The sequence below is a fragment of the Aquabacterium sp. genome (genome assembly GCF_041909175.1).
Classification (GTDB): domain Bacteria; phylum Pseudomonadota; class Gammaproteobacteria; order Burkholderiales; family Burkholderiaceae_C; genus Aquabacterium.
Genome location: NZ_JAYRDZ010000004.1, coordinates 248,402 through 305,790 on the forward strand (window position 1 = coordinate 248,402; position 57,389 = coordinate 305,790).

Below are 57,389 nucleotides of genomic sequence, written 5' to 3' on the forward strand. Positions count from 1 at the left end.
ACTCCGCTCAGGCCTGATCCAGTGCCCACAACACATGTGGGCGCACCAGTTCCAAATCGACGCCCGCTGGCGGCGCAGCCAGCCACGCATGCAAGGCTTCACGCACGGCCACATCTTCACCGGCCCGCAGGGCGTTGCCCAACGCCACCGCGATGTTGCGCTGCCATCGGCTGAAGCCGATGCGGCGGATCGGGCTGCCTTCTGTGGTTCTCAGGAATGTGGCCTCATCCCAGCGCCAGAGGTCCAGCAATACGGGCGAACGGAACACCCCGCGCACGTCGAAATCGGGCACCAATGCAGGCTGCGCAAACTTGTTCCAGGGGCAAGCCAGCTGGCAGTCATCACAGCCGTAGATGCGGTTGCCTAGCAAGGGCCGCATCTCCAGCGGGATGGCGCCCGCATGCTCGATCGTCAGGTAAGAAATGCAACGGCGCGCATCAACCAGACGCTCGCCCACGATGGCCTGCGTCGGGCACAGGTCCATGCACGACCGGCAGGAGCCGCAATGGGCGCTCTCCGGTTCGCTCAAGGGCAAGGCCACATCCACATAGATCTCGCCCAGGAAGAAGGTGGAGCCTGCCTGCCGGGACAGCAGCAAGGTGTGTTTACCCCGCCAGCCCAGGCCACTGCGACTGGCCAGTTCGACCTCCAGCACCGGCGCCGAATCGGTGAACACCCGGTGACCGAATGGGCCCAGCAGCCCCGCCAGACGCTCTGCCAGCGTCTGCAAACGGGCACGCAATACCTTGTGGTAATCCCGCCCACGGGCATACATGGAGACGGCAGCAGCCGATGGCTGAGACAAGCGATGCCACTCCACCGCCTGCCAGTCCGACGCCATGGCGGCAGGCAAGTAATTCATACGCGCCGTGATCACCCGGACCGTGCCCGGCACCAACTCGGCTGGCCTCGCGCGCTTGAGCCCATGCTGAGCCATGTAGTGCATCTCACCGTGGAAACCACGCGCCAACCAGTCGATCAAACCGGCTTCAGCACTTGACAAATCAATGCCTGCCACGCCAATCTGCGAGAATCCAAGCTCTGACGCCCAACATCGCAATTGAGACATCACCTGGTCGGCATCGACCGCAAGGCCTGCAGGCGTGGTGATAGGCGATGAAAGCTGTTCCGGATGCATGTGACGATCGTATCAAGCACACCAGACAATTCGAACCTGCAAGACGGCCTCGCGCACATGATTTGGCGTGATGAGGCAGATTGCCAGCGCATGGCTGAACAATGGGCAGCCATGCTGGGTCCCGCACTCCGCCAGCAAGCCTCCATCGTCATTGAGCTGCATGGCACCTTGGGGGCCGGCAAGACCACGTTCACTCGCTATCTGCTGCGTGCGCTGGGTGTCCAGGGGCGCATAAAGAGCCCCAGTTACGCGGTGGTCGAGCCGCATGATGCCCCTGGCATGTCGATCTGGCATTTTGACTTTTACCGCTTCAACGACCCTCAGGAATGGGAAGACGCCGGCTTTCGCGACCTGTTTGGCAGCCCCGGCCTGAAGCTGGTTGAGTGGCCAGAGAAAGCAAGCGGCTTGCTGCCTCCTGCGGACCTGAAACTGACTTTGACACCCATCGACGACACACAGCGGTCTGTCGAGATTCAGGCAGAAACGGCACTTGGCCAGCAGTGGCTGCAACAGATGACACACACACAAGGAGGCGTCCATGGCTGATCGCCATCCTGAGCAGTTGAACACCCCAAGCGGACTGTCTCGTCGGCAGTTACTCACCGGTGCCCTGCAAGGCAGCGTGCTCATGCTGCTGGGGCCCATGGAGCTCGCCCACGGCGCGCAGTTGCTGGCTGTGCGGGTCTGGCCCGCTAGCGATTACACCCGGGTCACACTTGAATCCGATACCCCGCTGCAGGCCAAGCACTTTCTCATCGCCAACCCGCACCGACTGGTGGTGGACATCGAAGGGCTCACACTGAGTGCCCAGCTCAAGGAGCTTGTCAGCAAGGTCCAACCCGATGACCCCTTCATCGCGGGTGTACGGGTGGGGCAGTTCAAAGCCAATGTGGTGCGGCTGGTGTTCGACCTGAAGCAAGCTGTGGCCCCACAGGTGTTCACCTTGCAGCCAGTGGCGGCATACCAGCACCGGCTGGTGTTCGACCTGTACCCATCGACCGCACCGGACCCGAACAAGGCCCTCCAGACGCCACCCTATGCGCCGGCGCCTCTGCCCTCGGCACCCAGCAGTCCGCCCTCGGCAGCCAGTGCCACGCCCGCATCGGCGGCCCCCGGGCCTGTCAGCCTGGACGACATGGTGGACAAGAAACGCTCTGCGCAGGCTGCGGCTGACATGAATGACGCGCTGGGCGATTTCATCGGCGACCTGAAACGCCACACCGATGACAAGGTGGCCATGCGGGCGCCGGTGAGCAAAAATTCCCCCGGAGACAAGAGCAAAGCCCGCACAGACAAATCTGCGCTACCGGCCGAGTCTGTGGTCGCCGACAAATCGGCCTCTACGCCCGACGACAAGGACAGCAGCGGCATGGCCAGCCGCAACGGCACGCAACGCCTGGTGATCATCGCGCTCGACCCCGGGCACGGTGGCGAAGACCCCGGGGCGGTCGGCCCCAGCAACCTGTACGAAAAGGACGTGGTGCTGTCCGTGGCCCGCATGCTGCGCGCCCGCATCAATGCCCAGCCTGGCATGCGCGCCATGTTGACCCGGGAGTCTGACTACTTCGTGCCCTTGCATGAACGGGTCAACAAGGCTCGACGGGTACAGGCCGACCTGTTCGTGTCCATCCATGCAGATGCCTTCATGAACCAGCAGGCACATGGTGCATCCGTGTTTGCCCTGTCTGAAAACGGTGCCACCAGTGCAGCGGCACGCTGGATGGCCAAGAAGGAAAATGCATCCGACATGGTCGGTGGCGTGAACATCAAGGCCAAGGATGCCACCGTGATGCGTGCCCTGCTGGACATGTCTACCACGGCCCAGATCAAGGACAGCCTGAAACTGGGTTCCGCCATCCTCGGGCACCTTGGCAAGATTGGCAAACTGCACAAGGGCGCGGTTGAACAGGCCGGGTTTGCCGTGCTCAAGGCACCCGACATCCCATCCGTGCTGGTTGAAACCGGCTTCATCTCCAACCCGGAAGAAGAGAGCAAACTGCGCGACCCTGATTACCAGGGAGAGTTGGCCGATGCCCTCATGTCGGGCATCCAGCGCTACTTCGCCAAGAACCCACCCATTGCCCGCAACCGGGCTCTGTAAGGCCCCGATCAGGCCGCAGGTTGCGATGCAGCCTTGCGCCCGGCACGCCAGGCACCGAAAGCCGCCAGCGCCCCCGGGATCAGCACCATGGCCCAAATGATCTGATTGAGGTGTGCTTTGACGAACGGGATGTTGCCAAAGAAGTAACCTGCCAGCGTCACACCGGCCACCCACAGCCCGCCCCCCGTCACGTCATACAGCGTGAACTTGGCTCGGGTCATGGCGGCCACCCCCGCCACAAACGGGGCGAACGTGCGCAAGAACGGCATGAAGCGGGCCACGATGATCGTGATGCCGCCATAGCGCTCGTAAAACGCATGGGCCTGCTCAAAGGCCTTCTTGTTGAACAGCCTGGATTGCTCCCACTGAAACACCTTGGGGCCGATGATCCGCCCGATCGTGTAGTTGCTTTGATTGCCCAGAACGGCAGCCGCCCACAGCAGGCCAATCGTCAAGGGGAGGTGCATAAGCCCCACCCCACACATCGCCCCCACCACGAACAGCAGAGAGTCGCCTGGCAGGAAGGGCATCACCACGACCCCCGTCTCGACAAAGATGATCAGAAACAGCAGGGCATACACCCACAGACCGTAGTTCTGAATGAAGCTCGCCAGATGCTGGTCGACGTGAAGGATGAAATCCAGAAGGAAATGCACGATGTCCATGCACGCATTATCAGGGGGCTTCGTACAATCCTTTGATGACGACAACGCCAAATCGCCGCACGATCTGCGAGCTACCCGATGAATTGATCAGCCAGATAGCCGCTGGCGAAGTGGTTGAGCGCCCCGCATCCGTGGTGCGCGAGCTTGTCGACAATGCGCTCGATGCCGGCGCCACCCAGATCACCTTGAAGCTGCTGGCAGGCGGCATCCGTCAAATCCTGGTGGAAGACGATGGCTGCGGCATCCCCGTGGAAGAGCTGCCGCTGGCACTCAAGCGCCACGCCACCAGCAAGATCCGCTCCTTGCAGGAACTGGAAAACGTGTCGACCATGGGCTTTCGGGGCGAAGCCCTGGCAGCCATCGCATCGGTGTCGGAAATGGCCGTGGCCAGCCGTACGGACGATGCGGCTCACGCGCACCGACTGGATGCCCGCTCGGGTGAGCTGACACCAGCTGCGCGGGGCACGGGCACCAGCGTGGAGGTTCGCGAACTCTTTTTCAGCACCCCGGCGCGGCGCAAGTTTCTGAAAACCGAGGGCACCGAACTGGCGCACTGCATCGAAGCCGTCCGCCGCCATGCCCTGGCCAGACCCGATGTCGGCTTTGCGATCTGGCATGAAGGCAAGCTGGTCGAGCAATGGCGTGCCGCACCGATGGCCCAGCGCATCAGTGATGTGCTGGGGGAAGGCTTCATGCAGGACAGCCGCCCCGTTGAGCTGTCGATCGGTCCCATGCGGGTGTATGGCTACACCGGCCTGCCGGATGCAGCCCGCGCACGTGCAGACCAGCAGTACTGCTATGTCAATGGCCGCTTTGTCCGCGACAAGCTCCTCACGCACGGCGTCAAATCAGCGTACGAGGATGTGTTGCATGGCTCGAAACAGCCCTCTTACGTCCTGTTCATCGAGATCGCGCCCGACCGAGTGGACGTGAACGTCCATCCGACCAAAATCGAGGTGCGTTTCCGGGACTCGCGGGAAGTGCACCAGGCTGTGCGCAAGGCTGTCGAGGCGGCGCTGGCTGTGTCGCGGGCTGGACTGGCCGGCAGCCAGCAGCCTGGCGGAGAGCCGTTCTCGCAAACGCCCCCAACGACAGATCCAGTTGACACCAGGATGGAGCCTGCCCTTGCACCGGGCAGCGCCCCGCTGTCGACCACCCGCCAAAGCCCCCTGCCCTGGCAACGCCCCGCCGATGCGCCCGCCGAGCAACGTTGGTCCGGCTGGCCCGAGCTGCCCGCATCCACGCCCTTTTCTGCTCAGGAGCGCACACCTGACAACTGGGCGCCTGTCGCCCGACAGGCTCGCCTGGAAGATGACAGCGCCGCCCGGTTCGGTCTGGCTGCCAGCACCTTGCAAGCGGCTGCCGCGCCCTTGCCTGTAGACGCGGGCTTTGACCATGCACAGGCCGACGCACACGAATGGCCGCTGGGCAAGGCACTGGCCCAGGTTGGCGGCATCTACATCCTCGCTGAAAACGCCCATGGGCTGGTGATTGTGGACATGCATGCCGCGCACGAACGCATCGTCTATGAACGCCTCAAGACGCAACTCGCCAACGAACGCATTGAAAGCCAGCCGCTGTTGATCCCGCAGAGCTTTGCCGCGACGCCGGAAGAGGCGGCCACGGCGGAAACACACCGGGAAACGCTCCAGGCCCTGGGCCTGGATGTGGACCCGCTGGGGCCTCATACGCTGGCTTTGCGCGCGGTACCGATTGCCCTGACACAGGCAGATGGCGTGGAGCTGGCTCGATCGGTGCTGGCCGAACTGTCGCAGGTTGACGCCAGTGATGTGATCCGCCGCGCCCAGCACGAGCTGCTGGCCACGATGGCCTGCCACGGTGCCGTGCGGGCACACCGCCATCTCACCCTGCCTGAAATGAACGCGCTGCTGCGCGACATGGAAGCAACCGAGCGCGCAGACCAGTGCAACCACGGTCGGCCAACCTGGCGCCAACTGACCCTGAAGGAACTGGATGCCCTTTTCCTGCGCGGCCGCTGACAAGAACACGAGACACCATGACTGAACGCAAGAAAATCACGCTGAAGGCCCACACAGGCACCGAGACCCCTGCTGGCCGAGACAAGCCCCACCGCCAACCCGTGCGGGGGGCTGGCAGTGCTCCGCGTGCCCGCCTGACGGCGGCGCAGGCCGAACAACAACGTGCTGAACGCCCAACCCACCCCAACGAAGGCAAACCGCGCTCCAGCCGCCCAGACGATCATCGCCCGGCAGCTCGGCCGCGCCGCGACCAGGCACCCTCACACCCTGGGACACTTCGCCCCCCTCGGGATGCACGCCCGCCAGCCCCATCAAGGCAAGACGCCCCGGTCACAGCGGAACCGCGCTCACCACGCCCCCCCGTGACGCCACGTGAGGAAGATGGGCGCGTGCGCCTGTCGAAACTGATGAGCGAGCGTGGACTGGCGTCGCGCCGTGAGGCCGACGAGTGGATCGAGCAAGGCTGGGTCCGCGTGGACGGCAAGGTGGTCGATGAACTCGGAACACGCATCTTCCCCGAGCAGGACATTTCGATCGACCCGCTGGCGCGTACGCAACAAGCTGAGCGGGTCACCATCCTGCTGAACAAGCCCATCGGCTATGTCAGCGGACAAGCCGAAGACGGCTACGAGCCTGCTGTCACCCTCATCCGCCCCGAAAACCAGTGGAATGGCGACCGCAGCAAGCGCAAGTTCGCGCGTCACCATCTGCGCCACCTGGCCCCAGCCGGGCGGCTGGACATCGACTCGACCGGGCTGCTGGTGCTGACCCAGGACGGGCGCATTGCCAAGGCCCTGATTGGCGAAGATTCGCTCGTCGAGAAGGAGTACCTGGTACGGGTGCAGTACCAGGCCCAGCCAGAAGCCGACAACGTCTCGGCCATCTTCCCCGAAGCCGATCTGGAACGCCTGCGCCACGGACTGGAGCTGGATGGTCATCGCCTCAAACCCACCAAGGTGTCCTGGCAAAACGAGCACCAGTTGCGCTTTGTGCTGCGCGAAGGCCGCAAACGCCAGATCCGGCGCATGTGCGAGCTGGTGGGTCTGAAGGTGACCGGGCTCAAGCGTGTGCGAATGGGCCGTATCGCGCTCGGCGATCTCCCCATGGGCCAATGGCGATTCCTGAGGACCGATGAGCGCTTCTGATCAGGCCGTGACCGAACGCCGACCGGCTGACTGGGTCATCGTACTGGCCCTGGGTCTGCTCATGGGCCTGCAGCCCATCACAACCGACCTGTACGTGCCAGCCCTGCCTCAGATGCAGACCGCCCTGGGCACGACACCTTCCGGCGCCCAGCAAACACTGGCGGTGCTCGTGCTCGCATTTGGATTCGGTCAACTCATCTGGGGACCGGTCGCTGACCGCCTGGGACGTCGCCCCGTGCTGATCGCGGGCCTCAGTCTGTTTGTGTTGTCCAGCCTGTTGACCATGCTGGCTGACGATCTGAGCGTCATGCTGCTGGCGCGCGCAGCCCAGGGTGCCAGCTTGTCTGCCGCCGTGGTGTGTGGCCGCGCCATGGTGCGTGACCTCTATGTGCCTGCCGACGGTGCCCGCATGATGGCCCGCGGCTTGACAGGCCTGGGCATCATTGCGCTGAGCGGCCCCATCCTCGGCGGGCTGGCCGCCGCCTATCTGGGGTGGCGCAGCACCTTGGCCCTGGTGGGCATCGCCGGGGCGATGACGCTGGTGTTCGTGGTGACCATGCTGCCTGAATCACTGCCCAGCCACCGTCGACAGAGCGGTACATCCATTCCCACCATGCTGCGTGACTGGTGGACGGTGTCCAAGCACCCGACCTTCCGCGCCCATGCCTTGCTGGTGTCGTCCAGCTATGGGGGCCTGTATGTCTACCTCTCGTGCTCGTCCTTCATTTTCATCAACGTGCTGGGCAGTTCGAGACAGGCGTTTGGGGCATACATGGCAAGCATCTCGCTGGCCTACCTGGTCGGCGTGGCCATCTGCAGGCGACTACTGCCCCACCGAGGGTTGGTCGGCACCGTGCGCGTGGCAGGCTTGGCAGCAGGTGGCGCGGCCCTCTGGATGCTGCTGATGTCCCTGCTCACCGCAACCACCTCCTTCCAGCCCAGCGCAGCCTGGATACTGCCCGGCATGTGGCTGTATGGCTGCTGCCACGGCATCAACCAGCCATGTGGGCAGACCGGCGTGATCGCTGCGTTTCCAAGACACGCCGGGGCGGCATCCGCCCTGTCGGGATTCATGCTGTCCGCACTGGCCTTCGTCATCGGCAGTGCATTGGGGCTAACCATGAAACACCCCGGATGGGCGCAATCAATCTACCCGCTGACCCTGGGCATGGCCGCCGGCGCCTTGATGACCAGCTGGGTGGCCATGGGCCGCGTTCAGCGCGATGGCACGCCCCCCCACACGGCCCACTGAACATGAGCAGCATCAGCGACCGCCCTTTTCTGATCCTCTCAGGGCCCACGGCATCAGGCAAGACCGCGGCGGCCTTGGCCCTGGCCAGACTGGCTCCCATCGAGATCATCAGCGTGGACTCCGCACTGGTCTACCGTGGCATGGACATCGGGACCGCCAAGCCGACAGCGGCAGAACTGGCTGCCGTCCCGCATCATCTGATCGACATCATCGACCCGGCCGAGAGCTACAGCGCTGCCCGCTTTGTCAGCGACACGCGCCGGCTCGTGGCAGAGATCCGCGAACGTGGTCGACACCCCTTGCTGGTCGGCGGCACCATGCTCTACATCAAGGCCCTGCTTGAAGGGCTGGATGACATGCCACAGTCCGACCCTGTCATCCGCGCCATGCTGGACGCCCGCTTCAAAGCAGAAGGCTCTCCAGCCATGCATGCCGAACTGGCACGTGTCGACCCGCTGACCGCTGCGCGCCTCGCACCTGGCGACACGCAACGTATCCAGCGTGCGCTCGAGGTGTGGCACAGCAGTGGCCAACCGCTTTCGAGCTTTCACCAACGCAAGACTGCTGCCCCATCGAATCCCCCGCCCGCCTTCATGGTGTCACTGGAGCCCGCCGAGCGAAGCTGGCTGCACCACCGCATCGCCTTGCGCTTCGAGCAGATGATGGCGGACGGCTTTGTGGACGAAGTGCTGCGCCTGCGGCAGCGCGCGGACTTGAACGTGGACTTGCCCTCGATCCGCTGCGTAGGCTATCGTCAGGTCTGGGAAGCCTTGGACCAGGGGCTCGACCTCCATGACCCGACCGTGCTGGCCGACGTGGTGGACAAAGGCATGGCGGCCACCCGACAGCTTGCGAAACGCCAGATCACCTGGCTGCGCAGCATGCCGTGGCGCACACCTGTTGCATGTGACGAATCCAATGCACTGGAGCAGGTTGTCGCATTGATGCAACCTCATCTGTCCTGATTTCAGGACAACGCTGTCTCAAATGTGGCACGCGTACGAAAAAGCCTGAAAACCGTGGCTTTTTTCGCAGCCGATATCGGCTCATGAACCGTAATCTAGGGTTAACCCTTGATCCAACGCAACATGAGAAAAGGCTGTACATGATTGCATTGAACGATTTGAAGATTGGCACCCGGCTCACCCTGGGGTTCGGCGTGCTGATTGCCTTCCTGATCCTGATCTCGGTGGTGGCCATCACCCGTGTGATCAGCATCAACGCCACCACCGAGTCGATCGTCAACGAACGCTACGCCAAGATCGCCCAGATCAACGAGATCGAGCGGCGGATTCTGGAGCAGACACGCGCCCTCAGTTCCGCCCTGCTGGAACAGGACTTCCCGGAAGACGCCCGCAATGACCTGTTGAGCGTCAAGGCATCCTCCAAGGAATTCGAGGCCAAATTCAACCACTTCAAGGCCAGCATCCAGACAGAAAAAGGACGTGCCTTGCTGAAGGACATCGAATCTGCGCGCGCCCAGTTTGCGGCCCAGCGCGACAACGTCCTGAAGCTCCTGGCCGGCAACGAGGCCAACTCGGCACGCATCGCGCTCATCAAGGATCTGCGCGGACCGCAACTGGCCTACCAGAACGCCATACACGCCATGTCTGCCTATCAGAACGACAGCATGGTCAAGGATGCGCAGGAGGCGAAGTCGGCTGGTCAATTTGCCATCGCGCTGACCATTGGGCTGGCGGCACTCGCCACGCTGGCGTCTGCCGCCATTGGCTGGTTCATTTCCCGATCGATCACCAAACCGATCGAGCTGGCTGTGTCCATCGCCGAGACGGTTGCCGCGGGTGATCTGACCTCAGACTTCCGGGTGCACGGCCGGGACGAAACGGGGCAACTGCTCAAGGCACTGCTGAACATGAACAGCAGCCTCGCCAACGTGGTGGCCACGGTCCGAAACAGCTCTGACAGCATCGCCACGGGTTCCAGCGAGATCGCCACAGGCAATGCCGACCTGTCCCAGCGCACGGAACAGCAAGCATCCAGCCTGCAACAGACTGCGGCCTCAATGGAGCAACTCAACGCCACGGTGACGCAAAACGCAGACGCGGCCCGACAGGCGGATCAACTGGCTGCAGCGGCCCGCTCGGTTGCCAGCAAGGGCGGAGACATGGTCGATCAGGTCGTCCGCACCATGGATGACATCACGACCAGTTCACGCAAGATTGCCGACATCATCAGCGTGATTGACGGCATTGCCTTTCAGACCAACATCCTGGCCCTCAATGCAGCGGTGGAAGCGGCCCGAGCTGGTGAGCAAGGGCGCGGATTTGCCGTGGTGGCCACCGAGGTCCGCAACCTGGCCCACCGTTCGGCCGACGCTGCCAAAGAAATCAAGTCGCTCATTGGCGCCAGTGTCGAACGGGTCGAAGCCGGATCCCGACTGGTCAGCGATGCTGGCAACACCATGTCGGACATCGTGGCCCAGGTCAAACGTGTGTCGGATCTGATCGGCGAGATCAGTGCAGCAACGCTGGAGCAGACCAGCGGCATTGGCCAGGTCAGTCAAGCGGTATCCCAGCTGGATCAGGTGACCCAGCAAAACGCAGCCCTGGTCGAGGAGTCTGCAGCCGCCGCCGAAAGCCTGCGACAGCAAGCCGGCAAACTGGTTGAAGCAGTCAGCGTGTTCAAGATTGGAACGGGGCAGATGAGCGCTGCTTGACACCAGAACACAGAAAACAATCATTTTCAGATCACTTGACGATCACTTGGCTTGCAATCATCACAAGTTGTCCGCCGTTGTCAGAAATTGATCCCGGTTAAAATCCACGTCATAAACATTCGTATCCCTCGAAACAGCTGGCGTTCAGCTAACCTGCACGCCAGCTTTCTTCTTTCTCTCTGGCCTTGACGAACCTGAAAGATCACCATGCCAATTGAGTTGTATCGTCGCGATGGCCATGTCTGCCTGATGTTCACGGATCTCTGCAATGAGGGTGGTGAAGCGGTTCAGGCCAACCAGTTTCTGGTCGTGAACAACGACACTGGCGCCATCATTGACCCGGGTGGCAACCTCGCATACAGCGAGCTCTACCTGGGCATGACCAAGTATTTCCCTCCGTCGAAGCTGTCGGCCATCCTCGCTTCGCACGCCGACCCCGACATCATTGCTTCGCTGGACCGCTGGACCACGGCCACGCCCACGGCCAAGATCTATGTGTCGCGTCTGTGGGAGCGCTTTCTGCCGCACTTCTGCAAGCCAGGCAAAACCACGGGGCGCATCGTCGGCATCCCTGATCAAGGCATGCACATCCCCATTGGCGACAGCGAATTGATCGCCATTCCGGCGCACTTCCTCCACGCTGAGGGCAACTTCCAGTTCTACGACCCGATCAGCAAGATCCTGTTCTCGGGTGACCTGGGCGTGTCGCTGATCAGCGGCGAGGAGGCCAAGAAGCCCATCACATCGCTGGCCTCGGCTCTGCCGAAGATGGAAGCTTTCCACCGCCGCTACATGGTTTCCAACAAAATCCTGCGCCTGTGGGCCCGCATGGTCAAAACGCTCGACATCGACATGATCGTGCCGCAGCACGGTGCACCGCTGCAAGGCAAGGCCATCAACGAGTTCATCGAGTGGGTGCAAGACCTGAGCTGTGGTGTCGACCTGATGACCGACGTCAACTACGTGGTGCCCAAGGCCTGATCACTGGCGCACCAGCCGACAAAAAACCCCGCCATCCCGGCGGGGTTTGTCTTTGTGGAGAAGCGCACATGACGTCAGTGCGCACCACCCGCATCGGCTGCGGCACCTGGCGCAGCCTTCACGGGCCTGGCCAGCCAAACCAGCGGGATCATCAGCAGGAAAAGCCAGGCCGAGGCGAGAAACACATCGTCGACGCCCCGCGTGTAGGTCTGTTGATCCACCAGCCGGTTGAGCTGGGCCAGGGCCTGCTCCGGACTCAACCCGACCTGCTGCAAGGCCATCAGGGTCTGGGACATGGCCGCATCCCCCAGGCTGAGCTTTTCGGCGAGATGTTCATGATGCAGCGTCGCACGGTTATCCCAGATGGTGGTCACGGCAGACGTGCCCATCGCCCCAGCCGTGATCCGTGTGAAGTTGCTCAGCCCTGATGCGGACGGCATCTTCTCGACCGGCAGGCCCGACAGCACGATGGCGCTCAGTGGGATGAAGAAGAACGCGATCGCGCCCCCTTGCAACACAGTGGGGATCAGGATGGTGACCATGTCCGCCTGCGTGACAAAGCGCGAGCGCATCCACAACACCAGGGCGAAGCCCAGAAAGGCAACCGTGGCCAACGCACGCGGGTCTCGCCTGGACACACTGCGCCCAACCAATGGGGACAACAGCAAGGCCAGAATGCCCACGGGTGCCATGGCCATGCCCGCTGCGGTCGCGGTGTAGCCCATGTACTGCTGCAGCCACATGGGCAGCAGCACCACACTGCCGAAGAACAGACAGTAGGCCACCGACAAGGTCAAGGTACCCAGCGCGAAGTTCCGGCGGGCAAACAGACGCAGGTCGACGATCGGATGCGCCTCGGTCAGCTCCCAGACCAGGAAAAACAGGAAACCTGCGACGGCCATCACGGCCAGCGCCACGATCTGGTTGCTTTCAAACCAGTCGAGCTCTTTCCCCTTGTCGAGCATGATCTGCAGCGACCCCACCCACAGCACCAGCAGGCACAGCCCCACCCCATCGATGGGCAGCTTGCGGGTGGCAGTTTCCCGGCTCGCATAAATGCGCCAGGTCACCAGGGCCGCCCAGATCCCCACCGGGATGTTGATGTAGAAGATCCATGGCCAGGCGATGTTGTCCGTGATCCACCCCCCCAACAAGGGCCCCGTCACCGGAGCCACCAGGGTCGTCATGGACCACATCGCCAGCGCCATGCCAGACTTGGCCCGCGGGTAGCTGGACAGCAGCAAGGTCTGCGACAAGGGGATCATGGGGCCCGCCACCAGGCCCTGCAACACCCGAAAAGCGATGAGGATTTCAAGACTGGGGGCCAGACCACACATCCACGACGCCACCACAAACAGCAGCACGCTGAGCGTGAACAGCCGCACGGCACCAAACCGCATGGTCAACCAACCAGTCAGGGGCACGGAAATGGCGTTGGCCACACCGAAACTGGTGATCACCCAGGTTCCCTGGGTTGTGCTCACGCCCAGATCACCCGAAATCGCCGGCAGCGACACGTTCGCAATCGAGGTGTCCAGCACATTCATGAAGGTCGCCAGCGACAGCGCCAGCGTCCCCATGGCCAACTGCGAGCCCGTCAAGGGCGGTGGTGCGGCAGGCGGCCCGGCCGCTGGCTGCGCCCCCGAAGAAGCTTCTTCCGACATGAATCAGGCCCCCACGCTGGCCTGGTGACCCAGGTTGCTCGAGATGATGCGCTTGACCAGTGCGTCGGCATCCCGCTGCTGCTGGGCAAACACGTCGGTCTCCAGGGCATGGCCCTTGCGAACGGTATCCGACAGCACCGCGCCGTCCTGCTTGCTCACATCGACCGCCACTTCCATCGACAGACCCACGCGCAAGGGGTGTGCCTTGACCTCCGCAGCGTCCAGCGCGATGCGCACCGGCACCCGCTGCACGACCTTGATCCAGTTACCGGTTGCGTTCTGAGCTGGCAGCAAGGCGAATGCGGCACCTGTGCCCGCCCCAAGACCTTCCACCTTGCCGTGGAACTCCACCTTCTCGCCATACACATCGGCTGTCAGCGTGGCTGGCTGACCAATGCGGATGCGTTGCAGCTGGCTCTCCTTGAAGTTCGCATCCACCCAGGGTTGCTGCAAGGTCACCAAGGCCATCAACGGGGTGCCAGCCTGCACGCGCTGGCCCACCTGCACGCTGCGCTTGGCCACATAGCCATCGACCGGCGCGGGCAAGGCCACGCGCTGCAATGCCAGATAAGCCTCCCGCACCTTGGCGGCAGCACGTGCCACATTCGGGTGGGCCGTCACAGTTGTGCCATCTGTCAGTGCGCGGTTCGAGCTCAACTGCTCCTGCGCAGCTGCCAGGCCAGACTTGGCCGCGGCCAGCGCGGTCTTGGTCGTGTTCAATTGGGCCACGGCGTGGTTGAACTCTTCCTGACCGACCGCACCCGTGCTCAACAGCGGTTTGCGCCGGTTCACATCATCTTGAGCACGCTCGACTTCATTGCTCGCCTTGGCCACATCGGCCTCGCGGGTCTGCATCTGCGCCTTCAGGGTTTCGTTGTTGGCGTAGAGCGTACGCACCTCACGCACGGTCTGTGCGAGCTGCGCTTCGGCCTGGTCCAGCGCCACACGGGCATCTGCTGGGTCGAGCTTCACCAGCACCTGACCGGCCTTGACGAGGTCGGTGTCATCGGCACCGATGGCCAGCACCGTGCCACCCACCTGCGGTGTGATCTGCACGACATTGGCCTGAACATAGGCGTTGTCGGTCTGCTCGACATGGCGACCGAACATGAAGTAATGAACACCCCAGGCCACGGCAGACAGCGCCAGCACGGCGCTGACAGCAGTCATGGCCTTCTTGCGACGAGGATTCGGGGAAGAGGACGGCGTGACTGGTGCGTTCATGAACGGTCTCCGGACTGCGAGTTCAAGTTCTGGTGAGTGAGGGATGCATGGGGGGTGCTGCCAGTTGGCTGCCCCAGTTGGCCACCCAAAGCGCGAACCAGCGCCAACTGGGCATCCAGGGTGCGTGCCTGCAGGTCAACTTGCAGGCGACGCTGGTTGAGTACGGCAGATTCGGCCGACAGCACAACCAGGTAACTGCCCAGGCCAGCGCGATAGCGTTGCACAGCCAGGTCGTATGCCGATTCCGCACTGGTCTGTGCCTGCGCCTGTTCGCGCTGCTGACGCGCAATGGATGCCAGGCTGGACAACTGGTCCACCACATCCTTGACTGCATCCATGACGGTCTGGTTGTAGTTGGCGACGGCCACGTCCTGGTCGGCGACGGTGCCACGCAGATTGGCCCGACGCCGATCGCCATCCAGAATGGGCAGGTGGATGGCAGGCAGGATGCCCCACTGCCGGCTGCTGCCATACAGGACTTGGTCCAGCATCAGCGCATTGAAGCCCGCATAGGCGGTCAGATCGATGTTGGGGTAGAACTCGGCACGGGCAGCCTCCACCGCATGACCACTGGCTTCGGCCCGCCACCGGGCAGCCACGATATCAGCGCGGGTACCGAGCAGATCCACAGGCAAGTTATGGGGCAAAGCCAGAGCTTGCAATGTATTCAGCTGGGGCGTCAGTGCCGCGGTGGCAGACGGGGGCTGTGCCGTCAACGCTGCCAGCGCATGGCGACTCCAGGCAATCTGCTCATCCATCGCCTCAATCTGCTGGCGCACCTCCGGCAAGGCACCCTCACCTTGCCGCAACTCCACCTTGGTATCCAGGCCACCCTTGACCCGTTGCGCCACCAGGCTGAGCATTTCCTCACGCTGCGCCAGCGTGCGTTGCAGCACGGCCTTTTGCGCCAGCAGGCGCCCCAACTGAACATAGGCTCGCGCCACCTGGGTCGACAACACCACGCGAGCCGACTGCACATCCGCCTCGGCCGCCTTGTCCTGCCCCAGGGCCGACTCGATCACTGCGCGCTGCTTGCCAAAGAGGTCCAGCTCCCAGCTTCCTTCGAGCTGCAAGGTCCCGTCGTTGTAGATGTTGCCTGCAATCGGATCAGGGTAGAGGCCATTGGCCGTATACCGACGCCGTGCTGCAGTGGCTTGCGCCTGCAACTGGGGTGCATCCACCCCTTGCTGCATGGCCAGCTGGGCCTGCGCACGGGCGGCTCGAGCTGCCACCACCTGCAGCGACGGGTGTCCCGACAAAGCCAGGTCCATCAGAGCGTTGAGCTGCGGATCACCCAATGGCAACCACCAGGATGGCTGTGCAGTGGCCTCAGCCAGTGCCCCCTCTTCCAGCCCCCATGCCTTGGCATCCAGCCGCGTCTGCGCTGAGTGGATGTCGCTGTGCGAGGCACAGGCAGACAGCAAGGCCACCCCCAGGGCTGACAGCCCCCACTTCCACGTCGATTTCATTTTTGATGGTCTCCTTCGGCCTTGCGAGCCTGATGCTCGGCCTGCTCCAGTGCGTCCACGTTGGCCAGCATGCGTCTCAACATGCTCAGCAAGCCCTGCCACTCCTCGCGAGAAAACCCGGCCAGATAGGCGTTGAGCGATTCACACATCACGCCAGGCACCGGCGCCGAGGCCGCCTCGCCTTCTGGCGTGAGGCGCAGGTGGATCACCCGGCGGTCCTGAGTCGAACGCTCACGGCGGCACAGCCCCTTCGCCTCCAGGCGATCGAGCGTCCGCGTCATGGCGCCGGGGTCAATGCGCAACTCGCGCGACAACTCCGCCAGCGTGATCCCCGGGTAGCGCGACATGACATACAGCGGTGCCCACTGCGCATGCGTGAGTCCGTGCATTTCCAGCTTGTGGTCAACCCGGTTCAGCAGGGAATGGATGATGCGGCGCATCAGCAACCCGACGTTGTCTTCCCGGTTGTAGCGGCCCGGCTCGTAGAACAGCTGAGAAGGCTGCTCCGGCTTGCTGCATGTGTTTGAATTCATGCGCGGCAATTTATTTGCCTAAGCAATTATTGTCAAGGCAGCAAACCCGTATCCCATGGGTGACAATGGCCTCCGCATTCACCATGTCGTTTTGTCATGTCAGATCGCACACCACCGCAGCCCCCTACACGTGGCCAACCGCAGTCCTTGCGCAGCCTGGTCCCCTTCCTGCGTCCGTACAAGGGGCGCATTGCGCTGGCCGGCATCTTCCTGGTCATGGCCGCCGTGACCACCCTGGTATTGCCCCTGGCCATGCGGGGCCTCATCGATCAAGGCTTCCTGCCCAGCGACCCCGGAGACCGCATCATGGCCGTGCGGGAACACTTCCTGGCGCTGTTCGGGGTCGGTGTCGCCCTGGGACTCTTTTCAGCATCCCGCTATTTCATGGTCACGTGGCTAGGTGAACGCATCACCACCGACCTCAAGCAGGCCGTTTACGGCCACGTACTCAAACAGAGCCCTGCCTTCTTCGAGACAACACAAACCGGCGAAGTGCTCTCTCGCCTGACAGCGGACACCACCCTGATCCAGACGGTTGTGGGCTCCAGCTTGTCGCTGGGTCTGCGCAACGCCATCATGGGCGCCGGCGCGCTGGTCATGCTGGTCATCACCAACCCGTTGGTCATGGCCCAGGTGTTCGGCATCCTGGTGGTCGTGGTTGCCCCGGCCATTCTCTACGGTCGCCGTGTACGCAAACTGTCGCGCAGCAGCCAGGACCGCATTGCCGACGCCAGCGCGATCGCTGCCGAAGTGCTCAACGCCATCCCCGTCGTGCAAAGCTACACCGCAGAGCCTCGCGAAGCCGGCCGCTTCTCCTCTGCTGCAGAGGGGGCGTTCGGCACCGGTGTGCGGCGCATCCGTGCCCGCGCCCTGCTGGTGGCCTTCATCATCATCGCCACTGCTGGCGCCTTGTTGTTTGGCCTCTACGAAGGCACCCAGGCCGTCATCGAGGGCCGCATCACGGCAGGGCACATGAGCCAGACCGTGGTCTATGTGATTCTCTTCATCACCTCCGTGGCAGCCCTCTCCGAGGTTTATGGCGACATCCTCCGTGCAGCAGGCGCCACCGAACGCCTCATGGAGTTGCTGCAGACCCAATCGGCCATCCAGAGCCCGCTTTCCCCCCTGCCCATGCCAGCGGTTCCGGGCGGTGCCAGCATTGCATTCAACGATCTGACATTCCATTACCCCTCGCGCCCCAACCAGGCAGCACTGTCCCACTTCTCTCTGACCGTCGCCCCAGGCGAGACCGTGGCGCTGGTGGGCCCCAGTGGCGCAGGCAAGAGCACCGTCTTCCAGATGCTGCTGCGCTTCTACGACCCACAGACTGGCCACATCACGGTCAATGGGGTTGCTGCCAAAGAAATGAGCCTCGACGACCTCCGCGGCCACATCGGCATCGTTCCGCAGGACAGCACCATTTTCTCTGCCAGCGCCATGGACAACATCCGATATGGCCGGCCGGGTGCCAGCGATGACGAGGTCAAGGCAGCCGCGCGGGCGGCTCATGCCGAGGAATTCATCGAGCGGCTGCCCGAGGGCTACGACACTTTCCTCGGCGAGCGTGGCGTTCGCCTGTCGGGTGGACAACGTCAGCGCATCAGCATTGCGCGGGCCATATTGAAAAATGCCCCGCTGCTCCTGCTTGACGAGGCCACCAGTGCCCTCGACACCGAGAGTGAGCGCGCGGTACAGGCAGCGCTGGAAGCCGCCATGCAGCACCGCACAACCCTGGTCATCGCCCACCGTCTGAGTACCGTGGTCAATGCCGATCGCATCGCGGTGATGGATCAGGGCCGACTGATCGACATTGGCCCTCACGCGGACCTGCTGACACGCTGCGAGCTCTATGCCCGCCTTGCTGCCGCGCAGTTCGAGCAGCCACAGGACCGCGCCTGACCCCCTAAAATAATCCGCTTGCTGCCCTGTTGGCAGCGCCCGGATACGACCATGCCCACCTTCAGCCATCACAGCCGCCCCGTTCGCAGCCAGTACGAAGACTTCATGCGCCATGTTCATGCCCATGGCGTGCTCAAGACCGACCGGACTGGCACGGGCACCCGCAGTGTGTTCGGTCACCAGATGCGCTTCGACCTGAGCGAAGGCTTTCCGCTGGTGACGACCAAAAAAGTGCACCTGAAGTCCATCATTGTCGAACTGCTCTGGTTCCTACGGGGCGACGACAACGTGAAGTGGCTGCAAGAGCGTGGCGTCACCATCTGGGACGAATGGGCGCGTGATGATGGCTCGCTCGGCCCGGTCTACGGCGTGCAATGGCGCAACTGGCCCAAACCCGACGGCACCTACGTCGACCAGATCAGTGAAGTGGTCAAGCAACTTAAGACCAGCCCGGATTCGCGCCGCATCATCGTCAGCGCCTGGAACGTTGGCCTGATTGACCAGATGGCCCTGCCCCCCTGCCACGCCTTCTTCCAGTTCTACGTGGCACCACCACAGGCAGAAGGAGAGCGAGCCAAGCTCAGTTGCCAGCTCTACCAGCGCAGCGCAGACATCTTCCTGGGCGTTCCCTTCAACATCGCCAGCTACGCCTTGCTCACCCACATGCTGGCCCAGCAATGCGACATGGATGTGGGTGACTTCATCTGGACCGGTGGCGATTGCCACATCTACAGCAACCACACCGAACAGGTCGAGGAACAACTCAGCCGGCTGCCCTACCCTTACCCCGTGCTGAACATCAAGCGCAAGCCTGAGTCCATTTTCGACTACGCCTACGAAGACTTCGAAGTCCTCGAATACCAGCACCACCCGGCCATCAAGGCCCCCGTGGCAGTCTGAGGAGCCCTGCATGCAGTTGTGTGTGATCGCGGCCGTGGCCCGCAACGGGGCCATCGGCAAGGACAACCAGTTGCTGTGGCGCCTGCCGGAAGACCTGAAGTTCTTCAAGCGCACCACCATGGGCTGCCCCGTTCTGATGGGCCGCAAGACTTTCGACTCGATCGGCCGTGCCTTGCCTGGACGCCGCAACATCGTCATCACCCGCAATACAGACTGGCAGCATGATGGCGTGGAAGTGGCCCACTCGCTGCAAGCCGGACTGTCACTGGTTGACAGCGAAGCCCGCGTCTTCGTCATTGGGGGGGGTGAGCTCTACCGTCAGGCCATGCCGCTGTGCGATGAACTCGTGCTGACGGAAATCGATGCCGACTTCACCGGAGACACCTTCTTTCCTGACTGGTCACGCGCGGATTTCCAGGAAGCCAGTCGCGAAAGCCATCAAAGTGACGCGGGGTGGACCTACCACTTCGTGGTCTACCAACGCCGTGCCAAGGCTGCCTGACAATTCGGTTTTATCGAAGCATCAAGCCTCATAAATCGAATTTACCCGAACAGACGGGTTCAGTAAGCTTGCGACCCATGGCCTCCATGCCATGGTCTCACTCCAACAAGCAACCTGAACACGTCTGACATGGAATTCCTCTTCGACCCCAATATTTGGATCGCCTTCGCGATGCTGACCGCCCTCGAAATCGTCCTGGGGGTAGACAACATCATCTTCATCTCCATCCTGGTCGGCCGATTGCCTGCCGAGTTGCGGGACAAGGCGCGCCGACTCGGCCTGATGTTCGCCATGGTCTCCCGCCTGGCACTGCTGTTTTCGCTCAGTTGGGTCATGAGCCTGACCAACGACCTGTTCACCCTATTCGAGCAAGGCATCAGTGGACGGGACATCGTGCTGCTCGCAGGTGGTCTCTTCCTGCTGTACAAGGCATCGCACGAAATCTTCGTTGAGGTCGAAGCACGCGAAGAAGATGGTCCGCCTTCCACCGACCCCGCCGCCATCAAATCCGCGGGAGCCAAATTGTTCTGGAGCATCATTGGCCAGATCGCGATCATCGATATCGTCTTCTCGCTGGACTCCGTCATCACGGCCGTGGGCATGGTGGATCACATTGGTGTGATGGTCGCCGCAGTCATTGCTGCTGTGGGCGTCATGCTGTTCGCAGCCAAGCCCATCGGCGAGTTCGTCGACCGCCATCCCTCTGTCAAGGTTCTGGCGCTGGCTTTCCTGGTGATGGTTGGCATGGCCTTGACGGCCGAGGCCTTCGACATGCACGTGCCCAAGGGCTATATCTACGCTGCCATGGCCTTCTCGCTGGCCGTCGAAGCCCTCAACATCCGGGCACGCAGCAAGCGCCTGGCAGCCAAGGCCTGAAACCTCAGGCCAACTGTTGCGGCGGCATCGCAGGCGATGCCGCCAGCACAGAGGCCACACGGTTGCGGCCAGCCATCTTGGCCTGGTACATCGCCTGGTCCGCTCGGCCCAACGCAACCTCGCTGCTATCCCTGGGCTGAACCATGGTGATACCAATGCTGGCAGTCATCCGCAGCGATGCCTCGCCCAGCAGCAAAGGCTGAGAGGCCAACGTTGCCCGAAGTCGCTCAGCCACAGCACAGGCCTGCTGGTGTGTCGTACGAGGCAGGATGACACCGAACTCCTCACCGCCCAGGCGGCCCAGGCCATCCTCCTCACGCAGGCACGCATCCGCCACGGACACGAAGTGACGCAAGGCATCATCGCCGACACCGTGCCCCCAGCCATCATTGATCTGCTTGAAATGGTCCAGATCAATGATCAGCAAGGCCCGCTCCATACCCCGCCCGGAGTAGTCCGGCACATGCACTTCACGGGCCGCAAGTCTGGCCAGAAAGGCCCGACGACTCAGGACACCGGTCAGCGCATCCCGATCAACCAGTTGCTGCAGCGCCTGACTGGTGTGCTCAGACGCCAGCAACAACACGCAAAGGGCAATCAGGTTCTGCGCCGTCACGGTCTCCAGGAGGATGCCTGGCGCCACTGTGGCAATTTGCAGCGTAGAGGACACGCCGGGTGTGCCGAGACTGAATACCCACGGGCGGATCAGCAAAAAACCACCATGGAGCAGGCAAGCCAGGGCCAGCACATGACGCGCGGGATAGCGACGCAGCCCCCCGCCAAGCAGCACGCGGCCAGACACCAGAAACAGCAGGCCCAAGGCCGTACTGTTGACCACATACCGGGCCATCAAATCGGGCTGAATGACCGTGAAATACGCGATCAACAGCATGACCACCGACACAACCAGCAGTCCGCCCCAAGCAGGTAAAACTGGCTTGCCCACATGGACCCTGCTCCCGACCAGGCACAGATAGGCCATGCCAGTCAGCAACCCTTGCGCCAACATCGCAGAAACGACCTCAGGAAACAGTGCCAGACGGACGCGAACCGCGAACTCCACACAGGCCAGAAACCCGAGCACGTAGGCAAAAGCCCACGGTTTCAATCCAGGCACACGTCGGTTGATGTGCCAGACAGCCACCAGCACAGCGGCCATCAGGCCCATCTGGGCCATCATGATGATCAGAAGAGTAGGACTGTGCACGAGCGAACCTGCAGAACTGCTTTCAAGAACGCGTTGACGCAAGAACAGCCATGCTAGACGGCTCCGACGTGGACTCGATGAATATCGACCTGTTCCGTTTCAACATGAGACTTCCTTCACATCCTGGTAGCGGCTTGTGCACGACAGCCCCTCCGGGGTTAGGATCGCGCCTCTCGCTTCTTCTGTGCAGATCACCGTGAAACTCGCCACCTGGAACGTCAACTCCCTCTCTGTCAGACTGCCGCAATTGCTGGATTGGCTGAGCGTCAACCCGGTCGATGCCCTTGTCCTGCAAGAAACCAAACTCACGGACGACAAGTTTCCGCACCTGGAATTGCAGGCCGCCGGTTACACCGCGCAGTGGTTTGGACAGAAAACCTACAACGGCGTGGCGCTGCTGACCAAGACAGACAGCACCGATGTCATCCGCAACATCCCCGGCTTTCCGGACGATCAAGCCCGTGTGATTGCCGGCAGTGTGAACGACCCGCTGCAGGGCATGATCAGGGTCATCGGTTGCTACTTCCCAAACGGCCAGGCCCCTGGCTCAGACAAATTCGCCTACAAGATGGGTTGGCTTGATGCCCTGGAGGCCTGGCTGGCCGATGAACTGCGTCAACACCCCCAACTGGTCCTGATGGGCGACTTCAACATCGCCCCGACCGATGACGACGTCTACGATCCGGTGGGCTGGAAAGACCAGATCCACTGCACGGTAGAGGAGCGGGCTCATTTTCAGAAGTTGATCGGCCTGGGTCTGACGGACGCCTTCCGCCTCTTCGAGCAACCGGCCAAACCATGGAGCTGGTGGGACTACCGCAACCTCGCCTTCCGCAAAAACCAGGGCTTGCGCATCGACCATATTCTGGTCAGCCAGGCACTTCAGGCCAAGGTGACGGCTTGCACGATCGACAAGGCGCCCCGCAAAAATGAGCGGCCCAGCGACCATGCGCCCGTCATCGTGACACTGGCCTAACCCTGCAAAAGGCGCCTCAGCGGGGCTGGCAGGCCCCAATTCGACAAGTCTGCCAGTGGCACCCACCGACCACTCAGGTTCACAGCATGCAAGCGCTCAACCAGCGACTGAACCGATGGCCCCTGCTCGGGCACATGCAGCCTGACCGGTGTCAGCCACCAGTCAAGGTGGGTCAGCACATGCTTGATGCGCGGCAGCCGCTCAAGTTGAGCTGACCATGACGGCCCCACCAACTCGGTCATGGCTGCGTCATCAGGGATCAGCGGCAAGGTCCACAAACCGGCCCATACCCCCTTGTCTGGCATCTGTTCGAGCCACACGGCATCCCCCCGGGTCAGCCATAACCAGATGTGGTCGCGCTGAGACCGTTTGAGCTTGCGTGATTTGACCGGATAAACCTCAGGCCGCCCTTCCTCCCTGGCCACACACAGATCAGACCAGGGGCAAGTCAGGCAGGCAGGTTTGCGCAGCGTGCACAAGGTTGCACCCAGATCCATCAGGCCCTGGGTGTAACTCGGCATATCCCCCCCATGAACCGGCAACACCACCTCGGCAGCCGCAGACAAGCTGCGCTCATGGGCTTTCACGGACAGATCCTGTCCCCACCCCAGCACCCGACTCAAGACACGGCGCACATTGCCATCCATGATCGACACCCGCTCGCTGAAGCAGAATGCAGCAATCGCGGCAGCAGTCGACGGACCGATCCCCGGCAAGGTGGACAAGACATCTGCACGTCCAGGAAACACCCCTCCATGCTCGGTTACGACCACCTGGGCACAACGATGAAGGTTACGCGCCCGGCTGTAATAGCCCAGACCGCTCCACAGCGCGAGCACATCGTCCAGCGGCGCCGCAGCCAGGGCATGCACATCCGGAAAACGCTGCAAGAAACGCTGGAAATAGCCCATGACCGTCGAGACCTGCGTCTGTTGCAGCATGATCTCCGACAACCAGACTCGATAGGGTTCTCGGCCTTGTTGCCAAGGCAGGTGGTGACGCCCTTCCTGCTTTTGCCAGGCAACCAGTCGAGCCGACAACACAGGTTTTCGATCACGCGCCCGCGCGAGCAATGCATCCTCAGGGCCGGCAGACAGCGCGGCCCGATCATCCTGCAAAACGGTCATGCGCCCTGAGAGACCTGATCGTCAGAAGCAGACAGGTCGAGGTTCAGTCGTGCCCCTCCGGCAGACACCTCTGCCATGCGGTCGAGCACCACCTCGGAACGCGCCTGGCCGATCAATTCGTCGATCAAGGTGTCCAGCCTGGTCTGCATCTGCAGCACCCGCTCGTCCTGCGCCTGCACCTCCTGCAAGCGTGTGTCGAGATCGGTCGAAGCCGATTGAATCCGGTCCAGCGACTCGTAACGGCGCTTGAAATTGCGCCGGCGTTCACGCAACTGCCCGTCAACCTGCGCAGAAGCCGTCTTGTTCCAGAGCTCGATGTCGTTACTGACGGTCTCGAACACCACACGCAAGCGAGAAATCAGCATGCGGCGGAATTGCTCTTGAAAAGCTGGCTGAGCCAACCTGAATGCCTGGCTCAGGCCCAGATACTGCACATAGTTGCGCTCGATCAGATTGAGGTCCTCGGCATACTTGCGCACATCGACCGGCATTTCAGCCTGCAGCCCAAACCCGAACTCGGCATTGAGTTTGGCAAACGATGCCACCAGCATCGCGTGGATTTCGTCGTTGCGCTCCTGAGCTTCCTCAATGAGGTGACGCAGGCGCCCGCACAGATCCACAAAAGCGCGCTTGGCGCCCAGCGGCAACCAGGAACCACTCAGAACCTGCTGCAAAGCCTCCACCTCGCGACGCACGCGATCCGAAGAGATGTCTTGCAGGACATTCTTCAACATGCGGGCATGGATGCTGCGCATCGCAGCAAGGCGCGCCGTGCATTGCTCGAACTCGCTGGCTTCCACCTGCACACGCTGAAGCATCAGCTTGACCTTGCCAGAGCTCTTGCCCCGCAAGCCCCTGAGCTCAGCCAACTGATCAGCATACTGACGACGCAACTCGCCAAAACGACGCCCCAGTTGCGACTGGAAATGCTGGGCGCCAGAAATGGCCGCTTCCGCCAGCATCTGACGCCGCTTTGGCAACAACTCATGCGACAGCGCGGCCTCGAACGCCTCAAGCCGACTGGCCTTGAGGCTCTGCTCATCGCCGTTGAGACGGGCCGCCAGCCCCTGACGCGCCGAAATCGGGAACACGTGAGCAGGCTCGATTTCAAGTGTGTGCGCCACACTCTCTTGTTGACGACGGATGGCGTCCTCGATCTGCGCAGGAGTACTCAGGGGATCAACCAACGAGTCAATCTTGTTGAGTGCCACGAATCGAGCCAAAGCCGGCCCGCTGAGGTGGTCACGCCAGATACTCAGATCCGATTTGGTGACCCCCGTATCGGCCCCCAGGATGAACACGGTTGCGTGCGCCTGCGGCAACAGGCCCAAGGTCAGTTCGGGCTCGGTGCCGATCGCATTGAGCCCTGGTGTATCGAGCACGACCAATCCGCGCTTGAGCAAAGGGTGCGGCAAATTGATGCGTGCATGGCGCCACTGGGGCACTTCGACTGTGCCGTCATCTGACAAGGGCGGGTTGTCATCGGGCCGGGCATCATCCCAGAAACCCAAGCCGGCCGCCTCTTCCTTGGAAACCTGCTTGGTGCGCATCACCTCCGCCAAGGCCTGAGCCATGCCTTCGGGATTGCTCAGATCCAGCTCGACCAAGCTCCAGGCGGATGGTTGCAGCCGAAACTCAGCCAAAGAAGTCGCGTCCAGACGGGTTTCAATCGGCAACAAGGCCAACCCGATCGGATCATCGACGTCATAGCCCAGCTCCACCGGGCACATCGTGGTCCGCCCGGCCGACGCCGGCATCATCCGCCGTCCTTTGTCCGAAAAGAAGATGGCATTGATCAGCTCGGACTTCCCGCGGGAAAACTCGGCCACGAATGCCACCATGAGCTTTTCACCAGACAGCCGGTGCCGCATGGCCTCAAACCACTCGGCAGCCGCCTCGTTCAACAAATCTTGCTCACGAGCGAACCTGGCCAAGTTGGCAAGCTTGGCATCGGTCGCGACGCGCCACTGACCCAGGGCGTCCAGATTGCTGGCAAAAGTTGGCATCATGAAAGCGATCCTAGCTCACGTAAGCGGAAATCGTGCCACCAATTACCCGAAGCTGTGACGACCGCTTACCTTTTCTGACAAACCGGGCAAAAAAACGTCGAACGCTGCCCCTGTACGATGCGCTTGATGGTTGTGCCACACGCTCGACAAGGTTCCCCCTCACGCCCATATACCTGTGTGGCGAGCTGAAAATGGCCCTCGCTGCCATAAGCATCTCGAAAGTCGCGCAGGCTGGAGCCACCCAACTGGATGGCCTGCCGCAATACGCTCTGAACTGCGAGGATCAGGCGCTGGCACCGCGGCCGACTCAAGCGCGATGCCGGCGTACGGGGATCAACCCCAGCCATGAACAAAGCCTCGCAAGCATAGATGTTCCCTGCGCCAACCACGATGTCGCCTGCCAGCAGGGCCTGCTTGACGGCAACCGAACGCCCCTTCAACCGGTCATGAAGGTAGGCGCCATCCAGCAGGGGGTCGAATGGTTCCAAACCCAACCCTTCCAGCAACTTGCCCGGCAGCCCGGCCGTCATCGATGGGCCCCACACCACCGCGCCAAAGCGCCGAGGATCCCGCAGCCGCAGCAACCCATGCGTCGTATCCAGATCAAAATGATCGTGCGGGCCGGCCGCGCCTGGCGCATCACGGAACGTCAAAGACCCTGACATCCCGAGGTGGATCAACAGGCCCTCGCACTCGGCTGGTGGTGGCGCAGAAACCTGCCCCGGCATGATCATCGGCAGCCAGAGGTACTTTCCTCTGCGCAGCACCTCACCCACGCTGGCGCCCTCAAAACGCCCGGGGTCACAACCCAGAGGCCAGCGCAACGGTTTGCCCATGCGCAAATGCAACACCCTTGCACCCTGGATGCGGGCCGCAAAGCTCTGACGTGTGACTTCAACCTCGGGCAATTCAGGCATGGGCACATTATGGCGTCCGGACATCAATAGAATGGGCGCATACATGGAGTGCTCATGCCCGACCAGATCGCCGCTCAGACTGCCCGTTCTTCCAGCCCAACCGGCCCTAGGGCCTCAAAACGATTCTTGCTGAGCGCCCTGGCATCTGCCGGGCTGGCCCTGGGCCTGGGTCTGGGGACCCCGGCATTTGGACAAACCAGCGCGGCGCCCGCCGAGGACAAGGAAGCCGTCCAGAACTCCAGAATGGACAGCACCCTTTTCTACCAGTTGCTGGTTGGGGAAGTTCAAGCCCGCAGCGGCGATTTCGGCTCGGCTTACCAGATCTACCTGGAACTGGCCCGCCGGCACAAAAACCCTGAACTGTTCAAGCGCGCCATTGAAATTGCACTCCAGGCGCGGGCGGGAGAAGAAGCCCTGACAGCTGCCAAAGCCTGGCGGCAGGCACTGCCCCAGTCCAGAGAGGCTGCTGAATATGTGAGCCAGATCGCCATTGCGCTGGGCCGCACGACAGACCTTGCCGAGCCACTCAAGAGCCTGATCCAGCAAAGCCCCGCACCACAGCAACCAAGACTGATTGCCTCGCTGCCACGATCACTGAGCCGACTCACGGACCGCAAAGCAGCGGCCCGTATTGTTGACGAGGTCACCGACGCATGGCGAAACAAGACGCCCGAACTCGCTGAGGCATGGATCGCCAGTGGTGAGGGCTGGTTGGGCGCCGGCGACAAGGACAAAGCCATGGCTGCCCTTCAGCGCGCACTCAAGGCCAATCCTGCCTACATTGGCAACGGTCTGCTGGCCATCAACCTGATGGATGCCAAGCCGGATGCAGAAGACATTGCACGAGCCCAACTGGCTCGCCCCGCCCCCCCATCTGCACTGCGCCTGACGTACGCGCGCAAGCTGGCCGCAAGTCAGCGCATGGCCGAGGCCGCCGAGCAGCTTGATCAACTGGTGAAGGCCTCTCCAGACGACCCGGCTGCCTGGCTGACCCTGGGCGCCGTACGCATGGAGCTCAAACAGTATGACAAGGCTGAAGGGGCACTGACCCGCTTCCTCGACTTGCGTCATGCCGCCACGGCATCGCCAAGTGATGACGAAACAGAAGACGCCCCGCACCAGGCAGATGCCACGGTTGATCAAGCCTACCTGCTGCTGGCTCAGCTGGAAGAACAGCGCGCCCAATTCCAGAAGGCGCTCGACTGGCTGGACAAGGTAAACGACCAGAGCGACAGCCTGCTGCTGCAAACCCAGAAGGCTCGTCTGCTGGCCAAAATGGGCAAACTGGACGAGGCCCGCAAGGTCATCCAATCTTTGCCTGAAGATGAACCGCGCGACGCTGCAGTGAAATTCCAGGCCGAGGCGCAACTGCTGCGCGATGCCAACCGCGTCGGCGAAGCCTACAAGGTCATGGAGCAGGCCACCACCCGCTTCCCGGATGACCCGGACCTGCTGTACGAGCAGGCCATGCTGGGCGAACGGCTCCACCGCTTCGACGACATGGAGAAGCTGCTGCGCAAGGCCATGACGCTGGCCCCAGATAACCCGCACAACTACAACGCCCTGGGTTACAGCCTGGCGGACCGCAACATCCGCCTGGACGAGGCCCGAGAACTCATCACCAAAGCACTCAGCATCAAGCCCGGCGACCCCTTCATCACCGACAGCATGGGATGGCTGGAATTCCGCAGCGGCCACCTTGATGAAGCACTGAAACTCTTGAGGGCAGCCTATGCAGCGCGCCCGGACCCCGAAATTGCCGCCCACCTGGGCGAGGTACTGTGGAGTCAGGGCCAACAAGATGAAGCGCGCACAGTATGGCGACAGGCTCGCGAGCGGGATTCAGCCAACGAGGCCCTGAAGGACACGCTCAAGCGGCTGCGCGTGCGCCTGTGATGCGCGCTCGATTCGCCGCTGCCCTGATAGCCGTGGGGGCAGCACTGCTATCCACTGCATGCACCCCCTTGCGGCCACTCGTGACACCAGCCATAGTCGCCACGGACCCGCACGAAACCATCGCCACCTACCAAGGCCAGTTGAGCATCAAGCTCCAGGCATTCCAGACCCAACCGGCCAAGGGCGTCAGCATGGGGTTCTTCTTTCAAGGATCGGCACGTCGTGGGCAACTTGATCTGATGACGCCGCTGGGCAGCCAGGTTGCACGCATCCACTGGGCACCCGGCCTCGCCATCCTGTCCAGCATCGACAAAGACGACCAGCAGTTCAGCGACATCGACGATCTGAGCACCCAGGCACTTGGTGAAGCCATTCCCCTGCCTGCCCTGATGGACTGGCTGCAAGGACATCCCAGCGACGCCCTGCCCGCCCCGACCAATGCAACCCCCACGGGCTTCGAACAAGGCGGCTGGCACATTGGCACCAGCGAGATCACCGAAGGCAAGCTGCTCGCCGAACGCCCCCAATCAGACACCCTTCGCGGCGTGACCATCCGCATTCGGCTTGACCGCTGAACCATCACCACCATGGCATCGCTTCATGACTTGCTGGCACCGGCCAAGCTGAATCTGTTTTTGCACGTTGTCGGACGTCGAGCCGACGGCTACCACCTGCTGCAGTCCGTGTTCGTGCTGATCGACTGGTCGGACACCCTGCACATCGACACGAGGGGCGATGGCCACATCCAACGCCACGACCTGGGTACCCTCCTGCCCGAAAACGACCTGTGCCTGAAAGCCGCCCACCTGCTTCAACAAGCCACCGGATGCCAACTGGGCGCCGACATCCACATTGACAAACATGTGCCCTGGGGCGCCGGCATGGGTGGAGGCAGCTCGGACGCAGCCACCGTGCTGCTGGCACTCAACCGCTTGTGGTCGTTGCATCTGAGCGTCGACCAACTGGCCACGCTGGCATTGCAACTGGGTGCCGATGTCCCCTTCTTCATCAGAGGACACAATGCCTGGGTTGAAGGTGTGGGCGACGTCATCCAGCCCATCTCGCTTCCTGACGACGTGCTGTCGAGCCAGATCGCAGTTCTCAAGCCACCTGTTGCAGTTCCCACACAAGCCATATTCGGCAGCCCGAATTTGAAAAGGGACTCAAAACCTGCTATAGTTGCAGACTTTCTTGCAGCGCCCAAGTGTTTCGGCCGCAATGACTTGCAAGGTCCTGCCCAGCAGTACAGCAGTCAAGTCAGCCAAGCACTTGAGATCATGCAGAACCGTTTCGGCAACAGCCGCATGACAGGTTCCGGCAGTGCTGTGTTTTCCTGGGTTGACCAGGCCAACGCACTACCAAAAACCTTCAGCGCAGTCGATCTGGAACTGAGTGATCCCACATGGGCCGGCCGCGCTTGTCGCGTCCTGGATCGTCATCCACTGCTTGATGCGTTGAGCTGAAGCACAAACGCAACAAGCAGCAAAAAACGAACAGGCACTTGCAGCAAACGCAAAAAGCTGGCTATAATGTGAGGCTTCTCGCATGAGAGACGATTACGCGGTCATCGCATGGCAACATGCGGTGTCCTGTGTAGGGGAGTCGCCAAGTTGGTTAAGGCATCGGATTTTGATTCCGACATACGAGGGTTCGAATCCTTCCTCCCCTGCCAAAAAATTTCATTCGCCGAACGCACACTGCCCGCCACCTCTGCCTGCTGCCACTGACACTGGAAGCGCCGATCAAGGGCAAGGCGATTGGGCAAGATGCAAAACTGCCATCTCCGCCCATGCTATCCGATACCGTACTGTTCACTGGCAATTCCAACCCAGCTCTGGCTCAGGAAATCGCATCGCACCTGGGCATCGAACTGGGCAAAGCCGCTGTTGGCCGCTTCTCTGACGGTGAAACCACTGTCGAGATCCAGCAAAACGTGCGGGGTCGCGAAGTCTTTGTGATCCAGTCGACCTGCGCACCGACCAACGACAACCTGATGGAACTGCTCATCATGGTTGACGCGCTCAAGCGTGCCTCGGCCCAGCGCATCACGGCCGTGATTCCCTACTTCGGCTATGCCCGTCAGGATCGCCGCCCGCGTTCCACCCGTGTGCCCATCTCGGCTCGCGTGGTCGCCAACATGCTGGAAGCTGTCGGTGTCAGCCGCGTCCTGACCATGGACCTGCACGCCGACCAGATCCAAGGCTTCTTCAACATCCCGGTCGACAACATCTACGCATCGCCGGTGCTGCTGTCCGACCTGCAAGCCAAGAAGTACTCGAACCTGGTGGTGGTGTCGCCCGACGTCGGTGGCGTGGTGCGCGCACGCGCGCTGGCCAAGCAACTGGGTTGCGATCTGGCCATCATCGACAAGCGTCGCCCGAAGGCCAACGTGTCCGAAGTGATGCACATCATTGGCGAAATCGAAGGCCGCAACTGCGTGATCATGGATGACATGATCGACACCGCCGGCACCCTGGTGAAGGCTGCCGAAGTGCTGAAGGACCGCAACGCCAAGAGTGTGTTTGCCTACTGTACGCACCCAGTTTTCTCCGGCCCGGCCATCGAGCGCATCAAAACTTCTCAACTTGACGAAGTGGTGATCTCCAACACGATCCCGCTGAACGATCAAGCCAAGGAATGCAAGAAGATCCGCCAACTGTCGGTGGCCTTCCTGTTTGCCGAGACCATCCGCCGCATCTCCGATGGCGACTCGGTCACTTCACTTTTCTCGGAACAGAACAACAACTTCTGATCCGATTTCCCTGACCCGGTCGTCACTGACCAGGTCGTTCACTCAGCGCCTGGTCGCGGGCGCTTTACCAACTTGGAGTCATCCATGAAATTCACCGCTTTCGAGCGCAATCTGCAGGGGACCGGAGCGAGCCGCCGCCTGCGCAATGCTGGCAAGACCCCTGGCATCGTGTACGGTGCCGGCAAGGACCCCAAAAACGTCGAACTGGACCACAACGCGCTGTACCACGCCATGCGCAAGGAAGCCTTCCACTCGTCCGTCCTCGAGATGGAACTGAATGGTCAGGTCGAAAAGGTCCTGCTGCGCGACTACCAGGTTCACCCCTTCAAGCGCATCGTGCTGCACGTCGACTTCCAACGCGTCGACTCCACCACCCGCATCCACAAGAAGGTGCCTCTGCACTTCGTGAACGAAGCCGAGTCGCCCGCAGTGAAGGTCGACAAGTGCCTCATCAACCACGTGACCACCGTGCTGGAAATCGAGTGCCTGGCTGAACAGCTGCCCGAATTCATCACCGTGGACCTGAGCCAGGCCGTCAAGGGCCAGACCTTCCACGTGGAAGACCTGAAGCTGGCTTCGCACATCAAGGTGCTGACCCACGGCCGCAAGAGCCCGACCATCGCTACCGTGGTCGAGCCGGTGGAAGAAATAATTGCCGCTCCCGTGGCAGCCGCCGAACCCGCCAAGGGCAAGGGCAAGAAGAAGTAATTCTTGCTGACGGCGCCATGATCACCATGGCATCGAGTCAAGCCCCGCTTTGGCGGGGCTTTTCTTTTGGCACCACCGATCTGCATAATCGGACCCAACATGATTCGCCTGTTTGTCGGCCTGGGTAACCCCGGCCCGGAATACGAAGACACACGGCACAACGCCGGCTTCTGGTACATCGACGAGCTCGCCCGCCGATTGGGTGTGCACCTGCAACCTGACCGCGCCTATCATGGCCTGGTCGCACGGGCCAATACACCGCAAGGGCCGGTGTGGCTGCTGCAGCCACAAACATTCATGAACCTGTCAGGCAAATCCATTGCAGCCCTGGCGCGGTTCTTCAAAATTGCGCCCGAGGAAATCCTGGTCGCCCACGACGAACTGGACTTGCTGCCCGGCCAGGTCAAGCTCAAGAAGGGTGGCGGCCACGCTGGTCACAACGGCTTGCGTGACACGCACGCGCAATTGGGCAGCCCGGACTACTGGCGACTGCGCCTCGGCATTGGTCACCCCGGCGTCAAGCACGAGGTTGCCGCCTATGTTCTGCGCAAACCGCCTCAAGCTGAACGGGAAGCCATCTTCAAGTGCATCGCCCAGTCACTCGATGCGACCGAGGCCATGCTCGCTGGCGACATGAGCAAAGCCACCACCGTCATCCACGCACAACCCCAACGCCCCAAGCCGGCCAAGCCATCCCCCCCCAAGGCAGACCCGGCATCCACCTGACCCTCATCCCATGCCACACACCGCACTTCGCCTTGCAGCCAGCAGTCTGACCGCCATCATCTTCATGACATGGGTGCCGCTCAGTCATGCAGCGGTGTTCAGATGCGAAGTGCCCGGCAGCAGCGGCACCCCTGTCGTGCAATACCAGGCATCCCCCTGCGATGGTGGTCATGCTGTCGAGGCAACAGACACACGCAGCGCCCACCAACTGGCGCAGGCACAAAGCACGGCGAAGTCCGACGCCAAGCTGGCGCGCAAACTTGAAAAAAGCCGGGAAGCTCAGGAAAAGAAAGCGGCCGGACAAACAGCTGTCGGCATCGATACCGTGCCCAAGCCTTTACAAGCCACCGTGTCGCCGGCGGGCAAAGCCGACAGACCACGCAAGGAAAAGCACTTTACAGCCGTCACGCCGAAGAAACACGACAACGACGCCCAGTAAGGGACTCAGCCGCGCGGGCGTGTGTCAGGCTGCCCGGTTTCGGGTCTGAGCCTGCTCCTGCAGGTGCAAGTATTTCTGCATCAATTGCTCCGGTGTCTCCGTGTGATCCGGGTCCACCGGAATGCACTCCACCGGGCAAACCTGCACGCACTGCGGCTCGTCAAAATGCCCCACACACTGGGTGCAACGGGCCGGGTCGATCACGTAGATGGTCTCGCCCATCGAAATGGCCTGGTTAGGGCACTCGGGCTCGCACACATCACAGTTGATGCACTCTTCGGTGATTTTCAGAGACATGCCCGCACTCACTTTCCCTGCGACACACGGGCACGCAAGCGTGCGAGCACCGTGGGTGCCACAAACTTCGAAACATCCCCGCCAAGCATGGCAATTTCTCTGACAAAAGTGCCGGAAACAAACTGATATTGATCGGACGGCGTCAGAAAGACCGTCTCGACATCCGGCATGAGCTGGCGATTCATGCCCGCCATCTGGAATTCATATTCAAAATCGCTCACCGCACGCAAGCCTCGAACGACTACCTTGCCGCCGTTCGACACCACGAAATCGCGCAACAGACCTTCGAAGGACACCACCTCGATGTTGCCGTGGGGGGCAGCCAACTCCTTGGCCATGTCAAGACGCTCTTCCAGACTGAACATGGTGCGTTTGTGATGCCCTGCAGCCACGGCCAGGATCAACTTGTCAAACAAGCGCGCTGCGCGCGCCATGAGATCGGCATGACCCAGGGTCATGGGGTCAAACGTGCCGGGGTAGACGGCTGTCAAAGGGGCAGAAGATGGCATCGAAGTCAACCAGATGAATGCGAGTGGCGCGACAGCGCAGATCGGTCACGGGCGAGAGTTTAGACGTCCTGCCCGACCCTGGATATGCCCGAGGCATCACCCACACGCTGAAACAGGTGATAGTGCACCGCCCCGGCCTTGCCTGAACGGTGCAGTCGCAGCCCCTGGACTTGTGGTGTACCCACCGCATCCGTGTATCCGTGAGGTGCCTCCAGGTAGACCCAACCGCCCTCGGGAACGCATGCGGCCGCCGCCAACAGGGCTGACTCAAACAGGTCATCATCGAATGGTGGGTCAAGAAATACCAGGTCAAACGCCCCTGCCCCGGCATGCTGGCGCATCCAGCTGATCGCGTCAGCCTGCTGGATCTGCACCTGATCCGCCTGCAGGCGCGCCTTGATTGCCTGCAAGGCCCTCACCAGTTGGGGCTCCCGCTCGATGAGGCGCACTGACTCGGCCCCTCGGGAGGCAGCTTCCAACCCCAGGGCACCACTCCCGGCAAAGGCGTCCAGAACGCGCCAGCCCCCCATGTCCTGGCCCAGCCAGTTGAACAAGGTCTCGCGCACCCGCGAGGGCGTCGGGCGCAAACCGGCCACCACAGGCACAGGCAGCGGTGTGCGCTTCCACCGACCTCCAATCAGGCGCACCTCCTGAGCAGAATGGGTGGCTGCCTTTTGGGCAGCCTTCAGGGCCGGAGCAGGTTGTCGAGGTGGGCGCGCAGCAGATTTCATCGAAAACAGCCCCTCAATGATGGGCTAAATGGATCTTGAACAATGCCCGATTGTAGAAAGCCCCACCTACAATTCGTGCATGTTCAGTTTCATCAAGAAAAAGCTGGGGTTCGGCAGCGCCGACCACTCGACCGAGCCGCAAGAGGCCGCGCCGGTTGCGCCTGCACTGCAGGAGCCCGCGCCAGCGGCTCCCAATGTGCCGCCCGCGCTCACGCCTTCAGCCACGTCGTCGGAACCCTCCATCGACAAGCCGGCTGTGGAGCGGCGCAACTGGCTGGACCGCTTGCGCCATGGCCTACGCAAGACCGGCTCCAGCATTGCGCAGGTGTTCACCGGCACGCAGATCGATGACGCCCTTTACGAAGAACTGGAAGCGGCACTGCTGATGGCCGATGCCGGTGTCGCAGCCACGAGCTTCCTGCTGGAGGATCTGAAGCAACGCGTCAAGGACAGCAAAGCCACCGACCCTGCTCAGGTGAAAAATCTGCTGGCAGACGGCATCACCGAATTGCTGGCCCCGCTTGAAAAGGCGTTGGTCGTTGGCGAACACACACCCACGGTCATCATGGTCGCGGGCGTCAATGGTGCCGGCAAGACCACATCGATCGGCAAGCTCACCCGCCACCTCAGCGGCGCACACCAGAAGGTACTGCTGGCCGCAGCGGACACCTTCCGTGCCGCTGCACGTGAACAGTTGCTGGTCTGGGCTGACCGCAACCACGTCGACATCGTGAGCCAGGAAGGTGGTGACCCCGCTGCCGTCACCTTCGACGCCGTTCAGGCAGGCAAGGCACGAGGCTGCGATGTGGTGATAGCCGATACCGCAGGTCGTCTCGCGACCCAACTGCACCTGATGGACGAACTCCGCAAGGTCAAGCGCGTGATCGGCAAGGCCATGGACGGTGCGCCGCATGAGGTGCTGCTGGTCGTCGATGGCAACACGGGGCAGAACGCGCTGGCCCAGGTCAAGGCCTTTGACGAAGCCATTGGACTGACTGGTCTGATCGTCACCAAGCTCGACGGCACCGCCAAGGGTGGCGTGCTGGCCGCCATCGCGCTGTGGTCAAAAGAGCACCAGCGCGGCGTACCCGTCTATTTCATTGGCGTGGGCGAAAAGCTGGAAGACCTGCAGACCTTCAACGCCAAGGAATTTGCACAGGCCCTGCTGGCCTGATCAGCGATGGGTTGCCGTGTCCAGTGGCACGGGACCCGAATCCAACTCATCAAACCAGGTTGATGAGGGCGGATCGCGCCGATCACCGCTGCGACCACGGGGCTCATCGTCTTCGTCGTCGAAATCATCATCGACGTCGAAGTCCACGCCCTTGCCTGGCCCATTGAGGCCTTGAAGCGAATTACCAGCCTGCAAGGCCGCCACGATGGCTGCCGCCTCTGCACTCAAGCGGGTTCGGGCACCAGAGCTCGCTGTTTTCTTGTTCTGGAAGGCAAAGGCCGACCCCAGAACGGACTCACGTGCGACCGTGGCACCAGGGATGGCCCCCTCCAGCCAGACATGCACCGGGATGCCTGCCGAGTTGAGCACCTTGTCCATGCGACTGTGGCGCTTTTGGGTGCGCTCCTTTTCCTGGCTCACAGGCTGACGCACCTCGATGACCGCCACAACCTGAGAGGTGGCGTCACACACCACCAGATCGGCACACAGCGCGCCAACACGGCCCAGCCACTCGGTATATGAATTACGGGTAGGCACCTTGAGGAACCGTGACAGGGGAACCTGCGCCAGAATCATGTGGTCAGGCAACGCCTTGCGCAGGGTGTGATAGGCCTCGCGCTCGGAGCGGGTCAATATACGTGTCGCGGAAGGCGTCCAGCCCACAACGGTATCCACCGCCTCACCGCCACGCCGACTGCGCCCCTGCTCCTTGCGAGCCGCCTGTCGCTTCATGCGGATGGCAACCACGGCTGCGCCGACCAAGGCCGCCCCGACACCTGTCAAGGCCACTGGCAACAATGCATTGAGTTCCATAATCAAATCCGCCTTTGAAGCTAGAAAACATCCTTCTGTGGGATATTTTGATCAACATCGGCTGGAAATTGCGCCAGATCAACCCATGCCTTGCAAACTGATACAACGCTCACAAGGACCGACGCCCTGCCCGGCAATATAGTGTGACGGATTTGGCGATTTTGCAAATGCCGCAGAATTAAATGAAGTGCGTCAACGCCCCATACCCGGGAAGCCGCCTTTCATGCCGCCCATGCGTTTCATCATCTTGAAGAGGCCTCCCCCCTTCATTTTCTTCATCATGGTCTGCATTTGCTCGAACTGATTGAGCAAGCGGTTGACATCCTGAATTTGCACGCCCGCACCGGTCGCAATGCGCCGCTTGCGGCTGGCCTTGGTCTTGCCGTCCATCAGCAAGGCCGGCTGGCGACGCTCCTTGGCCGACATGGCATTGATGATGCCCTCCATGCGGCGCATGTCCCGCTCGGCCTTGTCCATATCGGCCTGGCCGGCTTTGGAGGCAATCTCGGTCGGCAACTTGTCGATCAGGCTGGACAAGCCGCCCATTTTCTTCATCTGGCTGATCTGCGCCAGGAAGTCGTTGAAGTCAAAATCGACCCCGGACTTGACCTTCTCGGCCAGCTTCTGGGCCGCCGCCATGTCGACGCCCTTGGTGACCTCTTCCACCAGGGCCACGATATCGCCCATGCCGAGCACACGTCCGGCATGCCGGTCGGCGTCAAAGACCTCCAGACCGTCAATCTTTTCGGAAACACCGGCGAACTTGATCGGCACCCCGGTGATCTGACGCACGGACAAGGCCGCACCACCACGTGAATCGCCATCCAGCTTGGTCAGCACGATGCCGGTGAGCGGCAAGGCGTCCTTGAAGGCCTTGGCCGTGTTGATGGCGTCCTGCCCCTGCATGGCATCGACCACGAACAGGGTTTCGACCGGGTCGAGTAGCGCATGCAGCTCCTTGATTTCCGCCATCAAGGCTTCATCAATAGCCAGACGACCCGCCGTATCGAACAGCAGCACATCGATGTAGTGCTTGCGCGCATAGTCGATGGCGGCCAGCGCGATGTCACGCGGCTTTTGATCAGGGGTGGAAGGGAACCACTCTGCACCGGCCTGGGCTGTGACGGTTTTCAGCTGCTCGATGGCCGCAGGGCGGTAGACGTCTGCCGAGACAGTCAACACCTTCTTCTTGCGTTTTTCGATCAGATGCTTGGCCAGCTTGGCGGTCGTGGTCGTTTTACCTGCGCCCTGCAAACCGGCCATCAGGATGATGGCGGGAGGCTGCACCGACAGATTGATGTCGGCCACCCCCTCACCCATGGTCGCTGCCAGTTCCTTCTGAACAATGCTGACCAGCACCTGCCCGGGTGTCAGCGAGGCAATCACTTCCTGCCCCAGTGCCTTCTCCTTGACGCGCGCGATGAAGTCGCGCACGACTGGCAAGGCAACGTCGGCTTCCAGCAAGGCCATGCGCACTTCGCGCAGCATGTCCTGGACGTTGGATTCGGTGATGCGCGACTGACCGCGCATGGTCTTGACCAGCTGGCTCAGACGTTCAGTAAGGTTGGATGCCATGAAAGTGAAATTGCGTGTTGATTCGGTAGCGTACCGAAGGTTGCCCCGCGAAAGTAGGCGCGGCGACCTTAAACTGTTCGGATGATTTTATCGTCCGTCTCTTTGACTGTCGTGCCCAGCGCGCTGGCTGTGCTGGCCTACGGCCTGTCCAGCTCACTTCCATCAGGCCGTGACCCTGAGCAACGCGCACCTGAAGACCGTGCTGTGTGGGCTGCGCTGGCGGCTGGCTGGCTGGCGCATGCCATCTCGATTGCCTTCGACACATTGCAGTGGCAGGGCTCCGGCATGGTAGCCCGTTTTGGCTTTGCGCCAGCATTGTCGGTAACGACCTGGCTGGTGCTGGCAGTCTACGCAGCAGAAAGCCACCGCCTCGGTTTGCCGACCATGCGCAAGTGGCTGGCTGTCGCAGCAGCACTGGCCGTGGCGCTGGCCTGGATCTTCCCTGGCCAGGCCCACACAGGCAGCAGCCTTTCATCATGGGCCCCGGTGCACTGGATAACGGGTTTTGCAGCCTATGGGCTGGTAGGCGCGGCGCTGATGCACGCGGCCGTCCTGCGCCACGCAGAAAAACAACTGCGGGCCAAACCGGCAGCCGGGAAGGCGGGGCCCAAAGCAGCCCCGAAGGTCTTGGGCATGCCGCTGCTCAGACTAGAGTCGCTCACCTTCCGCTTCGTCGGCGCCGGCTTCATCATGTTGACGCTGACGCTGCTACTCGGGTTTTGGTTCACAACGCCCTGGCACTGGACCCACAAATCGGTTTTTTCAGTGATGTCCTGGCTGGTCTTTGCCGTGTTGCTGGCAGGCCGTTGGCGCTTCGGCTGGCGTGGTCGCCAGGCCGTGCGGTGGCTGTATGCCGGTTCGCTGCTGCTGTTGTTGGCCTATGTCGGCTCCAGGTTTGTGCTGGAAGTGATCCTTCACAGAAGCACTGAGGTTTGAACCGAGCGCACCTGCACCATGTTCAAGTACATCATCCTGGCTCTGGTGATCTTGTGGCTGCTGAAAGCCCGTCCGTGGGCGCCGCGGTCGCCCCAAGATGCCCAACAAGCCAAGCCGGCGGCCGACAAGCATCCATCGCCACAGAGCATGGTGGTGTGTGCCCACTGCGGCGTACACATTCCGCAAAATGAAGCGCAGCTTGATGCAACGCGGCAGCCTGCCTTGTTCTATTGCTCCGAGGCACACCAGCTGGCTGGCCCTGCCCGCCCGTGAAGCCCTGGAGCCACGCGACCATGCCTGCGCCCCATCTGGACAAAGACACGTCCTGGTTTGGCCCACTGGACGGCCCGACCACCCTGGCAGCCGATATGCTGGCTGGAGAAGGCACCCAACCTGCACCACTGGATGAAGCCTCCGGCTCATCGGGACGGTTCCCGCCCGCCAACCGAGCGGCCGACAAGCGCAATCGGGCCCCCACCTTCTTTCGCATCTACCGGGCCTTCCTGACCGCACGCACAGGTCTGGCGTTCATCCTGGTCTGTCTGCTCGGCGCTGCCTGGGTAGTGAAATCCCGTCCGTCCATCGGCCTGATGGCCATCACAGCGGTCTACTTTGTCAGCACACTGCTGTGGTCGCTGTGGCCCAGTCAACGCCACCCGAGGCAGGGCAACCAGCGCAACCTCAGCAAACGGCAAGCCCTGGCGACGATCGGGGTCGATCTGGCTGCCTTTGCTGGCCTGCATTTCCTTTCAGACAACGCCTTCAATTCACAGGCTTTGCTGGCATTGCCGGTGTTGATGGCGGCCATTCTGATGCCGCGCATCATGGCACTGGCCACAGCCGCCGTGGCCACATTGAACCTGCTCGCCGTGGCGGCCCTGCAAGCAGATGCCCCCGGTGAAATGACCACGCTGCTGACGCAAGCAGGCTTGACCGGCTTCGGGCTGTTTGCCGTGGCCGTCGTCGCCAGCGAGCTGGCCAGCAGATTGGCACGTGAAGAGCGCAGTGCCCGCGGCAGCATGGAGCTGGCTCGACAGCAAGCGCAACTCAACAAGCTGGTGATCGAGGAGATGGCCGAAGGGGTGATGGTGGTAGACCGGCTGGGACGGGTCCGCACCGCCAACCCCGCTGCGCGGCGCCTGCTGACGCCACATGGGCAGACCCCGCCACCGCCTTTCCAGCTGCGCGGCATACCCGCCTGGTTCAACCTCGTTCAGGCAGTTGAACAGGCCTTTGAACACCCCACCCAGTCCGACCAAAGGCAAGAAATCACCTTGCGGTTTGATGACCAGTCCCAGCGTGCACTCAACCTGCGGGTGCGCTTCACACGTGGCCGCAAAACGCAGGTTCTAGAGGACGTTTGCCTGATCTTCCTGGAAGACGCCAGACAGGTTCAGGCACGCCAGAGACAAGACAAACTGGCCGCGATGGGGCGCATGTCGGCAGGCATCGCACACGAAATCCGCAACCCCTTGGCGGCCATCGCCCAAGCCAATGCGCTCATGGGAGAGGATGCCACCACCCCCACCCAGCGCCGGCTGTCGCAAATGGTCGGCGACAACGTCAACCGCCTCAAGCGCATCATCGACGACATCCTGGCAGTCGCCCCTGGCGCCCGGCCGCCGGCACCCATCATTGACCTGATCGACCAACTGGCGCTCATCGTTCAAGATTGGCGTCAGACGCACAGCTTGCCCGATGGCCCGGACAGCCGACTGCGGGTTGACATCGCAGGACTGCCCCGCCCAACGGCCAAGGCGCGATTCGAGCCTGATCACCTGAGGCGCATCCTGATCAACCTGCTGGACAACGCCAACCGCCATTGCGCCGGCCAGACCGGCAGCGTCGAACTGAGACTGCGGCACCAACCACATGCGGGCACAGCCGGCATGATCGTGCTGTCGGTTCTCAATGATGGCGACATGATTCCTCCAGATACAGAACGGGCGCTGTTTGAGCCCTTCTTCTCCACGCGGAGTCGTGGCACCGGGCTCGGCCTGTATATTTGCCGGGAGTTGTGCGAGCGGCATGGTGCCAGCATTGATTACAGGCAGCACCCGGGCCCGGATCGCCACCACAACGAGTTTTTCATGGTGATCCCTGCTGTCACCGAGACCGTCAACACCTGATTGAATGACTCAGCCCAACAGACACCAGTTGCTGGTCGTGGATGACGAGCCCGACCTGCGAACACTCTACGAACTGACCTTGCTGCGCGAGGGCTATGACGTGGAGACGGCCGAATCGGTCGGCGACGCCTGGTCCAAGTTGCAGGACCGCCGATTTGACGTGGTCATCACCGACATGCGCCTGCCTGATGGCACAGGCCTGGAACTGCTCAAGCGGCTCGAAGCAGAGCACCGGGCAGAGCAGGCCATCGTGATCACGGCATACGGGTCGGCAGAGAACGCGGTCGAAGCACTCAAGGCAGGCGCATACGACTACCTGACCAAACCTGTGGATCTGCGGCAATTCCGCTCGGCGGTCTCGTCTGCGGCGAGCCAGGCCAGGCCCGTTCAACTGGCCTCGGAGCTGCCACAACCCAAAGCCCCCACCAAGGCGACAAGACAGGACCGTACGGCATCGACTTCCGCACTGGCGCGCATGGCAGGCCAGGCGCCCGCCATGCAGCACGTTCGCTCGCTCATCGACAAAGTAGCCCGCAGCATGGCGCCGGTTCTGGTTTCGGGCGAGTCCGGCACAGGCAAGGAGTTGGTGGCCCGATCCATTCATGAAGCCAGCAGTCGCGCATCTGGCGCCTTCATCGCCGTCAACTGTGGGGCGATTCCGGAGCACCTCCTTGAAGCGGAATTCTTCGGGTATCGCAAAGGTGCGTTCACAGGCGCCACGGAAGACCGCGAGGGTTTCTTTCAGGCGGCCCACGGCGGCACTCTGTTTCTCGATGAAATCGGTGATCTGCCACTGTCCATGCAATCGAAGCTCTTGCGCGTGATTCAGGAGCGTGCGGTTCGACCTATCGGCGCGATCAACGAGGCAGCGGTGGATGTTCGCATCCTCAGTGCCACCCACAAAAACCTCAGTTCGGAGGTGGCGGCAGGTCGGTTCCGTCAAGATCTGTTCTATCGACTCAATGTGATTCGGATCGAGCTGCCTGCGCTGAGAGATCGCAGAGAAGATCTGCCAGATCTGGTCCAGCGCATTCTGACCCGCATTGCTTCAGAGTCGCATCTGCACACGGTTCCTCAAGTGAGTCCGGCCGCACTGACGAGACTCCTGAGCCACGACTTCCCTGGCAACGTGCGGGAGCTCGAGAACATCCTGCACCGCGCAGTGACCCTCAGCGGCCACGAGACCATCGAGGCAGAAGATCTGTCTCTGGATGGCTGCCCGAAAGCGGTCGGCACGGCGCGCGTGTCCGCCACTCCCGCCATTGAACCGGTGGTCGAGGCGCCTGCGATGCCCGCTCAGGCTAGCCCGCAAGACAGCACCACCTTACCCTGCGACCTCGTGGCCCACCTGGATCAGGTCGAGCGCGAAATACTCGTGCAGGCACTTGAAAAGCACAAGCTCAATCGGACCGCGGCAGGGGCCAGCCTCAACCTGTCCTTGCGCCAGATGCGCTACCGCATGGCACGACTGGGCATCCACATCACCGACCAGGGCCTCTTCCTTGGTGAGCGGTTCGACCCCGATGCGGACGCAGAATGACCCCCTCTGCGCTGAATGAACCTTGGACTGGTGGCTGGTGCCCCTGGGCCAGGCGGGTGGACTCCCCCAACTTCGGCCCCAGGCCGCCGCACTCGGCCGTGACCCTGGTTGTGGTGCACTCGATCAGCCTGCCGCCCGGCATTTATGGCGGAGATGAAATCGAGCGACTCTTCACCAACCGGCTTGATTGGGATGCCCACCCCTACTTCCAGCAGATTCGGGGCGCCGAGGTTTCTGCTCATTTTGTCATCCGGCGCGACGGCGAACTGATTCAGTTCGTGTCAGCCCATGACCGTGCCTGGCATGCAGGACGTTCGTCATGGCAGGGACGCGACAACTGCAACGATTACAGCATTGGCATCGAGTTGGAAGGGCTGGAGCATCAGCCCTTTGAGCCCGCACAATACGAAACGCTGTCTCGGCTGATTCATGCGGCTCGCCAGCACTACCCGATCCAGCAGGTGGCCGGCCACGAGCATGTGGCCCCTGGCCGCAAGCAGGACCCAGGGTGCGCCTTTGAGTGGGCGCGTTTGCAACAGCTGCTTGGCTGGCCTGCAGACTGTTTCCCACCTCGCTGACAGCCCGCCTTAGAGGCCTCGACCTGCCCGTACCCGCACGCCGAACCCGGCACTTTCCCTGATTTTTTCCAGAGCTTGACGCACCCGCTGGATTTCGCGTTATAGTGGCACCCGAACGCTACAGGTAGTGCTTAAAACACAAGCAGACACCAGATATAGCGTCCTCAGTTAACAGTGCACAGCACCAGACAAAGGCCTTGTCCGCTCTTGCGGCGAGGCCTTGATCCTGAAGGGACCCACATGCAAACGACCTCGTCCAGCGCCACGCCTTCCCCCGCCAACGTCCAGTCCGCCACCAGCGGCGACGCCACCCCAGCTTCCCGACAGTCGGCCTATGCCGGCTACCAGATCATCCGACGCAACGGCGCTGTCGTTTCCTTTGAACCCAGCAAGATCGCCGTGGCCCTCATGAAGGCCTTTCTGGCGGTTCACGGCACCCAAGGCGCGGCATCTGCCAGCGTGCGCGAAACGGTCGACACCCTGACTGAAACCGTCGTGCGTGCCCTGATGCGCTCGCGTCCGGGTGGCGGCACCTTCCACATCGAAGACGTGCAGGACCAGGTCGAACTTGGCCTGATGCGCGGCGGTCACCATGAGATTGCCCGCGCCTACGTGCTGTATCGCGAGCGCCGCGCTCAAGAGCGATCCAAGCAAGTGGCCGAACAACAAGCCGCTGTCCTGCCCTCGCTGCATGTGATCGACAACGGTCAGCGCGTGCCGCTGGACCTGCCCCGCCTGCAAGCCCTGATCGAAGAATCCTGCGCGGGCCTCGGCGATGACGTCAAGGCAGCGCCGATTCTGGCCGAGACACAGCGCAACCTGTACGACGGAGTGTCCATCGACGAGGTCTACAAGGCAGCCATCCTGGCCGCGCGGACCCGCATCGAACACGATCCGGCCTACACCCGTGCAACTGCCCGCCTGCTGCTGCACACGATCCGCCGCGAAATCCTGGGCGAAGAAGTCACGCATGCCGAAATGGCCACGCGTTACGCAGACTACTTCCCCGGCTTTATCAAGAAGGGCATTGAAGCCGAACTGCTGGACGACAAGCTGGCCCAGTTCGATCTGGCCCGCCTGGGTGCTGCGCTGAACTATGAGCGTGACCAGAAGTTCGACTACCTGGGCCTGCAAACCCTGTACGACCGCTACTTCCTGCACACCGGTGGCAAGCGCATCGAAATGCCCCAGGCTTTCTTCATGCGTGTGGCCATGGGTCTGGCTCTGAACGAAATCGACCGCGAAGCCCGCGCCATCGAGTTCTATGAACTGCTGTCCTCGTTCGACTTCATGTCGTCGACCCCGACGCTGTTCAACTCCGGCACCCGTCGCTCGCAATTGTCGTCGTGCTATCTGACCACCGTCCCCGACGACCTTGATGGCATCTATGAAGCCATCAAGGAAAACGCCCTGCTGTCCAAGTTCGCAGGCGGCCTGGGCAACGACTGGACCCCGGTGCGCGCCCTGGGCTCGCATATCAAGGGCACCAACGGCAAGTCGCAAGGCGTCGTCCCCTTCCTGAAGGTCGTCAACGACACCGCCGTGGCGGTGAACCAGGGCGGCAAGCGCAAGGGTGCTGTGTGCGCCTACCTAGAATCGTGGCACCTGGACGTTGAAGAATTCCTGGAACTGCGCAAGAACACCGGTGATGACCGTCGTCGTACCCACGACATGAACACGGCCAACTGGATCCCCGACCTGTTCATGAAGCGCGTGATGGAAGGTGGCGACTGGACCCTGTTCTCGCCTTCGGCCTGCCCTGACCTGCACGACAAGTTCGGCAAGGCTTTTGAAGAAGCCTACACTGCCTACGAAGCCAAGGCCGACCGTGGAGAAATCAAGCCCTTCAAGCGCATCAAGGCAGTCGACCTGTGGCGCAAGATGCTGTCGATGCTGTTCGAAACCGGCCACCCCTGGATCACCTTCAAGGATCCTTGCAACGTGCGCTCGCCCCAGCAACACGTTGGCGTGGTCCACTCTTCGAACCTGTGCACCGAGATCACACTCAACACCAATGGTGGCGAGATTGCCGTGTGCAACCTGGGCTCGGTCAACCTGTCGCAACATCTCAAGGATGGCGGCATCGACCACGACAAGCTGCGCAAGACGGTTCGCACCGCCATGCGCATGCTCGACAACGTGATCGACATCAACTACTACGCTGTCAAGAAAGCGCGTGACTCGAACCTGCGTCACCGTCCGGTGGGCATGGGCATCATGGCCTTCCAGGATGCGCTGTACCAATTGCGTCTGCCCTACGCCAGCCAGGCCGCCATCGAATTCGCTGACCGCTCGATGGAAGCCCTGTGCTACTACGCCTACTGGGCCTCGACCGAACTGGCTGAAGAGCGTGGTCGTTACTCGAGCTTCCGTGGCTCGCTGTGGGACCGTGGTGTTCTGCCGCTCGACTCGCTGAAACTGCTGCTGGAGCAACGTGGCGGCTATGTCGAAGTTGACACTTCGGTGACCATGGACTGGGATGCCCTGCGCGGCCGCATCGGACAGTACGGCATGCGCAACTCCAACTGCGTGGCCATTGCACCAACTGCCACCATCTCGAACATCATCGGTGTCGATGCATCAATCGAGCCCTGCTTCGGCAACCTGTCCGTCAAGTCGAACCTCTCCGGCGAATTCACCGTGGTCAACGAGTACCTGGTGCGTGACCTGAAGAAGCTCGGCATGTGGGACGACGTGATGGTCATGGACCTCAAGCACTTCGATGGCTCGCTGCGTCGCATCGACCGCGTGCCTGAAGAGCTGAAGAACCTGTATGCCACGGCCTTCGAAGTGGAGCCCGTGTGGCTGGTTGAAGCGGCAGCACGTCGACAAAAGTGGATCGACCAGGCTCAGTCGCTCAACATCTACATGGCTGGTGCTTCGGGCAAGAAGCTGGACGAGACCTACAAGCTCGCATGGCTGCGTGGTCTGAAGACCACCTACTACCTCCGCACCGTGGGCGCCACCCATGCAGAGAAGTCCACCGTGTCCCGCGGTCAACTCAACTCTGTGCCGACCAGCGGCGGTGTGAGCAGTGAAGCTGCTGCGCCTGTTGCCAGCACAGCACCTGCTGCCGAGCCCGCTACCGACATCAAGTTCTGCTCGATCGACAACCCCGATTGCGAGGCCTGCCAATAAGCCAGGCTTGAGCAAGCAGACTTGACTCCATCGCAAACAAGGCCTCAGCACAAACACCTGCGCTCGAGGCCTTGTTTGTCTTCAAACCGGCTGCACTTCGATGCACGCCCGCAACAACCGCGGGCTCTTCATGTCAAGAAGTGCTTGGTGTTTTTAACAACACCCTTCCATAATCCAAATTCATAGGATGTTCACCATGTTGGTCTGGGAAGACGACGCACCTCAATCGAATTCGATGTCGACCAGTTCTGTGCCCACTTCGCCCGCCGAAGCATCACAGAACCCGATCGCGTCTCCGCTGCAAACTGCAGCGGCGGTGGCTCCCACCGCGCAACAATCGACCTCTGCTGCCAGTGCATCGGCACGCCGCGTCAACGTGGCCGACAAGCGCATCATCAATGGCCAGACCGATGTGAACCAGCTGGTCCCCTTCAAGTACAAGTGGGCCTGGGAAAAGTATCTGGCTACCTGCGCCAACCACTGGATGCCGCAAGAGGTCAACATGTCTCGCGACATTGCACTGTGGAAGGACCCCAATGGTCTGACCGAAGACGAGCGTCGCATCGTCAAGCGCAATCTCGGCTTCTTTGTCACGGCTGACTCGCTCGCTGCCAACAACATCACGCTGGGCACCTACCGCCACATCACAGCGCCGGAGTGCCGCCAGTTCCTGCTGCGCCAGGCCTTTGAAGAAGCCATCCACACGCATGCCTATCAGTACATCGTGGAGTCGCTCGGGCTGGACGAAGGCGAGATCTTCAACGCCTATCACGAAGTGCAGGCCATCCGTGCCAAGGACGAGTTCCTGATCCCGTTCATCGACGCGATCATGGACCCCAACTTCAAGACGGGCACCCACGAAGCTGATCAGACCTTGCTGAAGTCGATCATTGTCTTCGCCTGCCTGATGGAAGGTCTGTTCTTCTATGTCGGCTTCACGCAGATCCTCGCACTGGGCCGCCAGAACAAGATGACCGGTGCCGCCGAGCAGTATCAGTACATCCTCCGCGACGAGTCGATGCACTGCAACTTCGGCATCGATCTGATCAACCAGTTGAAGCTGGAGAACCCGCACCTCTGGACACCGGAATTCAAGGCCGAGATCAAGGATCTGTTCCAGAAAGCTGTCGAACTCGAATACCGCTATGCCGAAGACACCATGCCACGTGGCGTGCTGGGTCTGAACGCATCCATGTTCAAGGGCTATCTGCGCTACATCGCCAACCGCCGCGCGATGCAGATCGGCCTGGAAGAACTCTTCCCCAATGAAGAGAACCCCTTCCCATGGATGAGCGAAATGATCGACCTCAAGAAGGAACGCAACTTCTTCGAGACCCGCGTCATCGAATACCAGTCGGGTGGAGCCCTGTCCTGGGATTGACCCAGGCCTGCAGCCCACAGCACGCAACCAGACATGCCTACCCGACCCACCCCATTCACGACACCGCGCTCAGATCCTAGGGGGCGTTGGGTGGTGAATCTCTGCACCGCATGCAGTGGTGCAGTGCTCTTTGCAACTTGATCAAGGAGATAACGTATGGCAACTGCGAAGAAAGTGGCAGCGAAGAAAGCTGCTCCGGCCAAGAAAGCCGCTGTGAAGAAGGCTGCTGCGCCTGCCAAGAAGGCAGCTGCTCCCGCCAAGAAGGTCGCCGTGAAGAAGGTGGCCGCTCCTGCCAAGAAGGCTGCTGCGCCCGCCAAGAAGGCTGCCGCTCCTGCCAAGAAGGCTGCTGCGCCCGCCAAGAAGGCTGCTGCTCCTGCCAAGAAGGCTGCTGCTCCTGCCAAGAAGGCCGCTGCACCCGCCAAGAAGGCTGCAGCTCCTGTCAAGAAGGCTGCCGCTCCTGCCAAGAAGGCTGCTGCCGTGAAGAAGGCTGCCCCGGCCAAGAAGGCTGCTCCGGCTGCCAAGAAGCCGGCCGCCAAGAAGGCTGCTGCGAAGAAGCCCGCTTCCAAGCCTGCCCCTGCGGCGAAGAAGCCTGCCCCGGCCAAGCCTGCCGCCAAGACCACGCTCAGCCCTCAAGCTGCCTGGCCTTTCCCGACTGGCAACAAGCCCTGATCGGCACCCCAACGGGTAAACGATCCCAGCGCAACACAGCGCTGTTTTCAAGCCCGGCCTCGGCCGGGCTTTTCCATTTCTGACCCCCGTCATGACCCCGCGCAGCCTTTCAACGCCAACCTCTACCAACTGGCCCTGCTTGCGACTGGATGGCAAAGCACCCAACCACCATGTGGTGATCGACGTCTCTGTATCCCCCAACGCGAAGAAGACCGAGATCACCGGATGGCACGACGGTGCGCTGCGCGTGCGCCTGGCGGCTCCCCCCGTAGACGGCGCTGCAAACGATGCACTGAGACGCTGGCTCGCCAAAGAGCTGGCCCTTCCCCAAGCTCGCGTCACCCTGATCCGAGGCGCCAGCAGTCGGCGCAAGCAGCTGACACTGGAAACATCGATGAATCAGGTCGATGACTGGCTGAAAACGTTCGAAGTTCTACGTTGAATCGTCAGGTTGTCACCGAACTGCACCCAGCTTGCCTTAAGCTACAGCCTTTGACGAAAGATTGAATCTCGCCTTGCGAGCGACCGAATGGCACAGTACGTTTACACCATGAACCGCGTCGGGAAGATCGTTCCCCCGAAGCGGCAGATCCTCAAAGACATCACCCTGAGCTTCTTCCCGGGCGCCAAGATTGGCGTGTTGGGCGTCAACGGCTCGGGCAAATCCACCTTCCTGAAGATCATGGCCGGGGTGGACAAGGACATCGAGGGCGAAGCCGTCCCGATGCCTGGCATCAAGATTGGCTACCTGCCCCAGGAGCCCCAACTCAACCCCGAGCAGACCGTTCGTGAGGCCGTTGAAGAAGGCATTGGTGGCGTGCTGGCTGCCAAGAAGCGCCTGGATGAGGTCTACGCGCTGTACGCCGAACCTGACGCAGACTTCGACGCCCTGGCCGCAGAACAAGGTGAGCTGGAAGCCATCATTGCAGCAGCGGGCTCGGAAAACACCGACCTGCAACTCGAACTGGCTGCTGACGCCCTGCGTCTGCCCGCCTGGGATGCCGTGATCGGCAACCTGTCCGGGGGCGAAAAGCGTCGTGTGGCCCTGTGCCGCCTGCTGCTGTCCAAGCCCGACATGCTGCTGCTCGACGAACCGACCAACCACTTGGACGCTGAATCCGTCGATTGGCTCGAACAGTTCCTGAGCCGCTTCTCCGGCACCGTGGTGGCCATCACCCACGATCGCTACTTCCTGGACAATGCTGCCGAGTGGATCCTTGAACTCGACCGCGGCCAAGGCATCCCCTACAAGGGCAACTATTCCGACTGGCTGGACGCCAAGGAAAAGCGCCTGGAGCAGGAACAAAAGACCGAAGACGCTCGCGCCAAAGCCCTGAAGCAGGAGCTGGAGTGGGTGCGCAAGAATGCCAAGGGGCGCCAAGCCAAATCCAAGGCTCGTCTGGCGCGCTTCGAAGAGCTGAGCGACGTCGAATACCAGAAGCGCAATGAAACGAATGAAATCTTCATTCCCGTGGCCGAGCGTCTGGGCAATGAAGTCATCGAGTTCAAGAACGTCACCAAGTCGTTTGGCGATCGTTGCCTGATCGACAACCTGAGCTTCAAGGTCCCCCCAGGCGCCATCGTCGGCATCATCGGCCCGAACGGTGCCGGCAAGTCGACTCTGTTCCGCATGATCCAGGGCGTTGAAACCCCGGACAGCGGCGAAGTCTCCATCGGCAAGACGGCTCAACTGGCCTTTGTCGATCAGAGCCGCGAAGGTCTGGCCGCCGACAAGACCGTGTGGGAAGACGTTTCGGGCGGCCTCGACAACATCGTCGTGGGCAAGTTCGTGATGCCTTCGCGTGCCTACATCGGCCGCTTCAACTTCAAGGGCAACGACCAGCAAAAGCTGGTGGGCAACTTGTCTGGTGGTGAACGTGGTCGCCTGCACTTGGCCAAGACGCTGGCACAGGGTGGCAACGTGCTGATGCTCGACGAACCCTCCAACGACCTGGACGTCGAAACCCTGCGCGCGCTGGAAGACGCCCTGCTGGAGTTCGCCGGCAGCGCCATGATCATCTCCCACGATCGCTGGTTCCTCGACCGCATCTGTACCCACATCCTGGCCTGCGAAGGTGATTCGCAATGGTTCTTCTTTGACGGCAACTATCAGGAATACGAAGCCGACAAGAAGAAGCGCCTGGGTGAAGAAGGTGCCCGTCCGAAGCGCGTGCGTTTCAAACCGATTCGCTGATTCGGTCAACCCCACCAAAACCCTGAGCCCGCCTTGTGCGGGCTCACTTGTTTGAGGGGGCCAATCAAGGGTTTATCCAGAGGGGAGGATCCCGGTTTCGAGGTCATCCAAACAAGCGTTTCACCTAGAATTTTGTGAACTAATTGGCAGCCGTTAAACAGTAACGGCACGTCGTTCACCTAGCTGGAGCGCTCCTGCATGTTTCCCCGTGTCACCCGCATTCTTTCGGCCGCCGCCCTCGTCGCCTCGACCTTGACCCTGGGCGGCTGCGCCGTGATGGAGTCGGCCACCAGCGGCATCACCCTCAACATCCTCGAAGACGGCTTCACACCCCCTGTGCTGCAGATGGGGGATGTCGACATGGTCTGCCAGTTTGCGGTGGTCAACACCCCGCTGGTGGGCGCAGCCCGCAACTTCTATGGTGACCCGGCACTGATGGAAACCATCCTGCTGCACTCGTCCAGCGTGTGCTCCGACAGCAAGATGGTCGCTGAAGAGATGCGCTACATGCGGGCCGCCCGCGACAAGCGTGCCGATGAAGCCCAGGATGCGCGCATCAACCAGAAGCGGCTGATGGCCGAGGCTGCGGGCCGCCAATATGCAGCCTTCACCCGCATGAAGACCAAGCTGGAGCAAAAGTACTTCTTCAAGTACGGCAGCACCTGCCCGAAGTTCAAGCGTGACTTCGACGAACTGGTCTACCTGCTGGGCAGCGTGGCGGGCCTCCAGGCCATCCAGAACGACATGGGTGCGCAGCAGACTGTGGGCGTGCCCACCGACATCGCACCGCAAGCCGAGTTCGCCATGACCTGCCTGAACAATGCCAAGTGGTGGGGCGTGCCGTCGGCCACACAAGCCGTGGTCTGGAGCATCATCCCTGGCGGTGATGCCGGCAAGGATGTCAAAGGCACTTTCGATGCGGCCATGACCGTGGGCGAAGCCACAGGCGTACGACTGCCACACGTGATGGCTGCAATTGCAGCTCAGTCCCGTGACGATGTGGCCACGACCCGCGCGGTGCTCAAGCGCTTTGCATCGATCGACAACTTCAAACCGAATCAGCAATACCGTTTGCTCGATGCGATTGCCGAAGTGCAAATGACCAACATTTCAGATCGTCTGTGGACACAGAACACAGGCAGCCGCACCCCCATCAACAGCCTTGGCAAATTCTGGGACGACAAGGCTGGCGGCAGCATCGATGCCAGCAGCTTCCTGAACTGATGCGCTAGGGAAAGTCCTTCCCCACACCTGCGGGGAAGGCCCATTCAGTGCGTCACCCCGCGTGGCTATAGTCGGCCACAAACAATTTGCACACACATGTAATCAGATTTGGAAAGCCGTTTTGCTGGCCGACCAGCCCCGGATTCCTTGATTGACTGGAGCCCCTCATGCCCACCCCGATGTCACTGCGTCAAATCACCCTGGCTACCACCCTGGCCGTCCTGTCGATCACGTCGGCTCAGGCCTCGCAGAAGATCTGCGTCTATGACCTGCTCGGTACCTCCGGCGATCTCTTCAACATGGCCAAGGACTACGCCATTGCGGCGCAGAAGCACAATGTATCGATCGAGCTCAAGGGCTACTCCGACGAGCGTGTGGCCACAGAAGACTTCCGCACCGGCCAATGCGATGGGGTGATCGCCACGGCCTTCCGCACCCGCCAGTTCAACCAAGTTGCCGGGGCCATCGACTCACTGGGCTCCACCACCATCATCAAGGACGGCAAGATCGACATGCCGGCCAGCTACGAGGTGGTACGCCGCATCGTTCAGACCTTCTCCGATGCGAAGGCCGCCAAGCTGATGGTCGATGGCAACTATGAAATCGGCGGCATCATCCCGCTTGGCGCAGCCTACCCGGTGGTCAATGATCGCAAGCTGAACTCGGTTGAAGCCCTCGCTGGCAAGCGCATCGCCTCTTTCGATTACGACAAGGCCCAAGCGGTGATGATCCAGAAGATCGGGGCCCAGCCCATCTCGGCTGACATCATGAATTTCGCCTCCAAGTTCAACAACGGCTCGGTCGACTTCATCGGCGCACCGTCCCTGGCCTACAAGCCGCTGGAGTTGAACAAGGGCATTGGCAAGAAAGGCGGCATCGTGCGCTTCCCCTTGATGATCCTCACCTATCAGGTGGTGCTCAACAAGGCCAAGTTCCCCGATGGCTTCGGTGATCAGTCGCGCGACTACTGGCTGACCCAGTTCGATCGGGCCATGCAACTGGTCAAGCAATCGGACACCAGCATCCCGCCGGCCACCTGGATCGACCTCAGCACAGACAACGCCTACAAGTACACCCTGATGCTGCGTGAGTCACGCATCGACATCGCCCAAAAGGGCCTGTACGACAAGCGCGGACTGAAGGTCATCAAGCGCATCCGCTGCAGCGTCAACGGCAGTGATCCGGAATGCGCCACCAAGTCGGAAGAAGACTGGAAGTGAGCTCAGGGCATACCGCCCTGTAAACGGATCCCAAAGGGGGCCTGACGCCCCCTTTTTCTCATCAGCGTCCCCCGGACTGCCTAAACAAGAAGTATCCATGTACACGCCATCTTCCCGTCAGCTCCTGGGCCGCACCATGCTGGAGTGGTTTTCCAGTCTGCCCGTCTTTGCCATGCTGCTGCTGACACTCATCATCGGCACCGGCGAGATGGTGCACGGCCAGTTGCTCAAGCTGGGTGAATCCATGTTCGGCGACCCAGCCCAGCAGGTGCAGTACTTCATGCTGCGTGCCGAGCCAACAAAGCCGGACTGCAACCCCAACCCCAACATCGACGAGGAGTTGAAAAAGCAAGCGGCTGTCAAATCCGGAGGGGGTGATGACATCGATGATCTCTTCGGTGGCAGCAGCAGTGCAGCGCAGGACCCTGCGACTGCGCGCCGTGCACTGGAGCAATCCATTGGCATTTGCCGTGCCAAGCATGATCTGTACAAGCGCATCAGCGCCCACCAGACCACACAGGTCAAGATCTACCGCACGATTGAAACCAGTTTCTTCGGTCTGTTCCAGATCGGCACCGACAACCGCCCACTGATTCTGCTGCTGATGGTAGCCATTGCCGCCATCACCACCACGCTGGGCTTTCACCACATCGGCATCCGCCCGGGCCGCTATACCCGCGACTTCATGTTGCAGTCGATCAGCCAGGCCATCGCATCGGCCATGCTGCTGTTTTCCAGCGTCAGCTACTACCAGATCCTGCAAAAGTCTGGCGTGCCGGTTGAGCACCCTCTCCTGCACTATGTGTGGATCAGTCTGTTCGTGGTGCTGCTGGCCATCAACCTCAAGCGCGTGGTAAAGCCCGTCAAGGCTGATGCGGGTCAGGGCACATGGGGTTCGGCAGTGCTGGCCGTCCCCCTCTATGCCCAAATGGCGATCATTGCCGGAAGCTACTTCCTGATCCACGGACACAGTGCCGGCCTGGCGATCTACATCAACCAGTTGATGGAGTTGCCCAACATCTTCCTGAACCTGGGGCTGTTCATCTGGGCGGGCATGCTGCTCAAGCAAAGCCGCATCGTCGACCTGTTCATGGACCTGCTGCGCCCGTGGCGACTGTCACCGCAGATGCTCACGTACATCATCCTGCTGGCCGCAGCCGTCCCAACCGCTTACACCGGTGCATCTGGCATTTTCGTGATCGCCGCTGGCGGCATCATTTATCACGAGGTGCGCGCTTCCGGTGGCACACGCCAGTTCGCACTGGCTGCCACAGCCATGTCGGGCTCGCTCGGCGTGGTGCTGCGCCCTTGTCTGCTGGTGGTACTGATCGCTGCACTCAACAAGCAGGTCACCACCAATGGTCTGTACCACTGGGGCTTTTATGTGTTCCTGCTGACATCGACCTTGTTTTTCCTGGCTTCACAAATGTTGCGTACGCAGCGAGCCAACATCGAGTCGTTCAGCGTGGCCATCCCGGGCACCCTGCGCGCCCTGGCTCCTACTCTGCCCTACATTGGTGTGGTGGTGGCCGTGATCGCGCTGTATGAGTTCGCGCTCGACACCAAGCTCAATGAAATCACTGCGCCAACCATCATGCCGGTGATGCTGCTGATCATCCTCATCTTCGACAAGATGCTCAACAAGGGCAAGGCTGAACTCACGCCGGACTACGCCAGCCACCGCCAGGACGGCGTGGAAAAATCGATCCGTTTCGCCACCAACGAGACCATCGGACACATCGGCGCATTGCTCAGCCTGATGACACTGTCGCTGGCCATGGGTGGGGTGATCGAGCGCTCGGAGATCATGGCGTTCTTCCCGAAAGTGTTCGAGAGCCACTGGACAGCGATGGCCTTCCTGGTGGTGACCAAGGTGATCCTGGGCATGATCATGGATCCCTTTGGCGCTGTGGTGCTGGTGTCGGGCACCCTGGCTCCGATCGCTTATGCCAACAACATTGATCCGATTCATTTCTGGATGATGGTGCTGGTCGCCTTCGAGTTGGGGTATCTCCTGCCACCGGTCGCACTGAACCAGTTGCTGACCCGTCAGGTCATCGGCGAAGACGAGATCGACGAAGCCGATGCAGAAGTGCGTCACGCCAGCTTCTACTACCGTTATGAGCGCTGGATCCTGCCCCTGGTCGTCATGACGATCGGCCTGTCCATCGTGGCGTTCGGGCCGCTGGCCGTACATGACTTCCCGCAACTGGACTTTCTGCGGAGCTGGTTCCCACATCCAGCCGAATAAGCTGGGCGAATGCCCCTTTAAAAAACAAGCCGACTGAGCGCCAAGGTTCAGTCGGCTTTTTCATGGGTGCCACACGATCAGCCATGTAAGATGAATCGATCATGAAGTACCCACCGCGCCGCTCGCCCTTCCTGCTTCTGTGCACTTGCATGGGCCTGCTGCCCGCTTTGCTGCTCGGCTGTGCCAGTAGCCCGCCGCCAGCGACATCCAACAAGCCCGCCCCCAAGCTCGACATCGCCGCTCTGGCCGCTGCCATGAGCAACGCGGCGAAAGCACCGGCATCAGCCTCGTCGTCAGCCGCACCCGGGGCAGCACAGCCCCCCACCTTGGGAGCAGCTCCGCCGTTCACCGTGGTCGTTGCCAATGCAAAGCGCACAGCGGGCCTGTTGCCAGTTTGGCAGCGCGAGGAAAAAACCTGGATCGAGCTCTCGCCGTCCATGCTGAACACCCCGCTGTTCCTGTCGCCCAAACTGGCGACGGGCATCGGTGAGGCTGGGCTGTATGGTGGGTTGATGCAGTCCCGTGGCGCGCTGGTAGGCCGACCCCAGTTGGTGGAATTCAGGGTCGTCAGGCAGCAAGTCCAGCTGATTGCACTCAACACCTTGTTCACTGCCACACCTGGCACACCGCAGTCGCTCGCCGTGGCCGCCGCGTATTCCCCCTCGTTGCTGGCAAGCGTCCCGGTGGCGAGTGCGCCGCAGGCCCGTACGGGTGCCATCCTGGTCGACGCCAGCGCCCTGTGGCAGGGGGACTTGCTCGGCCTGGGCCTGCAACTGCAGAGAACCTTTCGACAAAGCTATGCCATCGACCCACGCAACTCAGGTTTGACCGAGGTCCATGGCCAGGCCCAAAGTACGGTTTTTGAGGTCAATCAGCACTTTGCGACAGCCTCGATTGCCGCTCCGGCTCCAACCGGTTCGCCGCTGCCAACGTCGAGCGTGCCCATCACCGTGCCCGACCCCCGCAGCCTGTTCATCCAGGTTCACTACACCCTGTCGGCACTGCCTGACAAGCTGATGACACCCAGGCTGGCTGACCCCCGTGTTGGCTACTTCACCAGCGTGGTCAACGACTTCACCGATGACCTGGCACGCACGCCCACCCGCCAGTTCATCAACCGCTGGCGCCTGGCCAAGAAAGATCCACAGGCAGCCGTATCGGATGCAGCCAAACCCATTGTGTTCTGGCTCGATCCCACCATTCCGGATGCATACAGAGACACGATCACGGCGGGCATTCTGGAGTGG

General features: G+C 61.5%; 51 protein-coding genes and 1 tRNA gene (2 of these 52 running past the window's edge). 37 read left to right on the top strand and 15 right to left on the bottom strand.

Translation table 11 applies throughout. The features are described 5' to 3' along the window. A protein-coding gene (locus ACE3PH_RS08045; RefSeq protein WP_374317671.1) for a 1-acylglycerol-3-phosphate O-acyltransferase crosses the window boundary here: on the top strand, positions 1-17 show its 3' portion. The gene continues 703 nt to the left of window position 1, outside the view; the window shows 17 of its 720 coding nt (coding positions 704-720); its start codon lies beyond the left edge, outside the window; its stop codon occupies positions 15-17. Here ACE3PH_RS08045 and queG read toward each other — a convergent pair. Continuing rightward, positions 8-1,069 (bottom strand): tRNA epoxyqueuosine(34) reductase QueG, encoded by a 1,062-nt coding sequence (queG, locus tag ACE3PH_RS08050; protein ID WP_374317840.1) that lies wholly within the window; start codon positions 1,067-1,069, stop codon positions 8-10. The genes ACE3PH_RS08045 and queG overlap by 10 nt on opposite strands. A 126-nt stretch (positions 1,070-1,195) precedes the next feature. On the opposite strand from queG, the gene tsaE reads away from it, so the two are divergent. Then, positions 1,196-1,684 (top strand): tRNA (adenosine(37)-N6)-threonylcarbamoyltransferase complex ATPase subunit type 1 TsaE, encoded by a 489-nt coding sequence (tsaE, locus tag ACE3PH_RS08055; protein WP_374317673.1) that lies wholly within the window; start codon positions 1,196-1,198, stop codon positions 1,682-1,684. Then, the gene (locus ACE3PH_RS08060; RefSeq protein WP_374317675.1) at positions 1,677-3,239 is read left to right on the top strand and encodes an N-acetylmuramoyl-L-alanine amidase; all 1,563 of its coding nucleotides are present in this window, start codon (positions 1,677-1,679) and stop codon (positions 3,237-3,239) included. Before tsaE ends, ACE3PH_RS08060 begins: the two co-directional genes overlap by 8 nt. 8 nt (positions 3,240-3,247) lie before the next feature. Here ACE3PH_RS08060 and ACE3PH_RS08065 read toward each other — a convergent pair whose 3' ends face one another. Beyond that, positions 3,248-3,904: a VTT domain-containing protein gene (locus tag ACE3PH_RS08065; RefSeq protein WP_374317677.1), complete on the bottom strand. Its 657-nt coding sequence runs from the start codon at positions 3,902-3,904 to the stop codon at positions 3,248-3,250. Positions 3,905-3,939: 35 nt separating this feature from the next. Here ACE3PH_RS08065 and mutL point away from each other — a divergent pair, with 35 nt between their 5' ends. The 6 genes from mutL to ACE3PH_RS08095 all read left to right on the top strand — a co-directional run bounded on the left by mutL (position 3,940) and on the right by ACE3PH_RS08095 (position 11,959). Continuing rightward, positions 3,940-5,904, top strand: coding sequence for a DNA mismatch repair endonuclease MutL (gene mutL / locus ACE3PH_RS08070; protein ID WP_374317679.1), 1,965 nt, complete (start codon positions 3,940-3,942; stop codon positions 5,902-5,904). A 17-nt stretch (positions 5,905-5,921) separates the two neighbouring features. Then, positions 5,922-7,049 carry a pseudouridine synthase gene (locus ACE3PH_RS08075; protein ID WP_374317681.1) on the top strand — a complete coding sequence of 376 codons (1,128 nt, stop codon included), beginning with the start codon at positions 5,922-5,924 and terminating at the stop codon, positions 7,047-7,049. After that, positions 7,036-8,301: a multidrug effflux MFS transporter gene (locus tag ACE3PH_RS08080; protein ID WP_374317683.1), complete on the top strand. Its 1,266-nt coding sequence runs from the start codon at positions 7,036-7,038 to the stop codon at positions 8,299-8,301. The genes ACE3PH_RS08075 and ACE3PH_RS08080 overlap by 14 nt, the downstream gene beginning before the upstream one ends. A 2-nt stretch (positions 8,302-8,303) precedes the next feature. Beyond that, positions 8,304-9,266, top strand: a complete 963-nt coding sequence (gene miaA, locus ACE3PH_RS08085; protein WP_374317685.1) for a tRNA (adenosine(37)-N6)-dimethylallyltransferase MiaA — start codon at positions 8,304-8,306, stop codon at positions 9,264-9,266. Between the two features lie 140 nt (positions 9,267-9,406). Beyond that, positions 9,407-10,978, top strand: a complete 1,572-nt coding sequence (locus tag ACE3PH_RS08090) for a methyl-accepting chemotaxis protein (RefSeq protein ID WP_374317687.1) — start codon at positions 9,407-9,409, stop codon at positions 10,976-10,978. Positions 10,979-11,185: 207 nt separating this feature from the next. Then, positions 11,186-11,959 carry an MBL fold metallo-hydrolase gene (locus ACE3PH_RS08095; RefSeq protein ID WP_374317689.1) on the top strand — a complete coding sequence of 258 codons (774 nt, stop codon included), beginning with the start codon at positions 11,186-11,188 and terminating at the stop codon, positions 11,957-11,959. Between the two features lie 74 nt (positions 11,960-12,033). On the opposite strand, the gene ACE3PH_RS08100 is transcribed toward ACE3PH_RS08095, so the two are convergent. From ACE3PH_RS08100 to ACE3PH_RS08115, 4 genes are read right to left on the bottom strand one after another with little or no spacing between them, the layout of a single operon-like run. Then, the gene (locus ACE3PH_RS08100) at positions 12,034-13,623 is read right to left on the bottom strand and encodes a DHA2 family efflux MFS transporter permease subunit (protein WP_374317691.1); all 1,590 of its coding nucleotides are present in this window, start codon (positions 13,621-13,623) and stop codon (positions 12,034-12,036) included. Between the two features lie 3 nt (positions 13,624-13,626). After that, entirely contained in the window at positions 13,627-14,847 is a 1,221-nt protein-coding gene (locus tag ACE3PH_RS08105) for an efflux RND transporter periplasmic adaptor subunit (RefSeq protein WP_374317693.1), read from the bottom strand. Further along, entirely contained in the window at positions 14,844-16,316 is a 1,473-nt protein-coding gene (locus tag ACE3PH_RS08110; protein ID WP_374317695.1) for an efflux transporter outer membrane subunit, read from the bottom strand. Before ACE3PH_RS08110 ends, ACE3PH_RS08105 begins: the two co-directional genes overlap by 4 nt. Next, on the bottom strand, positions 16,313-16,849 hold the full coding sequence (locus ACE3PH_RS08115; RefSeq protein WP_374317697.1) for a MarR family winged helix-turn-helix transcriptional regulator: 537 nt from the start codon (positions 16,847-16,849) through the stop codon (positions 16,313-16,315). Before ACE3PH_RS08115 ends, ACE3PH_RS08110 begins: the two co-directional genes overlap by 4 nt. 96 nt (positions 16,850-16,945) lie before the next feature. On the opposite strand from ACE3PH_RS08115, the gene ACE3PH_RS08120 reads away from it, so the two are divergent. The 4 genes from ACE3PH_RS08120 (at position 16,946) to ACE3PH_RS08135 (ending at position 21,026) form a co-directional block, all read left to right on the top strand. Beyond that, entirely contained in the window at positions 16,946-18,748 is a 1,803-nt protein-coding gene (locus ACE3PH_RS08120; RefSeq protein WP_374317700.1) for an ABC transporter transmembrane domain-containing protein, read from the top strand. Positions 18,749-18,799: 51 nt separating this feature from the next. Beyond that, entirely contained in the window at positions 18,800-19,648 is an 849-nt protein-coding gene (locus tag ACE3PH_RS08125) for a thymidylate synthase (protein WP_374317702.1), read from the top strand. A 10-nt stretch (positions 19,649-19,658) separates the two neighbouring features. Continuing rightward, positions 19,659-20,150, top strand: a complete 492-nt coding sequence (locus ACE3PH_RS08130; RefSeq protein WP_374317704.1) for a dihydrofolate reductase — start codon at positions 19,659-19,661, stop codon at positions 20,148-20,150. Positions 20,151-20,279: 129 nt separating this feature from the next. Beyond that, positions 20,280-21,026 (top strand): TerC family protein, encoded by a 747-nt coding sequence (locus ACE3PH_RS08135; RefSeq protein WP_374317706.1) that lies wholly within the window; start codon positions 20,280-20,282, stop codon positions 21,024-21,026. A gap of 4 nt (positions 21,027-21,030) precedes the next feature. Here ACE3PH_RS08135 and ACE3PH_RS08140 read toward each other — a convergent pair whose 3' ends face one another. Further along, positions 21,031-22,233 (bottom strand): GGDEF domain-containing protein, encoded by a 1,203-nt coding sequence (locus ACE3PH_RS08140; RefSeq protein WP_374317709.1) that lies wholly within the window; start codon positions 22,231-22,233, stop codon positions 21,031-21,033. Between the two features lie 196 nt (positions 22,234-22,429). On the opposite strand from ACE3PH_RS08140, the gene xth reads away from it, so the two are divergent. Next, the gene (gene xth, locus ACE3PH_RS08145; protein ID WP_374317711.1) at positions 22,430-23,209 is read left to right on the top strand and encodes an exodeoxyribonuclease III; all 780 of its coding nucleotides are present in this window, start codon (positions 22,430-22,432) and stop codon (positions 23,207-23,209) included. Here xth and mutY read toward each other — a convergent pair. The 3 genes from mutY to mutM form a co-directional block, all read right to left on the bottom strand. Beyond that, positions 23,206-24,336, bottom strand: a complete 1,131-nt coding sequence (gene mutY, locus ACE3PH_RS08150; RefSeq protein WP_374317714.1) for an A/G-specific adenine glycosylase — start codon at positions 24,334-24,336, stop codon at positions 23,206-23,208. The genes xth and mutY overlap by 4 nt on opposite strands. Continuing rightward, positions 24,333-26,345 carry a dynamin family protein gene (locus tag ACE3PH_RS08155; protein ID WP_374317716.1) on the bottom strand — a complete coding sequence of 671 codons (2,013 nt, stop codon included), beginning with the start codon at positions 26,343-26,345 and terminating at the stop codon, positions 24,333-24,335. The genes mutY and ACE3PH_RS08155 overlap by 4 nt, the downstream gene beginning before the upstream one ends. A gap of 65 nt (positions 26,346-26,410) precedes the next feature. Next, positions 26,411-27,262: a bifunctional DNA-formamidopyrimidine glycosylase/DNA-(apurinic or apyrimidinic site) lyase gene (gene mutM, locus ACE3PH_RS08160; protein ID WP_374317717.1), complete on the bottom strand. Its 852-nt coding sequence runs from the start codon at positions 27,260-27,262 to the stop codon at positions 26,411-26,413. Between the two features lie 54 nt (positions 27,263-27,316). Here mutM and ACE3PH_RS08165 point away from each other — a divergent pair, with 54 nt between their 5' ends. The 8 genes from ACE3PH_RS08165 (at position 27,317) to ACE3PH_RS08200 (ending at position 33,783) form a co-directional block, all read left to right on the top strand. Continuing rightward, complete coding sequence (locus ACE3PH_RS08165; RefSeq protein ID WP_374317719.1) at positions 27,317-29,158, top strand: tetratricopeptide repeat protein; 1,842 nt, start codon at positions 27,317-27,319, stop codon at positions 29,156-29,158. Positions 29,159-29,238: 80 nt separating this feature from the next. Beyond that, positions 29,239-29,733, top strand: a complete 495-nt coding sequence (locus ACE3PH_RS08170; protein ID WP_374317721.1) for an outer membrane lipoprotein LolB — start codon at positions 29,239-29,241, stop codon at positions 29,731-29,733. Between the two features lie 12 nt (positions 29,734-29,745). Beyond that, the gene (gene ispE, locus ACE3PH_RS08175) at positions 29,746-30,621 is read left to right on the top strand and encodes a 4-(cytidine 5'-diphospho)-2-C-methyl-D-erythritol kinase (protein WP_374317724.1); all 876 of its coding nucleotides are present in this window, start codon (positions 29,746-29,748) and stop codon (positions 30,619-30,621) included. Positions 30,622-30,753: 132 nt separating this feature from the next. Next, positions 30,754-30,830 (top strand) — tRNA-Gln (locus ACE3PH_RS08180). A gap of 117 nt (positions 30,831-30,947) precedes the next feature. Next, the gene (locus ACE3PH_RS08185; protein WP_374317726.1) at positions 30,948-31,910 is read left to right on the top strand and encodes a ribose-phosphate pyrophosphokinase; all 963 of its coding nucleotides are present in this window, start codon (positions 30,948-30,950) and stop codon (positions 31,908-31,910) included. An 84-nt stretch (positions 31,911-31,994) separates the two neighbouring features. Continuing rightward, complete coding sequence (locus ACE3PH_RS08190; protein WP_374317728.1) at positions 31,995-32,618, top strand: 50S ribosomal protein L25/general stress protein Ctc; 624 nt, start codon at positions 31,995-31,997, stop codon at positions 32,616-32,618. A 99-nt stretch (positions 32,619-32,717) separates the two neighbouring features. Next, positions 32,718-33,344, top strand: coding sequence for an aminoacyl-tRNA hydrolase (gene pth, locus ACE3PH_RS08195; RefSeq protein ID WP_374317730.1), 627 nt, complete (start codon positions 32,718-32,720; stop codon positions 33,342-33,344). A 10-nt stretch (positions 33,345-33,354) separates the two neighbouring features. Further along, entirely contained in the window at positions 33,355-33,783 is a 429-nt protein-coding gene (locus ACE3PH_RS08200; RefSeq protein ID WP_374317732.1) for a hypothetical protein, read from the top strand. A gap of 24 nt (positions 33,784-33,807) precedes the next feature. Here ACE3PH_RS08200 and ACE3PH_RS08205 read toward each other — a convergent pair whose 3' ends face one another. Genes ACE3PH_RS08205 through rsmD form a run of 3 tightly spaced genes read right to left on the bottom strand, consistent with a single transcriptional unit; the run spans position 33,808 to position 35,320 of the window. Then, positions 33,808-34,080: a YfhL family 4Fe-4S dicluster ferredoxin gene (locus ACE3PH_RS08205; protein WP_374317734.1), complete on the bottom strand. Its 273-nt coding sequence runs from the start codon at positions 34,078-34,080 to the stop codon at positions 33,808-33,810. Between the two features lie 8 nt (positions 34,081-34,088). Then, positions 34,089-34,589 (bottom strand): pantetheine-phosphate adenylyltransferase, encoded by a 501-nt coding sequence (coaD, locus tag ACE3PH_RS08210; protein ID WP_374317736.1) that lies wholly within the window; start codon positions 34,587-34,589, stop codon positions 34,089-34,091. A 59-nt stretch (positions 34,590-34,648) separates the two neighbouring features. Further along, entirely contained in the window at positions 34,649-35,320 is a 672-nt protein-coding gene (rsmD, locus tag ACE3PH_RS08215) for a 16S rRNA (guanine(966)-N(2))-methyltransferase RsmD (RefSeq protein ID WP_374317738.1), read from the bottom strand. A gap of 79 nt (positions 35,321-35,399) precedes the next feature. On the opposite strand from rsmD, the gene ftsY reads away from it, so the two are divergent. Continuing rightward, positions 35,400-36,494, top strand: a complete 1,095-nt coding sequence (gene ftsY / locus ACE3PH_RS08220) for a signal recognition particle-docking protein FtsY (RefSeq protein WP_374317740.1) — start codon at positions 35,400-35,402, stop codon at positions 36,492-36,494. Here the strand turns inward: ftsY and ACE3PH_RS08225 are convergent, their stop codons facing one another. Both ACE3PH_RS08225 and ffh read right to left on the bottom strand, forming a co-directional pair. Further along, on the bottom strand, positions 36,495-37,307 hold the full coding sequence (locus ACE3PH_RS08225; protein WP_374317742.1) for a DUF2726 domain-containing protein: 813 nt from the start codon (positions 37,305-37,307) through the stop codon (positions 36,495-36,497). A 192-nt stretch (positions 37,308-37,499) separates the two neighbouring features. Next, on the bottom strand, positions 37,500-38,882 hold the full coding sequence (ffh, locus tag ACE3PH_RS08230) for a signal recognition particle protein (protein ID WP_374317744.1): 1,383 nt from the start codon (positions 38,880-38,882) through the stop codon (positions 37,500-37,502). An 81-nt stretch (positions 38,883-38,963) separates the two neighbouring features. Here ffh and ACE3PH_RS08235 point away from each other — a divergent pair, with 81 nt between their 5' ends. The 14 genes from ACE3PH_RS08235 to ACE3PH_RS08300 form a co-directional block, all read left to right on the top strand. Next, a complete protein-coding gene (locus tag ACE3PH_RS08235; RefSeq protein ID WP_374317746.1) occupies positions 38,964-39,818 on the top strand; it encodes an inner membrane protein YpjD in 855 nt (284 codons plus the stop codon). An 18-nt stretch (positions 39,819-39,836) separates the two neighbouring features. Beyond that, complete coding sequence (locus tag ACE3PH_RS08240; protein WP_374317748.1) at positions 39,837-40,091, top strand: PP0621 family protein; 255 nt, start codon at positions 39,837-39,839, stop codon at positions 40,089-40,091. 20 nt (positions 40,092-40,111) lie between these two features. Continuing rightward, positions 40,112-41,947 carry a PAS domain-containing sensor histidine kinase gene (locus tag ACE3PH_RS08245; RefSeq protein ID WP_374317750.1) on the top strand — a complete coding sequence of 612 codons (1,836 nt, stop codon included), beginning with the start codon at positions 40,112-40,114 and terminating at the stop codon, positions 41,945-41,947. 4 nt (positions 41,948-41,951) lie between these two features. Beyond that, complete coding sequence (locus ACE3PH_RS08250; protein WP_374317752.1) at positions 41,952-43,487, top strand: sigma-54-dependent transcriptional regulator; 1,536 nt, start codon at positions 41,952-41,954, stop codon at positions 43,485-43,487. Beyond that, positions 43,484-44,065, top strand: coding sequence for a 1,6-anhydro-N-acetylmuramyl-L-alanine amidase AmpD (gene ampD / locus ACE3PH_RS08255; protein ID WP_374317754.1), 582 nt, complete (start codon positions 43,484-43,486; stop codon positions 44,063-44,065). The genes ACE3PH_RS08250 and ampD overlap by 4 nt, the downstream gene beginning before the upstream one ends. Positions 44,066-44,305: 240 nt before the next feature. Then, on the top strand, positions 44,306-47,203 hold the full coding sequence (locus ACE3PH_RS08260) for a ribonucleoside-diphosphate reductase subunit alpha (RefSeq protein ID WP_374317756.1): 2,898 nt from the start codon (positions 44,306-44,308) through the stop codon (positions 47,201-47,203). A gap of 196 nt (positions 47,204-47,399) precedes the next feature. Further along, positions 47,400-48,584 (top strand): ribonucleotide-diphosphate reductase subunit beta, encoded by a 1,185-nt coding sequence (locus ACE3PH_RS08265; RefSeq protein ID WP_374317758.1) that lies wholly within the window; start codon positions 47,400-47,402, stop codon positions 48,582-48,584. Between the two features lie 156 nt (positions 48,585-48,740). Next, the gene (locus tag ACE3PH_RS08270; RefSeq protein WP_374317760.1) at positions 48,741-49,253 is read left to right on the top strand and encodes a histone; all 513 of its coding nucleotides are present in this window, start codon (positions 48,741-48,743) and stop codon (positions 49,251-49,253) included. 91 nt (positions 49,254-49,344) lie between these two features. Next, on the top strand, positions 49,345-49,695 hold the full coding sequence (locus ACE3PH_RS08275) for a DUF167 domain-containing protein (protein WP_374317763.1): 351 nt from the start codon (positions 49,345-49,347) through the stop codon (positions 49,693-49,695). A gap of 87 nt (positions 49,696-49,782) precedes the next feature. Continuing rightward, on the top strand, positions 49,783-51,447 hold the full coding sequence (gene ettA, locus ACE3PH_RS08280) for an energy-dependent translational throttle protein EttA (protein ID WP_374317765.1): 1,665 nt from the start codon (positions 49,783-49,785) through the stop codon (positions 51,445-51,447). Positions 51,448-51,645: 198 nt separating this feature from the next. Next, entirely contained in the window at positions 51,646-52,671 is a 1,026-nt protein-coding gene (locus ACE3PH_RS08285; protein ID WP_374317767.1) for a hypothetical protein, read from the top strand. Between the two features lie 167 nt (positions 52,672-52,838). Further along, a complete protein-coding gene (locus tag ACE3PH_RS08290) occupies positions 52,839-53,891 on the top strand; it encodes a putative solute-binding protein (protein WP_374317769.1) in 1,053 nt (350 codons plus the stop codon). 97 nt (positions 53,892-53,988) lie between these two features. Further along, positions 53,989-56,142 carry a TRAP transporter large permease subunit gene (locus tag ACE3PH_RS08295; RefSeq protein ID WP_374317772.1) on the top strand — a complete coding sequence of 718 codons (2,154 nt, stop codon included), beginning with the start codon at positions 53,989-53,991 and terminating at the stop codon, positions 56,140-56,142. 101 nt (positions 56,143-56,243) lie between these two features. Next, positions 56,244-57,389 carry the 5' portion of a zinc-dependent metalloprotease gene (locus ACE3PH_RS08300; RefSeq protein WP_374317774.1) on the top strand. It continues 1,617 nt past the right edge of the window, so only the first 1,146 of its 2,763 coding nucleotides appear in the window; the start codon lies at positions 56,244-56,246; its stop codon lies off the right edge, out of view.

Coding starts and splice junctions, on each gene's coding strand:
- ffh (WP_374317744.1), bottom strand. CDS start 38,882: ATGGCATCCAACCTTACTGAACGTCTGAGCCAGCTGGTCAAGACCATG.
- ACE3PH_RS08245 (WP_374317750.1), top strand. CDS start 40,112: ATGCCTGCGCCCCATCTGGACAAAGACACGTCCTGGTTTGGCCCACTG.
- ftsY (WP_374317740.1), top strand. CDS start 35,400: ATGTTCAGTTTCATCAAGAAAAAGCTGGGGTTCGGCAGCGCCGACCAC.
- rsmD (WP_374317738.1), bottom strand. CDS start 35,320: ATGAAATCTGCTGCGCGCCCACCTCGACAACCTGCTCCGGCCCTGAAG.
- ACE3PH_RS08205 (WP_374317734.1), bottom strand. CDS start 34,080: ATGTCTCTGAAAATCACCGAAGAGTGCATCAACTGTGATGTGTGCGAG.
- pth (WP_374317730.1), top strand. CDS start 32,718: ATGATTCGCCTGTTTGTCGGCCTGGGTAACCCCGGCCCGGAATACGAA.
- ACE3PH_RS08165 (WP_374317719.1), top strand. CDS start 27,317: ATGCCCGACCAGATCGCCGCTCAGACTGCCCGTTCTTCCAGCCCAACC.
- tsaE (WP_374317673.1), top strand. CDS start 1,196: ATGATTTGGCGTGATGAGGCAGATTGCCAGCGCATGGCTGAACAATGG.
- ACE3PH_RS08135 (WP_374317706.1), top strand. CDS start 20,280: ATGGAATTCCTCTTCGACCCCAATATTTGGATCGCCTTCGCGATGCTG.
- ACE3PH_RS08075 (WP_374317681.1), top strand. CDS start 5,922: ATGACTGAACGCAAGAAAATCACGCTGAAGGCCCACACAGGCACCGAG.
- ACE3PH_RS08240 (WP_374317748.1), top strand. CDS start 39,837: ATGTTCAAGTACATCATCCTGGCTCTGGTGATCTTGTGGCTGCTGAAA.
- mutY (WP_374317714.1), bottom strand. CDS start 24,336: ATGACCGTTTTGCAGGATGATCGGGCCGCGCTGTCTGCCGGCCCTGAG.
- coaD (WP_374317736.1), bottom strand. CDS start 34,589: ATGCCATCTTCTGCCCCTTTGACAGCCGTCTACCCCGGCACGTTTGAC.
- ACE3PH_RS08065 (WP_374317677.1), bottom strand. CDS start 3,904: ATGGACATCGTGCATTTCCTTCTGGATTTCATCCTTCACGTCGACCAG.
- ACE3PH_RS08125 (WP_374317702.1), top strand. CDS start 18,800: ATGCCCACCTTCAGCCATCACAGCCGCCCCGTTCGCAGCCAGTACGAA.
- miaA (WP_374317685.1), top strand. CDS start 8,304: ATGAGCAGCATCAGCGACCGCCCTTTTCTGATCCTCTCAGGGCCCACG.
- ACE3PH_RS08235 (WP_374317746.1), top strand. CDS start 38,964: ATGATTTTATCGTCCGTCTCTTTGACTGTCGTGCCCAGCGCGCTGGCT.
- ACE3PH_RS08250 (WP_374317752.1), top strand. CDS start 41,952: ATGACTCAGCCCAACAGACACCAGTTGCTGGTCGTGGATGACGAGCCC.
- mutL (WP_374317679.1), top strand. CDS start 3,940: ATGACGACAACGCCAAATCGCCGCACGATCTGCGAGCTACCCGATGAA.
- ACE3PH_RS08100 (WP_374317691.1), bottom strand. CDS start 13,623: ATGTCGGAAGAAGCTTCTTCGGGGGCGCAGCCAGCGGCCGGGCCGCCT.
- ACE3PH_RS08095 (WP_374317689.1), top strand. CDS start 11,186: ATGCCAATTGAGTTGTATCGTCGCGATGGCCATGTCTGCCTGATGTTC.
- ACE3PH_RS08110 (WP_374317695.1), bottom strand. CDS start 16,316: ATGAAATCGACGTGGAAGTGGGGGCTGTCAGCCCTGGGGGTGGCCTTG.
- ACE3PH_RS08265 (WP_374317758.1), top strand. CDS start 47,400: ATGTTGGTCTGGGAAGACGACGCACCTCAATCGAATTCGATGTCGACC.
- ACE3PH_RS08285 (WP_374317767.1), top strand. CDS start 51,646: ATGTTTCCCCGTGTCACCCGCATTCTTTCGGCCGCCGCCCTCGTCGCC.
- ACE3PH_RS08120 (WP_374317700.1), top strand. CDS start 16,946: ATGTCAGATCGCACACCACCGCAGCCCCCTACACGTGGCCAACCGCAG.
- ACE3PH_RS08290 (WP_374317769.1), top strand. CDS start 52,839: ATGCCCACCCCGATGTCACTGCGTCAAATCACCCTGGCTACCACCCTG.
- mutM (WP_374317717.1), bottom strand. CDS start 27,262: ATGCCTGAATTGCCCGAGGTTGAAGTCACACGTCAGAGCTTTGCGGCC.
- ACE3PH_RS08105 (WP_374317693.1), bottom strand. CDS start 14,847: ATGAACGCACCAGTCACGCCGTCCTCTTCCCCGAATCCTCGTCGCAAG.
- ACE3PH_RS08295 (WP_374317772.1), top strand. CDS start 53,989: ATGTACACGCCATCTTCCCGTCAGCTCCTGGGCCGCACCATGCTGGAG.
- ACE3PH_RS08270 (WP_374317760.1), top strand. CDS start 48,741: ATGGCAACTGCGAAGAAAGTGGCAGCGAAGAAAGCTGCTCCGGCCAAG.
- ampD (WP_374317754.1), top strand. CDS start 43,484: ATGACCCCCTCTGCGCTGAATGAACCTTGGACTGGTGGCTGGTGCCCC.
- ACE3PH_RS08080 (WP_374317683.1), top strand. CDS start 7,036: ATGAGCGCTTCTGATCAGGCCGTGACCGAACGCCGACCGGCTGACTGG.
- ACE3PH_RS08185 (WP_374317726.1), top strand. CDS start 30,948: ATGCTATCCGATACCGTACTGTTCACTGGCAATTCCAACCCAGCTCTG.
- ispE (WP_374317724.1), top strand. CDS start 29,746: ATGGCATCGCTTCATGACTTGCTGGCACCGGCCAAGCTGAATCTGTTT.
- ACE3PH_RS08115 (WP_374317697.1), bottom strand. CDS start 16,849: ATGAATTCAAACACATGCAGCAAGCCGGAGCAGCCTTCTCAGCTGTTC.
- queG (WP_374317840.1), bottom strand. CDS start 1,069: ATGTCTCAATTGCGATGTTGGGCGTCAGAGCTTGGATTCTCGCAGATT.
- ACE3PH_RS08130 (WP_374317704.1), top strand. CDS start 19,659: ATGCAGTTGTGTGTGATCGCGGCCGTGGCCCGCAACGGGGCCATCGGC.
- ettA (WP_374317765.1), top strand. CDS start 49,783: ATGGCACAGTACGTTTACACCATGAACCGCGTCGGGAAGATCGTTCCC.
- ACE3PH_RS08190 (WP_374317728.1), top strand. CDS start 31,995: ATGAAATTCACCGCTTTCGAGCGCAATCTGCAGGGGACCGGAGCGAGC.
- ACE3PH_RS08155 (WP_374317716.1), bottom strand. CDS start 26,345: ATGATGCCAACTTTTGCCAGCAATCTGGACGCCCTGGGTCAGTGGCGC.
- ACE3PH_RS08225 (WP_374317742.1), bottom strand. CDS start 37,307: ATGGAACTCAATGCATTGTTGCCAGTGGCCTTGACAGGTGTCGGGGCG.
- ACE3PH_RS08060 (WP_374317675.1), top strand. CDS start 1,677: ATGGCTGATCGCCATCCTGAGCAGTTGAACACCCCAAGCGGACTGTCT.
- ACE3PH_RS08090 (WP_374317687.1), top strand. CDS start 9,407: ATGATTGCATTGAACGATTTGAAGATTGGCACCCGGCTCACCCTGGGG.
- ACE3PH_RS08275 (WP_374317763.1), top strand. CDS start 49,345: ATGACCCCGCGCAGCCTTTCAACGCCAACCTCTACCAACTGGCCCTGC.
- ACE3PH_RS08200 (WP_374317732.1), top strand. CDS start 33,355: ATGCCACACACCGCACTTCGCCTTGCAGCCAGCAGTCTGACCGCCATC.
- ACE3PH_RS08260 (WP_374317756.1), top strand. CDS start 44,306: ATGCAAACGACCTCGTCCAGCGCCACGCCTTCCCCCGCCAACGTCCAG.